At 71.6% G+C, this 43512-nt stretch carries 35 protein-coding genes, 2 tRNA genes and 3 pseudogenes; 21 read left to right on the plus strand and 19 right to left on the minus strand.

Going from position 1 to position 43512, the window contains the following annotated elements; all coding sequences use genetic code 11:
- Positions 1-48: 48 nt before the first annotated feature.
- The 3 genes from ACVWWH_RS10435 to ACVWWH_RS10445 form a co-directional block, all read right to left on the minus strand.
- Complete coding sequence (locus ACVWWH_RS10435) at positions 49-792, minus strand: HAD family hydrolase (protein WP_457316558.1); 744 nt, start codon at positions 790-792, stop codon at positions 49-51.
- A 64-nt stretch (positions 793-856) separates the two neighbouring features.
- Positions 857-2380 (minus strand): glutamate--tRNA ligase, encoded by a 1524-nt coding sequence (gltX, locus tag ACVWWH_RS10440; protein ID WP_457316523.1) that lies wholly within the window; start codon positions 2378-2380, stop codon positions 857-859.
- A gap of 214 nt (positions 2381-2594) precedes the next feature.
- Positions 2595-3383: a fumarylacetoacetate hydrolase family protein gene (locus ACVWWH_RS10445; RefSeq protein ID WP_066498342.1), complete on the minus strand. Its 789-nt coding sequence runs from the start codon at positions 3381-3383 to the stop codon at positions 2595-2597.
- Here ACVWWH_RS10445 and ACVWWH_RS10450 point away from each other — a divergent pair.
- Positions 3382-3846: pseudogene (locus ACVWWH_RS10450) on the plus strand (ABC transporter ATP-binding protein); the annotation flags it as partial. The gene ACVWWH_RS10445 and the pseudogene ACVWWH_RS10450 overlap by 2 nt on opposite strands.
- Before the next feature lie 31 nt (positions 3847-3877).
- A pseudogene (locus tag ACVWWH_RS10455) lies at positions 3878-4093 on the plus strand (AAA family ATPase); the annotation flags it as partial.
- Positions 4094-4219: 126 nt separating this feature from the next.
- Here the strand turns inward: ACVWWH_RS10455 and ACVWWH_RS10460 are convergent.
- The 12 genes from ACVWWH_RS10460 to ACVWWH_RS10515 all read right to left on the minus strand — a co-directional run bounded on the left by ACVWWH_RS10460 (position 4220) and on the right by ACVWWH_RS10515 (position 19769).
- On the minus strand, positions 4220-5332 hold the full coding sequence (locus ACVWWH_RS10460; RefSeq protein WP_457316524.1) for a branched-chain amino acid aminotransferase: 1113 nt from the start codon (positions 5330-5332) through the stop codon (positions 4220-4222).
- A gap of 185 nt (positions 5333-5517) precedes the next feature.
- Positions 5518-6570, minus strand: a complete 1053-nt coding sequence (locus ACVWWH_RS10465; RefSeq protein ID WP_457316525.1) for a 3-isopropylmalate dehydrogenase — start codon at positions 6568-6570, stop codon at positions 5518-5520.
- A gap of 123 nt (positions 6571-6693) precedes the next feature.
- Positions 6694-7401, minus strand: coding sequence for a glycosyltransferase (locus ACVWWH_RS10470; protein WP_457316526.1), 708 nt, complete (start codon positions 7399-7401; stop codon positions 6694-6696).
- Positions 7398-8780 carry a PIG-L family deacetylase gene (locus ACVWWH_RS10475; protein ID WP_457316527.1) on the minus strand — a complete coding sequence of 461 codons (1383 nt, stop codon included), beginning with the start codon at positions 8778-8780 and terminating at the stop codon, positions 7398-7400. Before ACVWWH_RS10475 ends, ACVWWH_RS10470 begins: the two co-directional genes overlap by 4 nt.
- Positions 8774-9823 (minus strand): acyl-CoA dehydrogenase family protein, encoded by a 1050-nt coding sequence (locus ACVWWH_RS10480; protein ID WP_457316528.1) that lies wholly within the window; start codon positions 9821-9823, stop codon positions 8774-8776. Before ACVWWH_RS10480 ends, ACVWWH_RS10475 begins: the two co-directional genes overlap by 7 nt.
- Before the next feature lie 58 nt (positions 9824-9881).
- Complete coding sequence (gene metG, locus ACVWWH_RS10485; protein WP_457316529.1) at positions 9882-11441, minus strand: methionine--tRNA ligase; 1560 nt, start codon at positions 11439-11441, stop codon at positions 9882-9884.
- A gap of 130 nt (positions 11442-11571) precedes the next feature.
- A complete protein-coding gene (gene serA / locus ACVWWH_RS10490; protein ID WP_457316530.1) occupies positions 11572-13164 on the minus strand; it encodes a phosphoglycerate dehydrogenase in 1593 nt (530 codons plus the stop codon).
- Positions 13165-13297: 133 nt separating this feature from the next.
- Positions 13298-14323, minus strand: coding sequence for a ketol-acid reductoisomerase (gene ilvC, locus ACVWWH_RS10495; protein WP_457316531.1), 1026 nt, complete (start codon positions 14321-14323; stop codon positions 13298-13300).
- A 65-nt stretch (positions 14324-14388) separates the two neighbouring features.
- Positions 14389-14901 carry an acetolactate synthase small subunit gene (ilvN, locus tag ACVWWH_RS10500; RefSeq protein ID WP_457316532.1) on the minus strand — a complete coding sequence of 171 codons (513 nt, stop codon included), beginning with the start codon at positions 14899-14901 and terminating at the stop codon, positions 14389-14391.
- Between the two features lie 2 nt (positions 14902-14903).
- On the minus strand, positions 14904-16778 hold the full coding sequence (locus tag ACVWWH_RS10505; RefSeq protein WP_457316533.1) for an acetolactate synthase large subunit: 1875 nt from the start codon (positions 16776-16778) through the stop codon (positions 14904-14906).
- A gap of 294 nt (positions 16779-17072) precedes the next feature.
- Complete coding sequence (gene ilvD / locus ACVWWH_RS10510; RefSeq protein WP_066498377.1) at positions 17073-18812, minus strand: dihydroxy-acid dehydratase; 1740 nt, start codon at positions 18810-18812, stop codon at positions 17073-17075.
- A 33-nt stretch (positions 18813-18845) separates the two neighbouring features.
- Positions 18846-19769, minus strand: coding sequence for a LysR family transcriptional regulator (locus ACVWWH_RS10515; protein WP_457316534.1), 924 nt, complete (start codon positions 19767-19769; stop codon positions 18846-18848).
- A 73-nt stretch (positions 19770-19842) separates the two neighbouring features.
- Between ACVWWH_RS10515 and ACVWWH_RS10520 the strand changes: the two genes are divergently transcribed.
- The 5 genes from ACVWWH_RS10520 to ACVWWH_RS10540 all read left to right on the plus strand — a co-directional run bounded on the left by ACVWWH_RS10520 (position 19843) and on the right by ACVWWH_RS10540 (position 22733).
- Positions 19843-20304 (plus strand): hypothetical protein, encoded by a 462-nt coding sequence (locus ACVWWH_RS10520; RefSeq protein ID WP_066498379.1) that lies wholly within the window; start codon positions 19843-19845, stop codon positions 20302-20304.
- A 158-nt stretch (positions 20305-20462) separates the two neighbouring features.
- The gene (locus ACVWWH_RS10525) at positions 20463-20645 is read left to right on the plus strand and encodes a hypothetical protein (RefSeq protein ID WP_066498381.1); all 183 of its coding nucleotides are present in this window, start codon (positions 20463-20465) and stop codon (positions 20643-20645) included.
- A gap of 4 nt (positions 20646-20649) precedes the next feature.
- The gene (locus ACVWWH_RS10530; RefSeq protein WP_066498383.1) at positions 20650-21312 is read left to right on the plus strand and encodes a hypothetical protein; all 663 of its coding nucleotides are present in this window, start codon (positions 20650-20652) and stop codon (positions 21310-21312) included.
- A gap of 115 nt (positions 21313-21427) precedes the next feature.
- Positions 21428-22276: a hypothetical protein gene (locus ACVWWH_RS10535; protein ID WP_457316535.1), complete on the plus strand. Its 849-nt coding sequence runs from the start codon at positions 21428-21430 to the stop codon at positions 22274-22276.
- 253 nt (positions 22277-22529) lie between these two features.
- Positions 22530-22733 (plus strand): hypothetical protein, encoded by a 204-nt coding sequence (locus ACVWWH_RS10540; protein WP_447419124.1) that lies wholly within the window; start codon positions 22530-22532, stop codon positions 22731-22733.
- Between the two features lie 315 nt (positions 22734-23048).
- Here the strand turns inward: ACVWWH_RS10540 and trxA are convergent.
- Positions 23049-23500 (minus strand): annotated as a pseudogene (gene trxA, locus ACVWWH_RS10545) (thioredoxin).
- A 961-nt stretch (positions 23501-24461) separates the two neighbouring features.
- On the opposite strand from trxA, the gene ACVWWH_RS10550 reads away from it, so the two are divergent.
- The 3 genes from ACVWWH_RS10550 to ACVWWH_RS10560 all read left to right on the plus strand — a co-directional run bounded on the left by ACVWWH_RS10550 (position 24462) and on the right by ACVWWH_RS10560 (position 27480).
- On the plus strand, positions 24462-25163 hold the full coding sequence (locus ACVWWH_RS10550; protein WP_457316536.1) for a Pr6Pr family membrane protein: 702 nt from the start codon (positions 24462-24464) through the stop codon (positions 25161-25163).
- Between the two features lie 44 nt (positions 25164-25207).
- Entirely contained in the window at positions 25208-26002 is a 795-nt protein-coding gene (locus ACVWWH_RS10555) for a hypothetical protein (RefSeq protein WP_457316537.1), read from the plus strand.
- 653 nt (positions 26003-26655) lie between these two features.
- Positions 26656-27480 carry a hypothetical protein gene (locus ACVWWH_RS10560; protein WP_457316538.1) on the plus strand — a complete coding sequence of 275 codons (825 nt, stop codon included), beginning with the start codon at positions 26656-26658 and terminating at the stop codon, positions 27478-27480.
- A 537-nt stretch (positions 27481-28017) separates the two neighbouring features.
- Here the strand turns inward: ACVWWH_RS10560 and ACVWWH_RS10565 are convergent.
- Positions 28018-28093 (minus strand) — tRNA-Lys (locus ACVWWH_RS10565).
- A gap of 188 nt (positions 28094-28281) precedes the next feature.
- On the opposite strand from ACVWWH_RS10565, the gene bcp reads away from it, so the two are divergent.
- The 7 genes from bcp to ACVWWH_RS10600 all read left to right on the plus strand — a co-directional run bounded on the left by bcp (position 28282) and on the right by ACVWWH_RS10600 (position 37281).
- Positions 28282-28776, plus strand: a complete 495-nt coding sequence (bcp, locus tag ACVWWH_RS10570) for a thioredoxin-dependent thiol peroxidase (RefSeq protein ID WP_457316539.1) — start codon at positions 28282-28284, stop codon at positions 28774-28776.
- Positions 28777-28805: 29 nt separating this feature from the next.
- Positions 28806-28887 (plus strand) — tRNA-Leu (locus tag ACVWWH_RS10575).
- A 130-nt stretch (positions 28888-29017) separates the two neighbouring features.
- Positions 29018-30667: an ABC transporter substrate-binding protein gene (locus tag ACVWWH_RS10580; RefSeq protein ID WP_457316540.1), complete on the plus strand. Its 1650-nt coding sequence runs from the start codon at positions 29018-29020 to the stop codon at positions 30665-30667.
- A gap of 112 nt (positions 30668-30779) precedes the next feature.
- Positions 30780-32270, plus strand: coding sequence for a malate:quinone oxidoreductase (locus ACVWWH_RS10585; protein WP_457316541.1), 1491 nt, complete (start codon positions 30780-30782; stop codon positions 32268-32270).
- A 120-nt stretch (positions 32271-32390) separates the two neighbouring features.
- A complete protein-coding gene (locus ACVWWH_RS10590) occupies positions 32391-35579 on the plus strand; it encodes an efflux RND transporter permease subunit (RefSeq protein ID WP_457316542.1) in 3189 nt (1062 codons plus the stop codon).
- Between the two features lie 104 nt (positions 35580-35683).
- Positions 35684-36802: a CE1758 family FMN-dependent luciferase-like monooxygenase gene (locus ACVWWH_RS10595; RefSeq protein WP_066498392.1), complete on the plus strand. Its 1119-nt coding sequence runs from the start codon at positions 35684-35686 to the stop codon at positions 36800-36802.
- The gene (locus tag ACVWWH_RS10600; protein ID WP_457316543.1) at positions 36799-37281 is read left to right on the plus strand and encodes a MarR family winged helix-turn-helix transcriptional regulator; all 483 of its coding nucleotides are present in this window, start codon (positions 36799-36801) and stop codon (positions 37279-37281) included. Before ACVWWH_RS10595 ends, ACVWWH_RS10600 begins: the two co-directional genes overlap by 4 nt.
- Positions 37282-37305: 24 nt before the next feature.
- Here the strand turns inward: ACVWWH_RS10600 and ACVWWH_RS10605 are convergent, their stop codons facing one another.
- Positions 37306-38109 carry a transglutaminase-like domain-containing protein gene (locus tag ACVWWH_RS10605; protein WP_066498396.1) on the minus strand — a complete coding sequence of 268 codons (804 nt, stop codon included), beginning with the start codon at positions 38107-38109 and terminating at the stop codon, positions 37306-37308.
- Between the two features lie 15 nt (positions 38110-38124).
- The gene (locus tag ACVWWH_RS10610; RefSeq protein ID WP_457316544.1) at positions 38125-38985 is read right to left on the minus strand and encodes a hypothetical protein; all 861 of its coding nucleotides are present in this window, start codon (positions 38983-38985) and stop codon (positions 38125-38127) included.
- Positions 38986-39026: 41 nt separating this feature from the next.
- Here ACVWWH_RS10610 and ACVWWH_RS10615 point away from each other — a divergent pair, with 41 nt between their 5' ends.
- From ACVWWH_RS10615 to ACVWWH_RS10630, 4 genes are all read left to right on the plus strand, one after another.
- A complete protein-coding gene (locus tag ACVWWH_RS10615) occupies positions 39027-39749 on the plus strand; it encodes a DUF1684 domain-containing protein (protein ID WP_457316545.1) in 723 nt (240 codons plus the stop codon).
- Positions 39750-39890: 141 nt separating this feature from the next.
- Positions 39891-40610 (plus strand): FadR/GntR family transcriptional regulator, encoded by a 720-nt coding sequence (locus ACVWWH_RS10620; RefSeq protein WP_066498399.1) that lies wholly within the window; start codon positions 39891-39893, stop codon positions 40608-40610.
- Between the two features lie 75 nt (positions 40611-40685).
- The gene (locus tag ACVWWH_RS10625; RefSeq protein WP_457316546.1) at positions 40686-41738 is read left to right on the plus strand and encodes an asparaginase; all 1053 of its coding nucleotides are present in this window, start codon (positions 40686-40688) and stop codon (positions 41736-41738) included.
- A gap of 70 nt (positions 41739-41808) precedes the next feature.
- A complete protein-coding gene (locus ACVWWH_RS10630) occupies positions 41809-43296 on the plus strand; it encodes an aspartate ammonia-lyase (RefSeq protein WP_457316547.1) in 1488 nt (495 codons plus the stop codon).
- Positions 43297-43512 lie beyond the last annotated feature (216 nt).

A 43512-nucleotide genomic window follows, 5' to 3' on the forward strand; every position in this document is an offset into this window, starting at 1 on the left:
ACGCCACAAATCGGCGAGCGGCTGGGCCGAGGGCCCGTGCCGGCGTCGTCAGCCGAGGCCCAGGAGCGCCGGAATCTGCCCGAGTCCGGTGACCTGATCCGGCACGGACCGCGCCATGGCCGGGTCCAGGACGGCGGACCGGCGGTTGAGCCAGATCCCCCGCAGGCCCGCCGCGGCAGCGCCGATGACGTCATGCGCAGGGTTGTCTCCGATGTACACGGTCTCGTGCGCGCCGGTCCCCAGCAGGCGCAGTCCCTCGTGGAAGATCGCGGGATCCGGCTTGGCCACCCCGACGGCGTCGATGCCCACGAGGATGCCGATGCGCTGGAGGCCGGCCGTGTCGAGCTTGGCGCGCTGGTAGTCGTGCACGTTGTTGCTCACGGCCCCGTAGGCGATCCCTGCCGCATCGAGGGCGTCGAGGAGGGGCTCCACGTCGTCGAACGCGCGGACGTAGGTGGGCTGGGCGGTCTCGTAGGCCTCGAGCCAGGCCGCGGATTCGGCATCCGAGGCGAAGGCGCGCCCGAACTGGGCGAGGCAGCGCTCGGCGCGCAGCACGCGCTGCTGGGCGAAGGTGATCTCGCGTGCCACGTACCGCTCGTAGATGTCGTCCGAGCCGCGGGTGAAGATCCGGCAGAACGTGGTCCATCCCGCCTCGTCCAGTCCCGGCAGCAGCGCGGCGCTCACCTCGCGCAGCGCACGGTCCATGGCGCCCTCGAGGTCCACGAGCGTCTCGTCGATGTCGAGCAGGACCCCCTTCACGAGGGCGGTGCCCGCCGCGGGAGCCGCACGCACGACGGCGGGTGCGGACCCGCCGTCGTGCGTCGCGGCTGCCTCGTCAGAGGCAGTGACGGTGAGCTCAGCCACGGAAGGCCTTGAGGCGCGCGAGCGAGGAGTCCTTGCCGAGGATGACCATCGACTCGAAGAGCGGCGGGGAGATCCGGCGGCCGGAGATGGCCGTGCGGACCGGACCGAAGGCCAGGCGGGGCTTGATGCCCAGTCCGTCGACGAGGGCGGCGCGGAGGGCGTCCTGGATGGCCTCCGCCGTCCAGTCGGCGAGCGGCTCGAGCGCGGCGAGGGCGGCGTCGAGCACCTCGGGGAGGTTCGCCGGCATGCCCTTGAGCGCGTCGTCGGCGACCGTGATGTCGGAATCTCCGGTGAAGAGGAAGCCGAGCATCTCCGGCGCCTCGCCGAGGAGGGCGATGCGCTCCTGGACCAGGGGGGCGGCCTCGGTGAGGATCTCCTCCTGGCGCGGGGTGAGGGTCTCCCCCACGAGTCCGGCGGCGCGGAGGTAGGGCACGAGGCGGTCGCGGAAGTCGGCGGGCTCGAGCATGCGCACGTGCGTGCCGTTGATGGCCTCGGCCTTCTTCTGGTCGAACCGCGCCGGGTTGGGCAGCACGTCCGCGATGTCGAAGTGCTGCACGAGCTGGTCCACGGTGAAGATGTCCTCGTCGGCGGACAGCGACCAGCCCAGCAGCGCCAGGTAGTTCAGCAGGCCCTCGGGGATGAAGCCGCGGTCACGGTGGTGGAACAGGTTCGACTGCGGGTCGCGCTTGGAGAGCTTCTTGTTGCCCTCCCCCATGACGTAGGGCAGGTGGCCGAAGAGCGGCATGTAGCTCGCCACGCCGACCGCGTGCAGCGCATGGTAGAGGGCGACCTGGCGGGGGGTCGAGGAGAGGAGGTCCTCCCCGCGCAGCACATGGGTGATGCCCATGAGCGCGTCGTCGACCGGGTTCACGAGCGTGTAGAGCGGGGAGCCGTCCGCGCGGACCACCACGAAGTCCGGGACCGAGCCGGCCTTGAAGCGGATCTCCCCGCGGATGAGGTCGTTGAAGACCACGTCCTCGTCCGGCATGCGGAACCGCAGGACGGGCTCGCGGCCGTCGGCGCGGAAGGCCGCCTTCTGCTCGTCGGTGAGGTCGCGGTCCGAGTTGTCGTAGCCGAGCTTGGGGTCGCGGCCGGCGGCCCGGTGGCGGGCCTCGATCTCGTCCGGGGTCGAGAACGACTCGTAGAGGAAGCCGGCGTCCTTGAGCTTGGTCGCCACGTCCGTGTAGAGGTCGAGGCGGTGGGACTGGCGGTACGGCTCGTGCGGGCCGCCCACGTCGATGCCCTCGTCCCACGTGAGGCCCAGCCAGCGCAGCGCCTCGACGATCTGCTGGTAGCTCTCCTCGGTGTCGCGCTGCGCGTCGGTGTCCTCGATGCGGAACACGAACGTGCCGCTCGTGTGGCGGGCATAGGCCCAGTTGAACAGGGCGGTGCGGACCATGCCGACGTGCGGGGTCCCCGTCGGGGACGGGCAGAAGCGCACCCGCACGGGGGTGTCGGGCAGGACGGACGGGATCGAGGCGGGATCGAGCAGGGGCTCAGCGGGCGAGGAAGTCATAGTGCTCCCCATTCTAGGGGCGTCCCGCCGCGGCCTCCTGAGAGGCACCTTCTGAAGGGCACCTTCTGAAGGTCAGGTCCTGAAGGGCACCTCCTGAAGGTCAGATCCTGAGGGTCAGCTTCTGAAGGTCAGGTCCCGCGAGTGGCAGCCCGCAGGAGGTGACCTTCAGAAGGTGACTCCCAGAAGGTGACTTCCAGATCCCGGTCCGGGGCAGCTACCGGCGGACGACGGGGTTGGCGAGCGTGCCCAGGCCCTCGATCTCGACCTCGACGCGGTCGCCGTCGCGCACGAGGCCGACGCCGGCGGGCGTCCCGGTCATGATGACGTCGCCGGGAAGGAGGGTGAACGCGGCGGAGACGGCGGCGACGAGCTCGTTGACCCCGAACACCATGTCGGCGGTGGTGCCGTCCTGCTTGGTCACCCCGTTGAGGGCCGTGGTGAGGCGGAGGTCCTCGACGTCGAGGTCCGTCTCGATCCACGGCCCGAGCGGCTTGGAGGTGTCGAAGGACTTGGCGCGCGCCCACTGGAGGTCCGTGCGCTGCTTGTCCCGGGCCGTGAAGTCGTTGCCCACCGTGTACCCGAAGATGACGTCCGCGGCCTTCTCGGCGGGCACGTCCTTGCAGATCCGGCCGATCACCACGCACAGCTCGCCCTCGTAGGAGACCTCCTCGCTCCACTCGGGCAGCACCACCGGATCGCCGGGGCCCACCACGGCCGTGTTCGCGACGAGGAACATGGACGGCTCGGTGGGCAGGTCGCTGCCCATCTCCTTCGCATGGTCCGCGTAGTTGCGCCCGATCCCGACCACCTTGCTGCGGGGAATGATCGGCGCCAGGAGGCGGACGTCCTCGAGCGGGTGCGTCTCCCCCGTGGGCTCGACGCCGTTGAAGAAGGGGTCACCCTTGATGGCGGCGACCGTCTCGTGGCCGGGCTCTCCCTGGACCACGCCGTAGAAGGGGGCCGCGTCCGCGGCCGAGATGCTGACACAACGGGCAATGCGCATGGGCCTTACCCTATCGCGGCGCCCCGGGCGGGAGGCCGCGGCTTGGGCCGCCCGCCGCCGCTCCCCTACAGTCTCAGGAGTGGCATCCCCGACTGACGTACCCTTCCTGACCGCCGACTCCCTCGGGAAGGAGATCGCGGGCGAGCCGCTCCTGGAGCCGGTGAGCTTCACGGTCGGGGCCGGCGAGTGCGTCGCCGTGGAGGGCCCGACCGGCTCGGGGAAGACCACCCTCCTGCGCCTGATCCTCGGCCGGGACACTCCCACGACCGGCTCGCTCACCTACGGCGGCCCGCTGGCCAGGCGGCGCCACCTCCACATCGGATCGGCGCTCGGCGCCCCCGGGTTCTACGAGGACCTCACGATCGAGGAGCATCTGACGCTCCTGACGGTGAGCTGGGGCGGCGAAGCCGTCGCGGGCCGGTTCGCCCCGGTCCTCGAGGCGCTGCGCCTGACCCGCATCCTGCACCGCTTCCCCTCGGAGCTCCTCCGGGGAGCGCCAGGCCGCGGGGATCACCTTCGCCCTCGTGCAGCCGGCCTCGCTGCTCGTCCTGGACGAGCCAGAGCAGAGGCTCGACGCCGAGCGGACGCGCGCGCTCGGCTCACTCCTCGCGCGCCGGCGAGAGTCCGGCACCGCGATCGTCATGGCCTCCCACGACGCCGGTCTGGTCGCCGCGACCGCGGGCGCCACCTTGACGCTCGCCGACGGCTGACGGGCAACCGCCGCCCGCTGCCGCCTCGCGAGGAGCCGCGGCGCCCCCACGAAGAGCGGCGCGCCCCCGCCTGGGCGGGGACGCGCCGTCGTGCGCCGCGCGGAGCCCGGGACGGGCCCCGCAGGCTCAGGCGAGCTGCGTCAGCCAGCCGTGCAGGTCCTCGACCGCGCCCGTCTGGATGCCGAGCAGCTGCTCGCGGATGCCCATGGCCACCGAGTCCGGGACCAGCTCGGGGGTGACCAGCGAGCCCTGGGCCGTCTTGAGCTCCCCGATCGGCGTGATGACCGCGGCGGTCCCGCACGCGAAGACCTCGGCGAGGGTCCCGTCGGCGACGGCCTGGCGCCACTCGTCGATCGTGATCTTGCGCTCCTCGACGGTGAGCCCGCGGTCGGCGGCGAGCTGGAGCACGGAGTCGCGGGTCACGCCGTGGAGGATGTTGCCGTTGAGCGCGGGGGTGACGAGGGTGCCGTCCTTGAAGACGAAGAAGATGTTCATCCCGCCGAGCTCTTCCACCGCGAAGTCGTCGGTCGGGTCGAGGAAGAGCACCTGCTTGCAGCCGTTCGCCTCGGCCTCGAGCTGAGCCGCGAGCGAGGCCGCGTAGTTGCCGCCGCACTTGGCCTCGCCGGTGCCGCCGTGGCCCGCGCGGGCGTAGTTCTCGGACAGCCAGATGGAGACGGGCTTGAGCTCGCCGCCGAAGTAGTTGCCGGCCGGCGAGGCGATGACGCGGTAGGACACCTCGCGGGCCGGGCGGACGCCGAGGAACGCCTCGGTGGCGATCATGAAGGGACGCAGGTAGAGGGACTCGCCGTCACCGGAAGGAACCCACTCGCGGTCCACGGAGACCAGCTGGCGCAGGGACTCGATGAAGACCTCGGCCGGGAGCTCGGGCAGGGCCAGGCGGCGGGCCGACTTGTTGAAGCGGCGAGCGTTGGCCTCCGGCCGGAAGGTCCAGACCGTGCCGTCGGCGTGCCGGTAGGCCTTGAGGCCCTCGAAGATCTCCTGGCCGTAGTGCAGCACGGCGGCAGCGGGGTCCATGGCGATCGGGCCGTAGGGCTCGATGCGCGCGTTCTGCCAGCCGCCGTTGCCCTCGGCATCGACCTTCCAGTCGATGACTGCCGTGTGGTCGGTGAAGTGGTCGCCGAAGCCCGGGTTCGCCAGGACAGCCGCGCGCTCCTCGGCGCTCTTCGGGGTCTCCGAGAGCCGCCGTTCGAATTCAACGCCCAGGGCGTTCTGAGTCATGATTCCTCCACATCAGTCGGGCAGATGGCGTCGCTGCCGGGGCCCGGGGCCTGTCAGTCCCACCAGCTTACGCCTGCGCAGTAGGCGCCACGGTGGGCGGACGACGGCGGGTGGGCGCCCGCCGGCGTCCGCCCCGGTGGGCGCCCGGTCGGCGCCCGGTTCGGCAGTCGTTCGGCAGTCGTTGTTCAGAGGCGCGCGGCGATCGCGTCGCCGATCTGGGCCGTGGTGCGGGTCCCGGCCTGGGCGCGGGACTCGACGTCGGCGCGGACCGCGGACTGGATGCGCGCGGCCGCCTCGGCCTGGCCGATGTTCTCGAGCAGGAGCGCGGCCGAAAGGATCGCGGCTGTGGGGTCCGCCTTCTGCTGGCCCGCGATGTCCGGGGCCGAGCCGTGGACGGGCTCGAACATGCTCGGCGCCGTGCCGTCGAGGTTGATGTTGCCCGAGGCGGCGAGCCCGATGCCGCCGGTGACGGCGCCCGCGAGGTCGGTGAGGATGTCGCCGAAGAGGTTGTCCGTGACGATGACGTCGAAGCGGGACGGGTCCGTGACCAGGAAGATCGTCGCGGCATCGACGTGCAGGTAGTCGTGCTCGACGCCGGGGAACTCGGCCGCGACGGCCTCGACCGTGCGCTTCCAGAGGTGGCCCGCGTGGACCAGGACGTTGTGCTTGTGGACGAGGGTGACCTTGTTGCGGCGCGTGGTCGCGCGGCGGAAGGCGTCGCGGACGACCCGCTCGACCCCGTAGGCGGTGTTGACGGACACCTCGGTGGCGATCTCGTGCGGGGTGCCGACGCGCAGGGCGCCGCCGTTGCCGGTGTACGGGCCCTCTGTGCCCTCGCGGACCACGACGAAGTCGATCGTCCCCGGCGCCGCGAGGGGGCTGGGCACCCCGGCGTACAGGGTGGACGGGCGGAGGTTGACGCAGTGGTCCAGGCTGAACCGCAGCTTGAGCAGGACCTCGCGCTCGAGGATGCCCGAGGGGATGCGGGCGTCGCCGGGGGCCGCGCCGACGGCGCCGAACAGGATCGCGTCGCGGCCGCGGATGTCGGCGAGCGTCTCGTCGGAGAGGGTCTCGCCGGTCTCGAGCCAGTGCTGAGCGCCGAGGCTGTAGTGCGTCTCCTTGACCTCCAGCCCGCTGCCCTCGAGGGCGCGGTGGAGGACCTTGAGCGCCTCGGCCGTCACTTCGGGGCCGATGCCGTCTCCGGGGATCACTGCGAGGTCGAGCTGCGTCTGCGTCATGGTGCCAGCGTAGCGAAACCATCCACATGCTGGGCATGCGGTCTCGCAGTTCGGACACCCCGGCTCGACGTCACCCCGAACCTCGCGGCCCCACGCGGTGACCCGCGGACCCCGCGCACCGGGTTAGCTGGGAAGGGCCGCCGCCAGGTAGTCGGCGAAGCCGCCGGGGGCCCTACCGCGCAGCCGGCCCGAGGTGACCACCCTGCAGGCGTCGGTGGCGCGCCACCGCACGCCGAGGGCCTTCGCGGCCAGGACGAGCGCCTCATCCTCGCCGGAGGTCCGGGCGGGGAACCCCCCGGCCGCACCGTAGACGTCGGCCCGCACGCCGAGGTTGGCCCCGAACACGTGCCCGTGGCCGTCGGCGAGCCGGTGGGCGCCGTACCAGGCCGCGAGTCGCTCCGGATCGAGGTCCGCCGGGTCGGGCACGACCGTGCCGAGCACGAGCCCGACCCCGGACTCAGCGAGGGCCAGGTGCTCCACGAGCCAGTCCCGCGGGACCCTGCTGTCCGCATCGGTCGAGGCGATCCAGATCCGTTCCCTGTGCGCCGCCGCCCGTGCGAGGGCATGCCGCACCCCGAGGCGCCGCGCCGCGCCGGCGCTCCCGGCCTGGCCCACCACCGTGTGCACCTGCGGCCACTGGGCCACGACGTCCGCCGATCCGTCGCGGCAGCCGTCCAGGACCACCGTCACCCCCACGCGGACCCGCGGGGCCGCCGCGGCGAGCTCGCACGCGGCCGCCTGCACCGAGCGGAGGCACCCCGGAAGGAGCTCCTCCTCGTCCTTGGCAGGAATGACCACGACGACGTCCGAGACCGCGTGCCTGCCGCTCATGCAAGGCCCTCGCGCTGGGCAACGGACAGGGCGGGCGGCTTCGCGAACACCTCGAGCAGGAAGTCCCGCTCGCGGTGCTGCACCACGGTCTCGAGCCCGCGCTCGGCCCGCAGCCGCGCGTGCACGTCCTCGCCCGTGAGCTGCCACCCCTCGATGGTGCCGAGCCAGTGGCAGGCGAGGAGCGCGCCGTCGTCGGTGAGGCTGCCGAGGCACCGCCGCACGAACTCGTCCAGCTCCGCTGGGCCGAAGTAGTAGCCGACCTCCGAGACGACGATGAGGTCGAAGGCGCCCTCGGGCCATTCCTGCGGCAGCCGGCGGTGCTCCCAGCTGATGCTGGAGGCATCGGGCAGCCGTTCAGCCGCCCGCTCGAGGGCGAGCGGACTGACATCGGTGGCCACGACCTGGTCGGCGCGCTCGGCGAGCTCGCCGGTGAGGACGCCGATCGAGCAGCCGACCTCGAGCGCGCGCCGGTACCGCGCGGCCGGAAGCGCCGAGAGGGTGACGGCCCGTTTGCGCCGCTCGTACCAGCTCGTCGTGAAGTTCCAGGGGTCCGGGCTCGCGGCGTGCACCGCGTCGAAGGTCGCCCGGGCGTCGCGCGGCGGCGAGGCGAAGTAGAGCTCGAAGCCGCGCTCGAAGTGCTCCTGCATCCCGGGGCTGAGCAGCGCCTCGTCGCCGGGGTGGGCGGACAGCGGTGCGGTCTGGGTGAGGTGCAGCGCGAGGGCGTGCTCCTTGGCGCCCTTCGCGGCGGGGGCGAGCTCGAGCCTGCGCGCATCGGCCCACGGGACCCGCGGGTTCCCGGGCGCGGCCCAGTGCCACATCCACACGGGGTACTCCAAGAGCGCCACACCGGCGCCGGCCGCCACCCGCGCGGCCGCGGCGCCGGCGGCGTCGTGGTCGGTGTGCGCGTCGTGCCGCCAGGGTGCCGCGAGCACGACGCCGGCCCCGGCACCTCCGTCCTCGGCCTCGCCGAGGGCGTCGCGGACGGCCTCCTCCAGCGTCCGCTCGAGAGCCGGTCCCCGGTCTGCGAGGGCGCCGTCGGGGAGGCCGAGGCACCGGAGGGTGGCCGAGGGGGCCAACGCGGCGACCGCTGCCCCGACCTCGCGCCGCCGCACCTCGGCGAGCCGGGCAGGGGTGAGCGTTGGCGAGTCGGGGTGGGAGGCCTCCCCGTCCGTCGCGACGATCACGTGCACCGCGGCGCCGGCACGGGCGGCGTGGGCGATGAGGCCGCCCGCGCCGAGCGTCTCGTCGTCGGGATGGGCGGCAAGGACGATGAGGGCGCGGAGCCCGGCGAGGTCCAGCGGGGGCGCTGCCGCCAGGGCCGCGTCGCGGCGCCAGAGGTCCTCGGGGGTGCCCTCGTCGAGGTGGCTGAAGGTCACCACGGCCGCTCCCGCGCCTCGAGCAGGGACCGGCCCAGGGCTGCGCTGTCGCGTTCGGCGTGGTGCTGGCGGAGGTAGAGCCGCAGGTCCGCGACCCGCTGGGCGTGCTCGGCCTCGAAGGCGAGCGGGGCGGGCCCGAGGGCGTGGTCGACGACTGCCAGGACCGTCTCGGCGGCGGCCGCGACGGTCCCCCTTGCACGCAGCGCCAGGAGCGCGCCGGCGGCTCCCTCGGCCTGGCCCGCGTCCACGGCCGCCGCGGCGCCGGCCAGCGCCGCCCGGGCGGTGCCGAGCGCGAGGTCGGCCGAGCCGAGGTGCGCGAGGGCGATCTGGTCCGGGGTCCGCTCGGTGGCCGCGGCCCACAGCCGCCGGGCCACCCCGAGGGCGCCGCCGTGCCAGACGGCCGCGACGCCGATCCCGCCCCACGCGAAGCCGGGCCGCTCGAGGTACCAGCCGTCCGGGCCCACGGGCTCGGCCGGCACGGCGTCGAACTCGACCGGGCCGCTGGGGATGCCGGGGAGGCCGAGGGCCTGCCAGCCGCCCTCGCGGACGGCCACCCCGGGGTGCCCGAGCCGGACGGCGAACGCGCGTCTCGTCTCCGAACCGGTGTGCGCCGTCACGACCGCGTGGCTCAGGGCCCCGGCGAGCGAGCACCAGGGCTTGGTGCCGTGCAGGCGCCAGCCTTCGGCGCTCCGGCGGGCCTCGAGCCTCGCCCCGGCCCCCTCGGCCGCGAAGACTCCCCAGACGCTCCCCTCCTCCGGCTGGCCGAGGCCGGCCTGCCGGAGGATGGCGAGGGCATCGAGGTGGGGCTCGACCACCCGGGCCACCGACAGGTCGGCGGCGCCGAGGCGGGTCAGCAGCTCCCACAGCTCGGCCGTGCGGCCCTCCCCGGGGAACGGGGCGGCCGTGCCCAGCCGGCGGGCGAGCCCGAGCGCCCGGTCCGGCCACTCCCCCGACGCGCTGCGGACGGCCTCCGCGAGGTCATCCCCTGCCGCGGGTTCCGCGGCCGCGTCCGCTGACAGTCCCCTGGCGGGCCCGATTGACACCATGTCAGGACCGTACCCGGCCGGGACTGGTGTGAATCGGCGGTACGGGACCGCCCGCGTGTCAGGCGCCGGCGGGCTCCTCGTAGCGCGGGAAGACGGGTGCCGGGGCGGGCAGCGCGGCCCCCGGGGCGATCGGCGTTCCGAGCGCGGCGAACAGGCGCGCCTCGCCCTCGGGCTGGCCGAGGACGTCGAGCAGCCGGGCCGCGGAGGACGGCATGACGGGCTGGACGAGGATGCCGACCTGGCGCACCACCTCGAGCGTGACGTAGAGGACCGTGGCCATCCGCGCCGGGTCGGTCTTGCGCAGCACCCAGGGGGCCTGCTCGGCGAAGTAGGCGTTCGTGTCGCCCAGGACCGCCCAGATCGCCTCGAGGGCGCGGGAGAATTCCTGCCGGTCGAAGGCCGCGCGGACCGCCGGGAGCAGGGCGGCCGCGGCGTCGAGGACCTCGCGGTCCGCGGCGGTGAACTCCCCGGGTTCGGGCACCACGCCGTCGAGGTTCTTCGCCACCATGGACAGGGAGCGCTGGGCGAGGTTGCCGAGGTTGTTGGCGAGGTCCGCGTTCATGCGCCCCACGATCGCCTCGTGGCTGTAGCTGCCGTCGGCCCCGTAGGGCACCTCGCGCAGGAAGAAGTAGCGGACCGCGTCGAGGCCGTACTGGGCGATCATGTCCGCGGGCGCCACGACGTTGCCCAGGGACTTGGACATCTTCACGCCGTTGTTCTGCAGGAAGCCGTGGATCATCACGCGCCGGGGCAGCTCGAGGCCCGCGCTCATGAGGAACGCCGGCCAGTAGATCGCGTGGAAGCGCGAGATGTCCTTGCCGATGATGTGCACGTCCGCGGGCCAGAACTTCTCGAACTGCTCGGAGGCGACGTCCGGGTAGCCCACGCCCGTGAGGTAGTTGGTGAGCGCGTCGACCCACACGTACATGACGTGGCCCGGCGCATCGGGGACGGGGACGCCCCAGTCGAACGAGGTCCGGGAGATGGAGAGGTCCTCGAGCCCGTGCTTGACGAAGGAGATGACCTCGTTGAAGCGGTACTGCGGCGCCCCGAACTCGGGGTGCGACTCGTAGTACGCGAGGAGCCGGTCCTGGTAGGCGGAGAGCCGGAAGAAGTAGCTCTCCTCGGCCGTCCAGGTGACCTCGGTGTCCGTCTCCTTCGAGTACCGGACGCCGTCGCGCACCTCGGTCTCGTCCTCGGTGTAGAACGCCTCGTCGCGCACCGAGTACCAGCCCTCGTACTTGTCGAGGTAGATGTCCCCGGCGTCCGCCATGCGCTTCCAGATGGACTGGGCGGCGCCGTAGTGGTCAGGGTCGGTGGTGCGGATCAGGCGGTCGTAGCTCGTGCCGAGGAGCTCGTGGACCTCGCGGTACACCTCGGCCTGGCGGTCGACGAATTCCTGCGGGGTGAGGCCCTCCCGCTCGGCGGTCTGGGCGATCTTGAGCCCGTGCTCGTCCGTGCCGGTGAGGAAGAAGACGTCGAAGCCGTCGAGCCGCTTGAAGCGGGCCATGGCGTCCGCCGAGATGTACTCGTAGGCGTGCCCGATGTGCGGGGCGCCGTTCGGGTACGTGATGGCAGTGGTGATGTAGAAGGGCGTCTTCGAAGATGCGGGGCTCACCCTAAGAAATTACCGGATCGGCTTCACAGGAGGCGAAACGGGCCGAAAGTGACCACGGACGACGGCGACCCCCACCGCGGGCGGTGAGGGTCGCCGTCGTGCGTCCGGCCGGACGAGCCGGAGGGCGGGGTCAGTCCTCGAGGTCGACCTCGCGCAGGACGGTCGCGCCGATCTCGCCCTTGACCGTCTCGAGGACGGTGGCGGGGATCGCCGAGTCGACGGTGAGCAGGGCCATGGCCTGGCCCGCCACGTCGGCGCGGGCGACCTGCATGCCGGCGATGTTGATCTGGTTCATGCCGAGGATGTGGCCGATCGTGCCGATGACGCCCGGGCGGTCCGAGTAGAACATGACCACGAGGTGCTCGGAGATCGGGATCTCGACGTCGTAGCCGTTGATGCCCACGAGCTTCTGGACCTGCTTCGGCCCGGTGAGCGTGCCCGCCACCGAGACCTGGGTGCCGTCCTGGAGGAGGCCGCGGATGGTCAGGACGTTGCGGTAGTCCTCCGCCTCGGTGGTGGTGAGCAGGCGCACGGCCACGCCGCGCTGCTCGGCGAGCACCGGGGCGTTGACGTAGGAGACCTTCTCGGAGACGACGTCCGTGAAGACGCCCTTGAGGGCCGCGAGCTCGAGCGACTTGACGTCCAGGTTCGCGATCTCGCCGGCCACCTCGACGTCGATCTGGGTGACCGAGTCCTGCGCGAGGGCGGTGAAGATGCGGCCGAGCTTTTCCATGAGCGGGATGCCTGGCCGCACGTCGGGAGCGATGACGCCGCCCGCGACGTTCACAGCATCCGGCACGAGCTCGCCGGCGAGGGCGAGGCGGACGCTCTTGGCGACCGAGATGCCCGCCTTCTCCTGGGCCTCGTCGGTCGAGGCGCCGAGGTGGGGGGTGACGACGACGTTCTCGTGGCCGAAGAACGGCAGGTCGGTGCTCGGCTCCTTGGCGAACACGTCGATGCCGGCGCCGCCGATCTGGCCGTCCTCGAGCGCCTGGGCGAGGGCCTCCTCGTCGACGAGGCCGCCGCGGGCGACGTTGACGACGTACGCGGTGCTCTTCATCTTCGCGAACGCGTCCTTGCCGAGCATGCCGACCGTCTCGGGGGTCTTGGGCATGTGGATGGTGATGAAGTCGCTCTGGGCGAGGAGCTCGTCCAAGGTCACGAGCTTGACGCCGAGCTGGGCGGCGCGCGCGGCCGTGACGTACGGGTCGTAGGCCAGGACGTCCATCTCGAACGCCTGCATGCGCGCGGCCACGAGGGCGCCGATGCGGCCGAGGCCGATCACGCCGAGCTTCTTGTCCAGCAGCTCGGTGCCGGCGTACTTGGAGCGCTTCCACTCCCCGCCCTTGAGGGAGACGTTCGCCGCCGGGATGTTGCGCGCGAGCGAGAGGATGTGCCCGCACGTGAGCTCGGCGGCCGAGACGATGTTCGACGTCGGGGCGTTCACGACCATGACGCCGGCCCGGGTGGCGGCCTTGATGTCCACGTTGTCGAGGCCGACGCCCGCGCGGGCGATGACCTTGAGCTTCTTCGCGGCGGCGATCGCCTCGGCGTCCACCTGGGTGGCGGAGCGGACGAGGATCGCATCGACATCGGCGATGGCGGGCAGGAGCTGGGCGCGGTCGGCACCGTCGGTGTAGCGGATCTCGAAGTCCGGTCCGAGGGCGGCGACAGTGGCGGGAGAGAGTTCTTCGGCGAGGAGGACGACAGGCTTGGTGGTCACGGGGCGGGGGCCTCTCCAGATCAGGCAGGGGTGGGGCAGTTCGGGCGGAGCGGGTGGAGTCTCTGGGGCCGGGTGCCACGCCCAGAGAGGAGCAGCGGCGGGCGAGGGCTCGCCCGCCGCTGCGGTGCGGGGGTCAGCGCGCGGCCGAGCCCTCGGTGTAGTCGGCGTCCTGCTGCTGCCACGAGAAGTGGGCCCGCAGGGCCTTGCCGGTCGCCTCGATCGGGTGACCGGCCTCCTTCTCGCGCAGGGCCTTGAACTCGACCGCGCCGTTGTCCTGGTCGTCGATGAAGCGCTTGGCGAAGGCGCCGGACTGGATGTCCGCGAGGACCTCCTTCATGGACTCCTTCACGGCCGGGGAGATCACGCGCGGACCCGAGACGTAGTCGCCGTACTCGGCGGTGTCGGAGATGCTCCAGCGCTGCTTGGCGATGCCGCCCTCCCACATGAGGTCCACGATGAGCTTGAGCTCGTGGAGCACCTCGAAGTAGGCGATCTCCGGCTGGTAGCCGGCCTCGGTCAGGGTCTCGAAGCCGGCCTGGACGAGGTGCGAGACGCCGCCGCAGAGCACGGCCTGCTCGCCGAAGAGGTCGGTCTCGGTCTCCTCGGTGAACGTGGTCTTGATCACGCCGGCGCGGGTGCCGCCGATGCCCTTGGCGTAGGACTTGGCGAGGTCCCAGGCCTTGCCCGACGCGTCCTGCTCGACCGCGATGATGTCCGGGATGCCACGGCCCGCGACGAACTCGCGGCGCACGGTGTGGCCCGGCGCCTTCGGCGCGACGAGGATGACGTCGACGCCGGCCGGCGGCTGGATGTAGCCGAAGCGGATGTTGAAGCCGTGGCCGAAGACGAGGGCGTCGCCCTCCTTCAGCGCCGGGGCGATGTCCTCGGCGTAGAGGTGGCGCTGCACCTGGTCGGGGGCGAGGATGACGACGACGTCGGCCTCCTCCGCGGCCTCGCGCGGGGTCAGGACACGCAGGCCCTGCTCCTCGGCCTTGGCGCGGCTCTTGCTGCCCTCCTTGAGGCCGACGCGGACGTCGACGCCGGAGTCACGGAGGTTGAGGGCGTGCGCGTGGCCCTGGCTGCCGTAGCCGATCACGGCGACCTTGCGGCCCTGGATGATCGAGAGGTCTGCGTCGTCGTCGTAGTACAGCTCTGTCACTTGGTTCTCCTTGATTGCGTTTGTGGGGTGTGGGGCGGCCGCGGGGCCGGAGCCCGCGGCGCGGGTCAGCTCGCGCGGAGTGCGCGGTCGCTCATGGACCGGGAGCCGCGGCCGACCGCAAGCGTGCCGGACTGGACAATCTCGCGGATCCCGAAGGGCTCGAGGACGGCGAGGAGGGCCTGGATCTTCTCCGAGGTGCCCGTGGCCTCGACGACGAGGGAATCGGTCGAGACGTCCACGATCGAGGCCCGGAACAGGTCCACGGCCTGGGTCACCTGCAGGCGCGTGACGGCGTCTGCCCGCACCTTGATCAGCAGGTGGTCGCGCTGGACCGAGTTCTCCGGCTGCAGTTCGACGATCTTGATGACGTTCACGAGCTTGTTCAGCTGCTTGGTGACCTGCTCGAGCAGATCGCCCTCGGCGTCGACGACCACCGTCACGCGCGAGACGCCGTCGACCTCCGTGGGTCCCACGGCGAGCGAGTGGATGTTGAACGCGCGGCGTGCGAAGAGGCCGGCGACGCGGGTCAGCACGCCGGGCTTGTCCTCGACCAGAACAGACAGGGTGTGGCGCGACATGCTCAGTCCTCCTCTTCCCAATCGGGGGTGGAATTGCGGGCCACCTGGATCAGGTCATTGCTGACCCCGGAGGGCACCATGGGCCAGACCATCGCGTTCGGGCTCACCACGAAGTCGATGACCACGGGGCGGTCGTTGATCTCGAGCGCCTGGGCGATGACCGAATCGATGTCCTCCTCGCGCTCCACGCGGAAGGAGGCGCACCCGTAGGCCTCGCCGAGCTTGACGAAGTCCGGGATGCGCACGGTCTCCGCGCCGGTGTGCAGGTCGGTGTTGGAGTAGCGCCCGTCGTAGAAGAGGGTCTGCCACTGGCGCACCATGCCCAGGGAGGAGTTGTTGATGACCGCGACCTTGATCGGGATGTTGTTCAGCGCGCAGGTCGCGAGCTCCTGGTTGGTCATCTGGAAGCAGCCGTCGCCGTCGATCGCCCACACGACCCGGTCCGGGTTGCCCACCTTGGCGCCCATCGCGGCGGGCACCGAGTAGCCCATGGTGCCGAGGCCGGCGGAGTTGAGCCACGCGTGCGGGCGCTCGTACTTGATGAACTGCGCCGCCCACATCTGGTGCTGTCCGACGCCCGCCACGTAGACGCCCTCCGGGCCCGTGAGCTCGCCGATGCGGGAGATGACGCGCTGCGGGGAGAGGAGGCCGTCCTCGGGCTCGGTCCACCCGAGCGGGTAGTCCTCGCGGAGCCGGTCCAAGAAGGACCACCAGGCGGTGATGTCCGGGGCACCGTCCTTGGCGTAGAGCCCGGCGACGGCCTCGGTGAGCTCGGGCAGGATCTCCTTCACCGAGCCGACGATGGGGACGTCCGCCGTGCGGTTCTTGGAGATTTCGGCAGGGTCGATGTCGGCGTGGATGACCTTCGCGTTCGGCGCGAACGTGCTGAGGACGCCCGTGACGCGGTCGTCGAAGCGCGCACCGAGCGTGATCAGCAGGTCGGCCTGCTGCAGGGCGGTGACCGCGGCGACCGAACCGTGCATGCCGGGCATCCCGAGGTGCTGGCGGTGCGAGTCCGGGAAGGCCCCGCGGGCCGTGAGCGTCGTGACCACGGGAGCGCCGGTGGCCTCGGCGAGGGCGAGGAGCTCGGCCGAGGCATGGGCCTTGATGACGCCGCCGCCGACGTAGAGGACGGGCTTGGAAGCGCCGGCGATGAGGCGGGCGGCCTCCCGCACCTGCTTGCTGTGTCCGCGGGTCACGGGGCGGTAGCCAGGCAGGTCGATCCGGGGCGGCCAGCTGAACATGGTCTTGGACTGCTGGGCGTCCTTGGTCACGTCCACGAGGACGGGGCCGGGGCGCCCGGTCGAGGCGAGGTGGAACGCCTCGGCGAGGGTGCGCGGGATGTCCTCGGCCTTCGTCACCAGGAAGGAGTGCTTCGTGATCGGCATGGTGATGCCCACGATGTCCGCTTCCTGGAACGCGTCCGAGCCGATGACCGAGCTCGAGACCTGCCCGGTGATGGCGACGAGGGGAACGGAGTCCATGTGCGCATCGGCGATCGCGGTCACCAGATTGGTGGCTCCCGGACCCGACGTCGCGATGCAGACTCCCACACGGCCGGTGACCATCGCGTACCCCTGGGCAGCGTGGCCGGCGCCCTGCTCATGGCGCACCAGCACGTGGTTGATCTTCGAAGCCATCAGAGGGTCGTAGGTCGGCAGGATCGCGCCGCCCGGGAGACCAAAGACATCGTCCACGCCCAGTTCCTCGAGCGAGCGGACGATTGCTTCAGATCCAGTCATCTCTGTGGGCTCAACCACACGGTTGGGCCCCAGGACGGCAGAGGCAGAGTCGACGGTGTCGACAGAATCCGCGGCCTTGGCCGCGGACGGCTTCGAAGCCATCAGCGATGGGCTGATCGGCGTTCCTTTGCTCATCAGTCTCTTCCTTAGGATCTTCGTGGCGAAGGTGTGCTCCAACGAAAACAACCCCTCGGCCGCCTGGCGTTTCGAGGGGTTGCGCGTGACAGATCGTGCCAGACGGACTCAGTGAGCCACGCGCTGGTCAAGGACGACGACATCGAGCACCATGCTCGCCGAGACGATCTGCATGCCCACAGTCTCCCGAATTGAGCTTTTGAGTGTCAATTTGGTCAAACGCCGTCTCACGATGCGGACTTCCATCCACAGCGTGAGACGGCGGATCCACGGCTGCCGTGTGCCGGGTGGGGCTCACCCGAGGACGGCTCCCTCGCTCGCGGAGTGCACGAGCTTGGCGTACTTGGCCAGCACGCCGCGCGTGAACTTCGCCGGGATCGGCGCCCAGCCTTCGCGGCGCGCGTCGAGCTCGGCCTCGTCCACGAGCAGGTCGAGGCGGCGGTGGGGGATGTCCACGCGGATCCGGTCGCCGTCGCGCACGAAGGCGACCGGGCCGGCGTCGACCGCCTCCGGCGCCACGTGGCCGATGCACAGCCCGGTGGTGCCGCCCGAGAAGCGCCCGTCGGTGAGCAGGAGCACCTCCTTGCCGAGCCCGGCCCCCTTGATCGCGCCGGTGATCGCCAGCATCTCGCGCATGCCGGGGCCGCCCTTGGGCCCCTCGTAGCGGATGACGACGACGTCCCCGGGCGCGATCTGGCCACGGTCGAGCGCCTCGAGCGCTGCCTGCTCGCGCTCGAACACGCGGGCGGTGCCCTCGAAGACTTCCGCGTCGAACCCGGCCGTCTTGACCACGGCGCCCTGGGGCGCGAGCGATCCGTGCAGGATCGACAGGCCGCCGGTGGCGTGGATCGGGTTGTCCATGGCGCGCACGATCTTCCCGTCCAGGTCCGGCGGGGAGATCTCGGCGAGGTTCTCCGCGACCGTCCTGCCGGTGACGGTCAGCGCGTCGCCGTGCAGCAGCCCGGCATCGAGGAGCGCGCGCATGACGACGGGCACTCCCCCGACGCGGTCGAGGTCGTACATGACGTAGCGGCCGAACGGCTTGAGGTCTCCCAGGTGCGGGACCCGGTCCCCGATCCGGTTGAAGTCCTCGAGCTCGAGCCGCACCTCGGCCTCGCGCGCGATCGCGAGCAGGTGGAGCACGGAGTTGGTCGAGCCGCCGAAGGCCATGACCACCGCAATCGCGTTCTCGAACGCCTCGCGGGTGAGGATGTCCCGCGCCGTGATGCCGCGCCGGAGCAGGTTGACCACGGCCTCCCCGGAGCGGTGGGCGAACATGTCGCGGCGCCGGTCCGCGGACGGCGGCGCCGCGGAACCGGGCAGCGACATGCCCAGGGCCTCGGCCGCAGACGCCATGGTGTTGGCCGTGTACATCCCGCCGCAGGCGCCCTCGCCCGGGCAGATGGCCCGCTCGATCCGGTCCAGGTCGCCGTGGGACATCTTCCCGGCGGCGCAGGCCCCGACGGCCTCGAAGGCGTCGATGAGCGTGACGTCCTTCTCGGTGCCGTCCTCGAGCTTGACCCACCCCGGCATGATCGAGCCGGCGTAGAGGAACACGCTCGCGACGTCGAGGCGGGCCGCGGCCATGAGCATCCCGGGCAGCGACTTGTCGCAGCCCGCGAGGAGGACCTGGCCGTCCATCCGCTCGGCCTGCATGACGGTCTCGACCGAGTCGGCGATGATCTCGCGGGAGACGAGCGAGAAGTGCATGCCCTCGTGGCCCATGGAGATCCCGTCGGAGACCGAGATGGTGCCGAACTGCATCGGGAAGCCGCCGGCCGCATGGACCCCTTCCTTGGCCGCCTTCGCGAGGCGGTCCAGCGAGAGGTTGCACGGGGTGATCTCGTTCCACGAGCTCGCGATGCCGACCTGCGGCTTGGCGAAGTCCTCGTCGCCGAATCCGACCGCGCGGAGCATTCCGCGGGCGGGGGCCGCATGGATGCCGTCCGTCACGACCCGGCTGCGGGGCTTGGCGTCCGCGCCCGTGTGCGCCGCGCCGGTGTGGACCTGCTGAGGGAGGCTCTGCTCAGTCATGGGCCACAGTCTAGGGCGCAGGTGTGGCCGGGATCACGCCTCCGCGCCGTCATCGCGGACGATCCTGGCGGCCTCCGCGTGGACCATGTCCATGACGTCGCGGACCGTGGGCCGGGCCGCGACGTCGGCGCGGGCGAGCAGCACCACGCTCCGGCATGCCTGCACGCCCGCGAGCGGGCGCAGGACCAGGCCGCTGCGGAGGGCCCCCCGCGCGGTGAAGCGCGGCAGGAGGCTCAGTCCGTGGCCGCCGCGGACGAGTGCCTCCATGGCCCGCAGGTCCGGCATGAGCTGGACCCGTTCGACCACGCGGCCGGCCTGCAGCTCGATCTGGCGCAGGACCGTGTCGAAGGGGAAGCCCGCCGGGACGCCGATCCACGGCCACGGCGCCACGTCGTCGGGCTCGAGGACCTCCCTTGCGGCCAGCGGGTGGTCGCCCGGCAGCACGACGTCGAGCGGCTCCTCGAGCAGGGGCTCGACCACGAGCCCGGAGCGGAGGAACTCCTCCGGACCGTTGACGGAGTGGCCCAGGACGAGGTCGGCGTCCGCCGCGAGATCCACGAATCCCTGCGCGTTCGGGTCCTCGAGGCGCGCTTCGAGGCGCAGTCCCTTGCGCTCGGCCACGCGGTCGAGCAGGCCGGGGAGGAACATCTCGGCCGCGCTGGGGAAGAACACCGCGCGGACCCGCGCCTGCTCGCCCCGGCGGTAGCCGTCCGCGGTGGCTTCGGCGCGGGCCATGGCCACGGCGACGCCGGCGGCCGCCGCCGCCATCGCCTCGCCGGCCTCGGTGAGGCGCACGCCCCTCCCCTGCCGCTCGATGAGGACGACGCCGATCTCCTCCTGCAGGAGCTTGAGCTGCTGGGAGACGGCCGAGGCGGTGATGCCGAGCGCCTCGGCTGTTGCACCGACTGTGCGACGGTCGGCAAGCTCCCTCAGGAGCAGCAGTCGGCGGAAGTCCATGCGCACAGGGTACTGGCGCTCCGGCTCCGGCGGCTCCCGAGTACGTAGACTGGCCTTCGGCGAGAGGAGAACCGTGAGCAGCACTGCCCCGACGGGGCGGGCCCCCGAGCCCGACGACGCGCTGAAGGCCGCGCTACATTACGTCTTCGACAGCCAGATCCCCAACTACGGCGACTACAACCTGGTGTGCGTCACCGAGTGCGGCGGCTCGGTCTCCGGGCCCCGGCCCGGCACCCCGGCCCCCACCGGCATGGTCCTCGGCTACCGGCGTCGGCCGGTCGAGCTCGTCCTGGCGCCGTTCGACCGCCGGACCCTCGAGGGAACCGCGCAGCCGATGACGATCGACCTCACCAACCTCGCCTATGTCTCCGAGCCGGCCTCCGGCGCCTTCGACGTCGCGACGAGCACCGGCCGCGTGGTCACGTTCACGCTCCGCCCGGAGTGCACCCTGGGGACGGGCTCCGCTGTCACGCTCGCCCAGGAGGACGACGCCGCAGACCTCACGGCCTTCCTGCGCGATCTGGTCGGCCTATAGATCTGGTCAGCCTGTAGATCTGGTCGGCCCGTAGGGGTCACCGGCCCGCAGCGTGGACGCGGGCGCGAAGACGCGTCGGGGGACTCTGGACGGGCGGGGTGCCGCGGGGTACTAATGGCCTCAGCGTCGTCGTCGACGTCTCATGCAGGGAGGCTGCCGTGGACTGGGTGATCATCGTCATCTCCGGCGCGATCATGCTCGCACTCGCCGTCTGGACCGTCCTCCGTGAGGACCGTTCGACGGCCCGCCGCGGACGCCACCGCGGCCGCTCCGTCATGGTCCGTGTGGAGCCGGGACCCGGCGCCACCGCAGGACCGCCGCGCCCGGCCGCGGGCGCCTGACCGCATGCGGTCGCTGCAGCGGAGGCTGGCCGGGGCCGCGGCGGCCGCGGTGCTGCTTGCTGGGACCAGCTGCTCCGGTTCCCCCGGGCCCGGTCCCACCCCTGAGTCCGGATCCCCCTCCCCACCTCCGGCGAGCGCAGCGCCGCCGCCCCAGGAATCCGGCAAGGTCATCGCCACCGCGTACACGACCGGGTACGGCTACTGGGACAACACCCCGCCCGGCTCCACGGTCATCTCCAACCCAGTCCTGCACCAGAGCGCGGGCGGGACCGGGACGTGGGCCGACCCCGTCACCGTCGCCGTCGGCCATTCGATCAGCAACGGTGCGGACACCCTCGATTTCCCGGCCGGCACGCGCATGTACATCCCCAACCTCCAGAAGTACTTCATCGTCGAGGACGCGTGCGGCGACGGGGCCACTCCGCAGGACATCCCGTGCCACAACATCTCGCGGGGCGCCGCCCGCGGCACTACCGTGTGGTTCGACATCTGGATCGGCGGCTCTTCCAGCAGCAACAGTGACTCGCGACGCTGTGAGGCCACCTTGACGGCCCTGCACACCGTCATCCTGGAGCCCAGCGTCCGTGACTACCGGGTGACCCCCGGGGACGTCCTCTCGGGCCAGGCGTGCCATGCCAATTACGGGGAGACCCCCCTCCTGCGATGACCGCCGGGGGCGCGCTCTCGGTTTCGCCCTGCGGAGCTGTCCGACTACGCTCGTTGACTTGGCGCACCGGGGGGCTGCGCCGACGTCGAGTACAAGAGCCAGAAAGAACCCCTGTATGAAGCACGCCAGAACACTGTCCACCGCCGCGGCCGCCCTGCTGCTCACCCTGACCGGGTGCGCTGGTGCCGCCCAGCACGGGACCGCCGCGCCGAGTGCCGCCGGAGCGACTGCCACCCCTGACGCGACCCCGACGGCGACCAAGTCCCCCGCCGCTGCGCACACTGCCCCCGCCACGCCGTCCCCGAGCGCCACCGCTTCCAAGGCCGCCGCGCCAGCAGCCCAGGCGGCCCCCAGCGCCGTGAACCGCCCTGTGGCCCCGCCTCCCGCGGCCGTCCCGGCGGCCCAGATCCCCGCCCCCCAGGCCCCGAAGGCCCCGGCCGCCGTCCAGGAGACGGGGACGCTCGTCACCACCGCGTACACGACCGGCTACGGGTACTGGGACAACACCCCTGCGGGCTCCGCGACGGTGTCCCACCCCATCCTGCACCAGCAGGCGGGCGGCACCGGCACCTGGGCGGACCCGGTCACGGTCGCCGTCGGCCACTCCATCACGGGCGGCGTCGACACGCTCGACTACCCCGCCGGGACGCGCTTCTATGTCCCCAATCTGCAGAAGTACCTCATCGTCGAGGACACTTGCGGCGATGGGAACACTCCCCAGGACGGCCCCTGCCACACCGGTGCACCCGCAGGCACCACCGTCTGGCTCGATGTGTGGATCGGGGGTTCCTCGGGGTCCCAGGCTGCCGCCGACGCCTGCGGTTCGACGCTGACCGACGCCAACGGCGCCGCGCACACCGTCATCGTCAACCCGTCGGTGCGCACGTACAAGGTCACCCCGGGAGACATCGTCTCGGGCGGTGCGTGCCACGCCAACTACGGCAACACGCCCCTGACCCAGTAGCCCCGCCGGCGGCCTCGGCCACCGCGCGAGAGGAGGGCCCCCGCCCAGCGCTTCCGCTGGCCGGGGGCCCTCGCGCAAAGTGCCCGCGGCCGCGAGGTGTTCCCGGCGCAAGACGGCGGCACGACACGATGGCGGGAGCGTCCCTCCCCGCCCGGGCCACCCTAGAGTGTGATCCATGCCATGCACCCCCTGTGGCATCACCGCGCGCCCACACCAGGGGCCCCGTGGACGACCAGACGGAATGGACACCACCGTGACGGAATCACCGACGATCCCGGAGACCCAGCGCTGCAGCTACCAGGCGGAGCTGAATCTGCACCAGACCAGCTTCATGTCGAGGTGCGAGCTCGGCGCAGGACATCGGGGAGGCCATCTGGCAGAGCTGCCCACGGTGCCGGGCCTCGCCGTTCCCGCGCCGAAGCCTTCCGGCCCGTCGTCCGTCCCGTCTCCGCGCTGAACGAGCCCGGGTCGGCTGCAGCCGAGGCGCTCAGGAGCGCGCCCCGCTCTGTGCCAGGCCCACGAGAGGAAAGAAACCGTTGATGACCATCGTCAAGGCCATCGCCGGTGCTGCCGCCGGTGCGATCCTGGTGGGCGCCACGCTCGTGTGGCCGCTTCTCATCGTCGCCTATCACCTCTGGAGGGGGCAGTGAGGTCCGGCGGCAGGTTCCCCTCAGGGATCCTCGCCGAATCGCCCATCGGGGGCGAGGCGACAGCGCCGGCCTGAACACCCCCGGGCACGCGACGGAAAGACCCCGACCCGTGGGCCCTCGCGTCATGCGGTCTGGTCGGCTGCGCGGCTGCGGGCCAGGGCGCCGTCGAGCCACGAGCGGAGCGCTGCTGCCGGTGCCGCCCCGGCCCGCTCTGCGACCACCTTGCCCCCAATATCACCAACAGCGTCGGCACGGCCTGGATCCCGAACCGCCGTGCGAGGCCGGGGGCGTGGTCGATGTCGACCTTGACGAGCTTCACCTTCCCCGCCCGTTCGCGGGCCAACTGGTCCAGAACCGGGCTGACCATCCGGCAGGGCCCGCACCACGGGGCCCAGAAGTCCACGATGACCGGAACGGTGGCCTGCTCGGCCACCACGGAGAAGTCGCTGTCCCCCGCATCCACGACCCAGGGGAGCTCACGCCGGCAGCTCCCGCAGCGGGGCGTTCCCTGCGCGCTGTCGGGGACCCTGTTGGGCTTGCCGCAGTGCGGGCAGACCGTGATGACCTTCTTCATCTGCGGCCGCCCCTTTCACGAACCGACTGGTCAGCCGGGCCCCGTGCGGGCAGCCATCCGGCCGTCGACGTTCGCTTCGGGGGCCCAGGCTCACCCCGCACGGGGATCAATCGTGCTCCCCGCCCGAACGCTCTGGCAATGGGCCGAAATGCCCGTGTCGACCGCCCGAGGACTTGCCAGCGCCGCTGCTCCTTCCTGCGGCAGCGGTAGGGGCCGACCGGGACACCCGGAGCGTCGACTCTTACGTCACGTCAGGCTCCTGACAGCAGGCCGGCAAGCCCAGAACCGTGGCGCGAGAGGCGAAGGGCGTGGGAGCCCGACACCCGCTAGGGCCAAGGAAGAGAGGGTCCCGCGCCGCGGAGGGGCCCCATTCGCTGGGCCCCTCCGTCCGGCGCAGCGGGTTACCAGCCCGCCGAGCCCCGTGATGGGAGAGGAACTCACCCGTCCCCTTGCCCGGCCGCTCCTCCGTCCAAACCGCGGACCTGCAGGACTCGCGGCGCACGTGTTCTCGCGCCAATGCCGGGGGTGGACACCCGGTGAGCAGAGGGGACAGGATGGCTGCGCTCAGTGCTGCCGCAGCCGTCACCACGCTCCGGCCAGGGGACTCCGTGGTGCTCACCGCTCGCACCGATACCCGCGAAGGGACCCTGGTCTCCGTCTGACACCGGCCCCGGGCCCGCGTACATCCCGCGACGCACCTGTCCAGAACCCACAGGCCCCCGGCGGCGACCACCGTCACCGCTGCTGATCCGTTCGGCGGCGTCCCGGCCACCGTCACCGTCCCCGACACCTACGGCCAGTACACCGGGACGCTCGGCTCCTACATCACCCTGCCACTCCCGCCCTTCGTCACGAGCCTGGGAACCGGCCGGGCCGCCTGCACCCAGCACTGACCGCCATCCCTCAGACAGGGTGCCCTTGGACTCTTGGGCCCCGGCACGGCGGAATCGACACTGGGTCCATGAGTGGCCTGTCGGCGGCGCATCCACCGGTCGGACGCAGCCTTGGATTCAACTACGCCCTCCACCCGGACCGCCCCTGGGTCCGCCTCGTACGAGCGGCGATGGGGACGGCCATGCTCGCAGCCTTGGCCCAAGAGACCTACGACGCGACGCAGCCCGGCAACTCCGTGGACATCCCCCAGCTCTTCTCGCAGTTCACGTTCCATTCGAACCTCGTCCTGGGACTGGTGCTCCTCGTCTCCGCCGCACGCCCACGGGCGTCGCTGCCGCACTGGTGGGACCACCTGTTCGGAGCCCTCGCGTTCTACCTGGTCATGACGGGCATCGTCTACGCGGTGCTCGTGGCCCCGCCCGATGAGCCATGGTGGACGCTGGACCTGTACTGGCCCTGGATGATCACCCACCGCATCGCCCCTCTGGTCGCCGGGCTCGACTGGCTCACCGTCACCCGCACCGTCCACGGCTCCTGGCTGCGGCCACTCGCCTGGCTCTGCTACCCGGCGGCGTTCGTTGCCTTCTCGTGGGTGCGCGGCGCCCTCGACGGCTGGTACCCCTACGACTTCCTCGACCCCAGGCACGACGGCGGGTGGCCGGCGGTGCTGGTCACCAGCGGCGAGGTGCTGGCCGCCTTCCTCGTGGTCGGCACGCTGGTCCACCTCGCAGGCAACGCACGGGTGGCGCTCTCGACACGGAGTGCCTGACCCCGCCCGGCCGCCAAGGAGCACAGCCCGCGAGGAGGATGTCGATGCGCCGAGAACGAGCCCGACCGGACCCGAAGCGCTCCCGCTCCGGACGGCTCCGGACGGCCGCCGTGGCGGCCGCGGCGCTCCTGTCCCTGGCAGGGTGCGGGTCCGGCAGCCCGGCTGGGACTCCTTCGGCAACCAGCGCCGCCCCATCGGGGACGGCCAGCACCGCCCCGGTTCAGAGGGTCTTCACCGACCAGGAGCTCATGGCGATCACCAGCAGCGTCCTCGGAGCCCACGGCGGAAGGGGCGAGGACACCGCACAGGTGCGCAAGTCCTACGCCCTGCTGTCCTCGCCGCCGTCGGGGTTCGTAGCGTACGCAGCGGAGCCCAGCGAATGCGGCGCGTTCCACACCCCTTGGCAGCACGAGGCCCAGCTGGAACCGTCGATGGGCTTCGCCCTCGGCGAGGTGTTCAACGCCGGCCCGCGGCGTGCCGCGATGATCCTCGTCGACGTCCGCAGCGCCCCCTGGGGGGCCCTCGCCAAGGCCGACTTCGACTACACGCCGGAGCTCATGGGCCGCTGCGCCACGTTCGAGCAGACCCCGTGGTCGCCCCAAGGGGCCGAGAAGTGGACGATCCGCGTCCGCCCCGGCCCGGACATCGGAGAGAAGTCCTATGTGACCGAGTCGGCCGTCGGCGGGGCCCAGGTCGGCGTCGGGCTGAGGGTCCTCGCCGGGACGGTCTCCCTCGATTTCGGATTCAATCTGGGCGCGATGAGCGAGGAAGAGGGCCTCGGCGTGATGACGCAGATCGCGCAGGAGTTCGTCGACCAGGCGAAGAAGGCGGCCTCGTAACACCCGGCCCTCCTGAGCAGCTGTCCCCCTTAGCTCAGCTCAGTGGTCTGCCTGGGTGGTGTACTCGAGCGCGACCTCGGCGAGCCTCGTCGCTGCCCTCCGCCCCCTGGGCGCCACAGTCGCCCGCCCAGGTGACGTCGGCTTCGTCGCGGGGCAGGAGCCGGCACGAGACAGTCGCGCCACTGCGCATGATCATGGCCGCGCGGCCGCAACGGCGCCGTGCTGGCTCTCTCGCGCGCGTCGGGGAACGGTCATGTCCAGGTGGAACACCGGGATCTGCGGCAGCCTCGGGCAGCGGAAGGCCCATCGCCCCTATCGCCCCATGGAGCGCGCTCCTACCGTCAGTCCCAGATGCCTCTCCAACATCGAGGCCGTCTGAAGGGGAAGAGGACCATGGGCTCGCACAGGATCATCCCCAGTGCAGCAGGCCTCGCCCAGGCGGCGGCCCTCGCGCTTCTCCTCACGGCCTGCGCGCAAGGGGCCGCCCCTCGTCGAGCCAGTCCCCGGCGGCCTCCGCGCCGCGCTCGTCCAGTTCCGGCAGCCCGGCCTGCGACCTCATCACCCCCGACATCGCCGCCAAGGTCGACCCCGACCTCGGACAGTCCGGGACAGGAGGCAGGCCCCCCGGGAGCCCGGCCTACCTCTGCAGCTACATGACCAAATCCCAGAAGGGCTTCGGCACCCTGTCCGTGGAACTGACGTCGCCCGCCTCACCGGCGGACATCGCCGAGGCGAAGAAGACCCCGGACTGCTCCCCCGTGGCCGGCATCGGCGACTTCGCGTGCTTCCAGTGGAGCGGCTGGTTCCGGGAAGAGCCCGGCGGCGCGTCCGCCAACACGATCCTCAAAGCGGTCCGCGGCAGCGAATCCCTCGACCTGCGCTACCTGGCAGCCCCGCCGGAGATGTCCGGAGCCCCCGTCCCGGATGGGAACGCCACAGCCCGCGCCCTCGCCCAGGCGCTCGTCGACGCCGGATGGGGCAACGGGACCCCGCTGAGCGTTCCCTCCGCCCCGCCCGTCGGCCCCCAGGCCACAACCAACAACCCCGTCTGCGCGCTCGTGAGCGCCGATGCCGTCAAGCAGGCATTCGGCGCCACCACCCAGCCACAGATCCTCCCGGGCGAGACCAACTGCCGATACACCTTCGGCGACCTCGGCACGCCCGGACCCGACTCTCTCATCTTCTCCACCGAACTCACCCCCGGAGGCGCCTCACTGCTCTCCAGGCAGCTGCCGCCCGACGGGCAGGTCCTCGACGGCGTCGCAGACAAGGCGGTCCTCGTCGTCCGCTCGGAACCCACCGGCCCGAAGTCCCTCCGCCCGGCAGGGAACGTGCCCACCACCATCCTGTCCATCATGGCCGCCAGGGGCCAGAACCTGGCCATCTTCACCGCCCAGATCCTCATCTCCCCCAGCGGGCCGAGCCTGGAGCAGACCAAGGACCAGCTCATCACCCTCGTCAAAGGGACCAACTTCTGACCGCCGGCATCTCCCGCCACGGCCACTCCTGAGCCGACCGCCCCATCAAAGGTCTTCACCGACCAGCAGCTCAGAGACATCGGCGGCGCGATGCTCTGGCAGCGGGGGCAGAGGCCGGACCTCATGGACGACAGCAACATCACCCGGCCCGGGTGATCGACCGCTTTCCGCACGGCCGCGCCCCGTAGTCCGAGTTCGCCGATCTCCCCACCCCTCTGCACGGGTTGGTGTAGGGGTTCTGTGGACCGTGTGGCACTTCTTCGTCGTCTACTGGGGAGGCGGAGGCACGAACGGCGGGATCGGCTTGGACGTCTTCATCCCGTGGTGGCTCGGCAGCCTCGTGGCAGGGCAGCTCACCGCGGTCTCTTCACCAGAACCGGCCCAACCGTTACGCGGGAGGGTGTGCTGTCCCCGCCCCAGCCTGGGCCGCGCTACCAAAGAAGACATTGATAGTGGGGGAATGTGCAGGCCGCGGACCTGTTGGGCACAAAGAAAACCCCTCTCTGATCTGCGTTTCGGCAATTCAGAGAGGGGTTGTGGTGCGCCCCCCGGGACTCGAACCCGGAACCCATTGATTAAGAGTCAATTGCTCTGCCAGTTGAGCTAGAGGCGCATCTTCGCTGCGGTTCGACCGACCGTTTCTGGCCCGTCTCCGTGCCCCGCAACGACATGAAACTCTACAGGACGTCTTTCGAAAAGCGAAATCGGCCGGCGCTCCGCCCGAGTGAGGTGCCCCACACTCCCTCCGCGGCCCACGGAGGGGCAGTACGGGGGCGCGCGCACTGGCGCTAGGCTCGGTCCGTGACCACGACTGGACCCTCCCACCGCCTCTCGGCGGGCGACGCCGCCCCCGCCTTCTCGCTGCCCGATTCCGAGGGCGGGACCACGTCCCTCGCCGACTTCGCCGGCCAGCGGACCGTCCTCTACTTCTATCCCCAGGCCGGCACGCCGGCGTGCACGCAGCAGGCGTGCGACTTCCGCGACAGCCTGGCGGCGATCTCGGGGGCCGGCCTCGCCGTGGTGGGCATCTCTCCGGATCCGGCCGACGCTGTGCGCCGGTTCGCCGCAGAGCAGCACCTCGGGTTCCGGCTCGTGGCCGACGAGGACCACAGCGTCGCCGAGGCGTACGGCGCGTGGGGCGAGAAGGTCAACTACGGCCGGACCTATCAGGGCCTCATCCGGTCCACCTTCGTCATCGGCGCCGACGGGCGGATCGAGCTCGCGCAGTACAACGTGAGGGCCAAGGGCCACGTGGCCAAGCTCCAGCGGGACCTGAAGATCGTCCCGGTACACTGATCGAGTTGCCCCGCCAGAGGCGGGGTGCCGCGCGAGTGGTGGAATTGGCAGACACGCAGGATTTAGGTTCCTGTGTCTTCGGACGTGAGGGTTCAAGTCCCTCCTCGCGCACCGCCTCCGGCTCCAGTCCGCCCTCCTCAGGGCCGGCCCGGCCGAGCAGGTCGACACCCAGGGACACAAGGGCGCCGGGCATGCGGCGGGAGCGAAAGGCGTGAGACAGGTCGTGAGTGGCGCGCGGACCATGAGGCGGAGGGAGCTCCTCCAGGCAGCGGCGGCGGCGGTCCTCCTGACCGGGTGCACGGCGTCGCCCATCCCCCGGCCGTCTCCGACCCCGAGCGGATCGACCGCGCCCAGTGCCTCGTTCACCTTCGCCACCCCCGCCCCACCGATCGCGCTCGATCCCGCCGTCACCGCCGACATCGAGTCCTGGCGCGTCACACGCCAGGTCCTCGAATGCCTCGTGACGAGCGACCCCGACACGGGGGCCCCCGCGCCGGCCCTCGCCACCGCGTGGACGCAGAGCGCGGACCTCCTCTCGTGGACCTTCACCCTCCGGGAGGGCGTCACCTTCCATGACGGGACCCCGTTCAACGCCGCCGCCGTGAAGGCCAACTTCGACCGCTGGTACGCGTTCTCACCGCAGTTCCGCTCGAACCACACCGGGCTCGCCTTCACCGCGGTGTTCAAAGCCCACGCCGACCAGGCGTCCCTCTCGCTCTACAAGCGGTGCACGGTCCTCGGCGAGCACGAGGTGCGCATCGAGCTCATGCAGCCGCTCACGAGCTTCCTCGCGGCGATGACCACCCCCGCCTTCGCGATCTCCTCCCCCGCGGCCCTCAAGGCCGGCACCGCCGACGTCGAGGACCAGCCCTCGTCGGGGACGAAGATCTCCCGCTACGCCCAGCACCCGGTGGGCACCGGCCCGTTCCGGTTCCGCGAGTGGACCAAGGACTCGGTGGTCCTGGAGTCCTCGCCCACCTACTGGGGACCCCGGGGGCAGATCTCGAAGCTCACCCTCGTCGTGTACGACACGCCGCAGTCCCGGCTCCAGGCGCTCCTCGCCGGGACGATCGACGGCTACGACGCGGTGACCGTCGAGAACATCGAGACCCTCGTGCGCAAGGGCCTGCAGGTGGTGCGGCGCGACCCGTTCTCGGTCATGTACCTCGGGATGAACCAGGCCGTGCCGCTCCTGCAGAACGACAAGGTGCGCCAGGCGATCGCGATGGGCATCAACAAGGACGCGGTCATCAAGCCGTTCTTCCTCGAGGACACGAAGGCCGCCTCGCAGTTCGTCCCTCCGAAGCTCAGCGGCTTCAATGCCGCCGGCGGCTTCCCCTCCTACGACCCCGAGAAGGCCAAGCGGCTGCTCAGCGAGGCCGGCTACAAGGGCGAGGAACTCCCCTTCTACTATCCGCTCAATGTCACACGGCTCTACCTGCCGGACCCCGAGAAGGTCTACGCGGAGCTCTCCGCCCAGCTGACGCTGCTGGGCCTGAACATCAAGCCCGTCCCGGTGGACTGGGAGGACGGGTACCTGCAGAAGGTCACCACGGCCGGGGACCACGCCTTCCATCTGCTGGGCCGCTACGGGAGCTACAGCGACCCCGACGACTTCCTGGCGCCCCTCTTCGGCGCCAAGAACGGGGAGTTCGGTTTCTTCGACGCCCAGATCTTCAGCAAGATCGAACGCGCCCGCGGGCTGCCGGACGGCAACGACCGCACCCAGGCCTACCAGAACATCAACGGCCAGATCGGCTCGACGGCCCCCGCAGTGCCCATTGCCTACCCGATCTCCGCGGTGGCGGTCTCCTCGCGGGTGGCGACCTACCCGGCGTCGCCCGTCCTCAACGAGACGTTCAACCATGTGACGCTCGCCGCAGGCGCTTAGGCAGACCGAAAAAATCCTGCGGAAGGGGCTTGACTGCAACCCTTCGAGGATTTAGCGATCCGGCCGGGCGGGGGATATTCTGCCACTGGTCCATTTGTGCAGGGAGACTTCAGTGACCTTCATTTCCACCACCCGATCTGCCGATGTCGTTCTGGTCGGCGGGGGCATCATGAGCGCCACCCTCGGCGCTTTCCTCAAGAAGCTCGAGCCGAGCTGGAGCATCGTGCTCTTCGAGCGCCTCGACGAAGCGGGGCTCGAGAGCTCGGACCCCTGGAACAACGCCGGGACCGGCCACGCCGCGTACTGCGAGCTCAACTACACCCCGCAGGCCAATGACGGCTCGGTGAACCCGGCGAAGGCGCTGGGGATCAACGAGGGCTTCCAGCTCTCGCGCCAGTTCTGGGCCCACCTCGTGGGCGACGGCAGCATCTCGGACCCGTCCGGGTTCATCCACAACGTTCCGCACATGAGCTTCGTCATCGGCGACGCCCACGCGGACTTCCTCCGTACGCGCTACGAGGCGCTCCACCCCAACCCCCTCTTCTCCACGATGGAGTACAGCGAGGACCCGGCGCAGATCGCCGCGTGGGCCCCGCTCGTCATGGAGGGCCGCGGCGCCGGGCGCGTGGCGGCGACCCGGGTGGCCGAGGGCACGGATGTGGACTTCGGCCAGCTCACCCGTGAGCTCGTCGGCTACCTCGCGGGCAACGGCGTCGAGGTGAACTACGACACCGATGTGAGCGGGCTCGAGCGTGCGCGGGGCGGCTGGAACGTCTCGACGCGGCACAAGTCCTCGGGCGAGCGCGGCAGCATCCACGCCAAGTTCGTCTTCGTCGGCGCCGGCGGCGGAGCGCTGCACCTCCTCCAGGACTCCGGCATCGCCGAGAGCAAGGGCTACGGCGGCTTCCCCGTCTCCGGCCAGTTCCTGCGCAGCACGGACGAGTCGGTCGCGCTGCGGCACAATGCCAAGGTCTACGGCCAGGCCTCCGTCGGGGCGCCGCCGATGTCGGTCCCGCACCTGGACACGCGCTACGTCAACGGCAAGCGCTCGCTGCTGTTCGGCCCGTACGCGGGCTTCTCCACGAACTTCCTCAAGAACGGCTCCCTCTGGGACCTCCCGCTCTCCATCCGGCCCGGCAACATCATCCCGATGCTCGCGGTCGCGAAGGACAACATGGACCTCACGGCCTACCTCGTCAAGGAGGTCGCCAAGGGCCACGAGAAGAAGATCGAGGCGCTGCGGGAGTACTACCCCGACGCCTCGGGCGGGGGCTGGGAGCTCATCACGGCCGGCCAGCGCGTGCAGATCATCAAGAAGGACCAGGCCAAGGGCGGCGTCCTCCAGTTCGGCACCGAGGTCATCACCTCGCGTGACGGCTCGATCGGCGCCCTCCTCGGCGCCTCGCCCGGCGCGTCCACGGCCGTGCCGATCATGCTCGAGCTCATGCGGCGCGCGTTCCCGAAGAACTTCAAGGGCTGGGAGCCGAAGCTGAGCGAGATGATGCCCGGGTACGGCATCAAGCTCAACGACCATCCGGACCTTGCCGCCGAGATCGCCGCGAACACCTCGGCCGTGCTCGGACTCGCGGCCGCGGCCCACTAGGCCAGCGTCCGTTTCCGGCCCGCGTCCTCCTGCCCGAGGACGCGGGCCATTTCGCTACCAGTCCACGACTCCCGGCCACACCGTCCCCGGAACGGCCGGCCTCACGCGAAAGGGCCACCGATGTTCCGGCTCGCCCGCCTGTCCATGGCGAACAGGGCGCTCATCGCGCTCATCATGGTCTTCGCCTCGGTCTTCGGGGTCATCACGGCGACGAGCCTCAAACAGGAGCTCATCCCGTCCATCGAGTTCCCCCAGCTCACCGTGGTCACCTCGATGCCCGGCGCGTCGCCGGACGTCGTGGACAAGCAGATCGGCCAGCCGCTGGAGAAGTCGCTCCAGGCCGTCGAGGGGCTCGAGAGCAGCGCCTCGACCTCCCGCACCGGGGTCTCGACGATCCGGCTCTCGTTCCAGTACGGAACCAATCTGGACCGGGCCCGGAACCAGATCGACCGCGCGGTCTCCAACGTCAAGTCCCAGCTGCCCGCCGACGCCTCCCCCAACACTCTCGCCGGCAGCATCAGCGACTTCCCGATCGTCTTCATCGCCGCCTCCTCGGACAAGCCGCTCAGCCAGCTGGACACCCAGCTCATCCAGCAGGCCGTTCCGAAGCTCACGAAGATCGACGGCGTGCGCAGCGTGGACGTGACCGGAGGCGCGACGCAGCACCTCCAGATCCAGCCGGACCCCGCCGCGATGGCGGGCCGCGGCGTCGACATCGGCTCCATCCGCACGGCCCTGCAGAACAACGGCGCGCTCGTGCCGATCGGGACGGTCACGGACCAGGGGAAGTCGCTCTCGCTCCAGGCCGGCAGCCCGGTGGACTCCACCGATGCGGTCAAGGCGCTGCCGCTCACGGGGGCCAAGCAGCCGACGACGATCGGCGACGTCGCCAGCGTGACGATCGAGGACGATGCCGCGACGTCGATCACCCGGACCGACGGCAAGCCGACCCTCGCCCTGTCCGTGACGAAGAAGCCCGAGGGCGACACGGTCGCCATCTCGCACGCCGTGCGGGACGCGCTCCCCCAGCTGGCCTCGGACCTCGGCTCGAACGCGAAGCTCACCACGGTGTTCGACCAGGCGCCGTTCATCGAGAAGTCCATCCGGGACCTCACCACCGAGGGAGCGCTCGGCCTCGGCTTCGCGGTCCTGACGATCCTCGTGTTCCTGCTCTCGGTCCGCTCGACCCTCGTCACGGCGGTCTCGATCCCGCTCTCGCTCCTCATCACGTTCATCGGGCTGTTCGCCGCGGGCTACTCGCTGAACATCCTCACGCTCGGCGCGCTCACGATCGCGATCGGCCGCGTCGTGGACGACTCGATCGTGGTCATCGAGAACATCAAGAGGCACTTGAGCTACGGCGAGGAGAAGACGACGGCGATCCTCAACGCGGTGCGCGAGGTCGCCGCCGCGGTGACGGCCTCCACGCTCACGACCGTCGCCGTGTTCCTGCCGATCGCCTTCGTGGGGAACCTCGCCGGCGAGCTGTTCCGGCCGTTCGCGCTCACCGTCACGATGGCGCTGCTCGCCTCGCTCGTCGTCGCCCTCACGATCGTGCCCGTGCTCGCGTACTGGTTCCTCGGCCACCGGTCACCGGGTGCGGCGAACCGGGCCGAGGTCGAGGCCGAAGCGCACGAGAAGGAGCGCCGCAGCCCGCTGCAGCGAGGCTACCTGCCGATCCTGAAGAGCACGCAGAAGCACCCGGCGATCACGCTCGTCGCCGGAGCGATCATCCTCGTCGGCACGTTCGCCCTCGCGCCGCTCCTGCCCACCAACCTGCTCGGGAACACGGGCCAGAACAACTTCACCGTCACCCAGAAGCTCCCCCCGGGCACGAGCCTGGACGCGACGAGCACGGCGGCGGCCAAGGTCGAGGACGTGCTCAAGGGCGTGAACGGCGTCCAGACCGTCCAGGTGACGATCGGAAACTCGACCACAGGCTTCAGCGCCTTCCTGTCCTCGGGCGCCTCGAACGCCACGTTCACCGTCATCACGGACGAGTCGAAGGACCAGGCGGCGCTCCAGCAGCAGGTGCGCGACGCCGTCGGCCGCCTCTCCGGGGTGGGGACCGTCTCCGTGGGGAGCCAGCAGAGCGGGTTCGGCACGGCGTCGACCGTGGACGTGACCGTCAAGGCGCCCGACTCGGCCTCGCTCGCGAAGGCCAACGACGCGGTAGTCGCGGCGCTCAAGGACGTCCCCGGCGCGACGGACGTCACGAGCAACCTCGCGGCCGCCCAGCCTGTGGTCCAGGTCAAGGTGGACCGCGCGAAGGCCGCCGCCGCGGGGCTGAACGAGCAGCAGATCAGCAACGCGCTGGCCGCGACGGTGAGCCCGATCCCGGCCGGGACCGTCCGCATCGACACGACCGACTACCCGGTGCGGATCGGCAAGGGCACGCAGTTCCAGAGCATCGGAGCCGTCCGGGCCATCCCGATCCCGGGCGCTCCGGGCGGGCTCACGCTCGGGCAGATCGCCTCTGTGGAGGCCGTGGACGTCCCGGTGACCGTCACCAGCACCGCGGGGCAGCGCACCGCGACCGTCTCGGTGACACCGGGTGACGCTAACCTCGGCTCGGTGAGCGGCGAGGTCAGCAAGCGGGTGGCCGCGCTGGCGCTCGACGGCGGCGCGACGGCGTCGGTGGGCGGCGCGGCGAGCCAGCAGGCGCAGTCGTTCCAGCAGCTCGGCCTCGCGCTGCTCGCCGCGATCGCGATCGTGTACGTGATCATGGTCGCCGCGTTCAAGAGCCTGCTCCAGCCGCTCGTGCTCCTGGTGTCGGTGCCGTTCGCCGCAACCGGGGCGATCCTGCTGCTGCTCGCGACCCGGATCCCCCTCGGCCTGCCCTCCCTCATCGGCCTGCTCATGCTCGTGGGCATCGTGGTGACGAACGCCATCGTGCTCATCGACCTCATCAACCAGTACCGCCGCCCGCACGGGGGGCGCCCGGCCCTGCCGCTCGCGGAGGCGATCGAGCAGGGTGCGCGCCAGCGGCTGCGCCCGATCCTCATGACGGCCCTCGCGACCATCTTCGCCCTCACGCCCATGGCGCTGGGCCTCACGGGCGGCGGCGGGTTCATCGCCCAGCCGCTCGCCGTCGTCGTGATCGGCGGACTCGTCTCCTCCACGGCGCTCACCCTCGTGCTGGTCCCGGTCCTCTACCGGCTCGTCGAGGGCGGGCTCGAGCGCCGGAGGCTGCTGCGCGACCTCAAGCGCACCCCCGTGGCCGAGGCGGCCGACGAGGGGGACGGCGAGGGCGACTGGACCACCGGAGCCGTTCCCCGGGTGAGCGGGCGCCGCGCCGCGAAGGACTGACGGGCGCCGGCGGGAATGTCCGGCGGCGGTCCCCCGTTGAGATAGATGCAAATGCATTTATCTCCCCGGGCGACCGCCGCCCGGGCCCGATGAAAGGTCGTTTCATGCAGTTCGGCATCTTCAGCGTCGGCGACGTCACCCTCGACCCCACGACGGGCCACCTGCCCACCGAGGGCGAGCGGATCCAGGCGATCGTCACGATCGCCAAGCACGCAGAGGAGGTGGGCCTCGACGTCTTCGCGACCGGCGAGCACCACAACCCGCCGTTCTACCCGAGCTCCCCCACCACGCTGCTGGCCTACATCGGCGCGCAGACCGAGAAGCTCATCCTCTCGACCACGACGACGCTCATCACCACCAATGACCCGGTGAAGATCGCCGAGGACTTCGGCATGCTCCAGCACCTCGTGGGCGGCCGGACCGACCTCGTGCTGGGCCGCGGCAACACCGCCCCGGTCTACCCCTGGTTCGGTAAGAACCCCCAGGACTCCCTCGAGCTCACGGTCGAGAACTACGCGCTCCTTCGCCGCCTCTGGGACGAGGAGGTGGTGACGTGGAGCGGGAAGTTCCGCACCCCGCTGCACGGCTTCACGGTCACCCCTCGCCCTCTGGACGGCGTCGCGCCCTTCGTGTGGCACGGCTCCATCCGCACCCCGCAGATCGCCGAGCTCGCCGCGTACTACGGGGACGGGTTCTTCGCGAACAACATCTTCTGGCCGAAGGAGCACTACATCCGGCTCATCAACCTGTACCGGGAGCGGTTCGAGCACTACGGGCACGGCAAGGCGCACCAGGCGATGGTGGGCCTTGGCGGGCAGTTCTTCATCCGGCCGAACTCCCAGGACGCCAAGCGCGAGTTCCGGCCCTACTTCGACAACGCCCCGGTGTACGGCCACGGCCCCTCCATGGAGGACTTCACCGCCCAGACACCGCTGACCGTGGGCAGCCCGGCCGAGTTCGTCGAGAAGACCCTGGCCTTCCGCGACTACTTCGGGGACTACCAGCGCCAGCTGTTCCTGGTGGACCACGCCGGCCTGCCGCTCAAGACCGTCCTCGAGCAGCTCGACCTGCTCGGCGAGGTGCTCCCTGAGCTCCGGGCCGGCTTCGCCGAGGGTCGCCCCGCGGACGTCCCGGAGGCTCCGACCCACGCGGCGCGGGTCGCCGCGCGGCGCGCCGCGGAGGGGGCAGCGGAGGAGGCCGTGGCCGAGGAGGCGGCCCAATGACGGAGACGACGCCGGCGCCCCACGCGGGCCCGTCCGTCCGGGAGGTGTCCGAGGCGTGGGAGTCCCTCTTCCGCGCGCAGGTCGCCGTGATGCGCCGGCTGCAGCGCGACCCGGCCTTCCGCACCCTCGGCATCAACAGCTATGACGTGCTCTTCACCCTGAGCCGGTGCGAGGGGCGGGGGCTGCGGCTCAACGAGCTCAACGACCACGTCCTGCTCGCCCAGTCGAGCCTGTCCCGGCTCGTGGAGCGGCTCGAGCGGCAGGGACTGGTGGCCCGGGAGAGCGCCCCCGCGGACGGCCGCGGCGTCGTCGTCCGCCTCACCGAGGAGGGCGCGCGCGTCCAGCGGGAGGTGGGCCGCGCCCACGTGCGCGAGATCAACCGGATCATGGGCGGGGCGCTCGACGCCGGTGACCTCGCCGCGCTGCGCGACCTCGCCGCGCGCCTGCGCGAGCACGTGGTGGCGGACCACCCGCTCTGAGCGCGCCTGGGGCGGCCGGCCCGATCAGCCGAGGGCCACGAGCGCGGCCGGGTCCTCGGCGGGAAGATCGGCGGCCTCGGCCGTCACGGTGAGCCGCTTGAGCGTGAGCCGTCCTCCGACGGTCGAGAGGAAGGCCGTGTCCGAGGAGTCCCGCCCGGCCGTGATCCGCAGCATCGAGGCCCGCGGGGCGAGCCCCGTGGGGTCCAGCACGTGCCACGCACCGTCCACGAACGCCTCCGCGACGGCATGGAAGTCCATGGGCCGCAGGCCCGGCGCGTAGACGGCGGCCAGCCGGGCGGGGACGTCCTTGGCCCGCAGGAGCGCGATGGCCAGGTGCGCGAAGTCGCGGCAGACGCCGCGGCGGTGCAGCAGGGTCTCGACGGCCCCGTCCGTCCCGCGCGAGGATCCGCTGACGTAGGCGAGCTGGGCGCTGACCCAGTCCCGGACGGCCTGGACGAGCTCGAGCCCGGCAAGCGAGCCGAAGTGGGCGTACGAGGTGGGGAGCAGGCGGTCGCTCTCCGCGTAGCGGCTGGGCCGGACGTAGCGGATGAGCTCCATCTCGTCGACGGGCTCCGGCTCGCCGGTCCCCTCGACGACCGCCCGGTAGGCGACCTCGACCTCGGTGGGCTCCGCGAGCTCGAGGACGTGGAAGCGGCCGCCGTGCCCGTCGAGGAGCTCGCGCGGTGCCACCGTCCTGTCGCCGGCGGTCACCACGAGCTCCTCCTCGAACGAGGTGTACCCGGGGACGCGGGCCACGGCGATGGCCATGGCCAGCTTGGTGTGCGGCGCGGTCGTGAACTTCAGGTGGGCACCGACGGTGCGCTGCATGGGGCTCCAGGAGGACTAGTTCTGCGTGAAGGCCAGCGACATGATCATGCGCTGCGCGTCGGCGAAGTCGCCCGAGTCGCGGACATAGGCCGATGCCTGAGCAAGGGTATCGAATGAGGACAGCGGCGCAACCTGGGCCTGGGGGGAGGGCGGGACGACCTCGACGGAGTCCGCGAACGAGTACCCCCCGATCCCGGCCGGACCTGGGACGATGTTGAGGAGCCTGCACGCCTTGCCGTCCTGGGCGGAGGTGGCCAGCGCCGTGAGCCCGAACGATCCGAAGTACTTGTAGCCCTGGATCACCCGGAACACGAAGCGCGGGGTGATGACCGACGGGCCGTCCGCGAACGGCACGGTGACCGGGACACTGTTGAGCACCGAGTAGGGCTTGGCCTGCGCAGGGTCGCAGGGCGCGGACGTCGGGACCGGCAGGCCGGTCTGGAGTGCTGCGACGAACGTCCCGTCCGCCTTCTTGACCTCGAGGTGCAGCGAACCGGGCGCGGCACCGGCAGCCGGGTCGGTGCTCTGGACGATCCAGTCCGCGGGCAGGTCGAACCTGACCTTCTTCGCCGGATCGGTGTAGGTCTTCCAGGTGGCGCTCGTGGCCCCCGGCGACGGCGTGCCTCCGCTGGCCGAGCCGCTCGCGGTCGGTGCGCCCGAGCTCGAGGCGCCCGCGCTCGGACCGCCGGGCGCGGCGGATGCAGTCCCTGCGCTCGGCACCGGCGTCCAGGTGGGTGCGGCCGAGCCGGCCCCGCAGCCGGCGACGGCCAGGGCGAGGGCGAGGGCTGCGGCCGCTCGGACGGCACTGCGCCCGCGTGCTGCGCGGGCGTGGTGCTGGGGAGTGCGCGGCGGCTCGGTGCTGCTGGCGGCGACCATGGTCCAACCCTAGCGAAGCAGCCCTCCCGTAGGCTGTTGCCATGCCCGACGAGCAGCATCCCGCCGAGTCGCAGGACCCCGCGGACTCCCGGCCTGGGGACGCCCGGCCTGCCGCCGCGCCGCTCGCCACCGCCCCGCTGCCCCACGAGGTGGCCGACTGGCGGCTGCGCGTCTTCTCCCTCTACGAGCGCGTGCGGGCAGCGCCGACGCCCCGGGAGGGCCACGAGCTGTGGCGGCGCGGGCGGGACGCCCTCTTCGCCGCGCACCCCGCCTCTCCCCTGCCGCCCCGCGACCGCGCACGCTTCCGCGGGCTGCCTGTCGCCCCGTACGACCCCGCCTACCGCTTCGACGTCCCGCTCACTGACGAGGGCGCCGGCCAGGAGCGGCGTGTCGCCACCGGGACCGACGGGGTCGTGGTCTTCGTCCGGCTCGGCACCTTCGAACTGCCCGGCCTCGGCCGCCTCGCAGCGTGGGAGCACGCCGGCTACGGAGGCGGGATCTTCGTGCCCTTCCGCGACGGCACGGCGGGGCGCCCGGGACCGGGCGGCTCCTACGGGGCCGGCCGGTACCTCCTCGACTCCATCAAGGGCGCCTTCCTCGGCACCCGTTCCGACGCCGCGGGGGTGCGGTACATCCTGGACTTCAACTTCGCCTACAACCCGAGCTGCGCCTACGACGAGGCCTGGGCGTGCCCCCTCCCGGGCCCCGAGAACCGGCTCTCGGTGGACGTCTCGGCAGGAGAGCTCGCACCGCCGGGCGCCTGAGGGCGCGGCGGATTCTCGGGCACGCAAGCCCGTGGGAGCGGGGCCCCGAGCGGACCGGCGCAGGGCGGCGGCACCTTAGCACCACCCGCGGACGCTGCCGTTGTTTGACACCCGGCTGTGACGCCTGCCATAGTGTGTGGCGTGAACCTGTCAGACAGCCCTACACGTGGACAGCAGGACAGCGCAACGCCGCGCCGCCCCCTCGTCCGCGTGAGTGCGGCGGAGGCCGTCCTGGCGGACCTCCGCGCCGACATCGAGGCAGGGTCGGTCCCCGTCGGCGGGAAGCTGCCCTCCGAGGCAGCGCTCGCCGCGCGCTACGGTGTGAGCCGGTCGGTGGTCCGCGAGGCGCTTCGCTCGTGCGCGGCCCTCGGGCTCACCCAGACGCAGACCGGCAAGGGAACGTTCGTCGTCTCCGCCCGCGCCACCGGGGACCTCGTGCTGGGCCGCTACTCGGCCCGGGACCTCACGGAGGCGCGCCCGCACGTCGAGGTGCCCGCCGCCGGCCTGGCCGCGCTCCGGCGCACCGAGGAGGACCTCGCCACGCTCAAGGGCATCGTCGCCGAGACCGCCGCCGAGGACGACCCGGCCGCCCGGGTGGCCCTCGAGGCGGTCTTCCACGGGACCATCGCCAAGGCGAGCGGGAACCGCGTGTTCGAGGATGTGCTCTCCGACCTGCGGGAGGCCCTGGCCCACCAGTCCGAGACGCTCAACCTCCTCGCGGACCGCCAGGCGGCCTCCGACCGCGAACACGAGGAGATCCTCGAGGCCATCGAGGCCGGCTCGGCCGAACGGGCCGAGGCCGCGATGGCCAGACACCTCGCAGCCGTCGACGAGGCCGTCGAACGGCTCGGCCAGCGGTGACGGGCACGCCCGCCGCCGGCCGTACCGGCACCGACCGCCCCTGACAGTCCCATCCACCCCGAACCCAAGCGAGCCATGACCTCTTCTGCCGCCTCGTCCACGCACAGCCCTGCCGCCTCTGGCAGCGCCTCGCCCGCGCTTCCCGCCCACGTTCCGCTCGCCGTCCAGATCCGTGGCGGAGCGGTCGAGGGCGTGCACTACGGCACCGTCGCCGCCACGGATGCCGACGGCGCGCTGCTGTGGGGCGCGGGCAGCCCCGAGGCCCTGTTCTTCCCCCGCTCCGCCCTCAAGCCGCTCCAGGCCGTGGCGCTGGTCCGCGCCGGGCTCTCCCTGCCCGCCGAGCTGCTGGCGCTCGCCGCCGCGAGCCACTCCGGCGGCCCCGCGCACCGCGAGGGCACGCGCCGGATTCTCTCGCTCCACGGCCTCGACGAGGCGGTGCTCGCGAACACCACCGACCTGCCCTACGGGGTCCGAGAGCGCCGTGAGTGGATCGCCGCAGGAGGCCGCGCGGACCGCGTGTGCCAGAACTGCTCGGGCAAGCACGCGGCCATGGCCGCCGTCTGCACCCTCAATGACTGGCCGACCGCCGGTTACCTCGCGCCCACCCACCCGCTCCAGCGGCTCGTCGCCGCCACGGTGGCGGAGCTGACGGGCGAAGAGCCCGCGAGCTGCACCACCGACGGCTGCGGCACCCCGCTGCCCGCACTCAGCCCGGTCGGCATGGCTCGCGCCTACGGCAGGATCGCCCGCGCCGCGGCAGAAGGGAGCGGGAGCCCGGAGGCCGCCGTCGGCCGCGCCATGGGCCTCCACCCCGACATGGTCGCCGGCGAGGGCAGGGATGTCACCGCCCTCATGCGCGCCGTCCCGGGGGCCGTCGCCAAGGACGGCTTCGAGGGCGTCCAGCTCGTGGGCCTGCCCGATGGGAGAGCTGTCGCCGTCAAGGTCTCCGACGGCGGGGACCGGGCCCGCATGCCGGTCACTGTGCGCGCGCTCGCCGCACTCGGGCTCCCGGAGGCGGCCGAGGACGGCCCCCTCGCGGCCCTCGCGGCGCAGCCCGTGCTCGGCGGCGGCCGTCCGGTCGGCCTGCTCACCGCGCTCGACGACGCCTTCCCGCCCGCCGCGGCCTAGTCACCGCGGCGCGCCGCGCCGCAGCCGCCCCACGCCTCCCCCGACACCGCTCCGCCAGAAAGGCACCACCATGGCCTCCACCACCACCGCCGCAGAAGACGCCGCCGTCGCACGCGACGACCAGTCGGGCCCCACCGGCGCCGAGCTCGGCGCCGACGTCCCCGAAGGCTACCGCTCCGAGCACGACCTGCTCGGCGACCGGCTCGTCCCGGACCGGGCGTACTGGGGTGTGCATACCCTCCGCGCCGTGGAGAACTTCCCCATCACGGGGCGCCGCCTCTCCACCAACCCGCACCTCGTGCGGGGGCTGGCCGCGGTCAAGCTCGCCGCCGCCCGGGCCAACCGCGAACTCGGCCTGCTCGACGGCGAGCGGTCCGACGCGATCGAGGCCGCATGCCGGGAGATCCTCGCGGGCGGCCTCCTCGACGAGTTCGTCGTCGACGTCATCCAGGGCGGCGCCGGCACGTCGTCGAACATGAACGCCAACGAGGTCATCGCCAACCGCGCCCTCGAGGTCCTCGGACGGCGCAAGGGCGACTACGCGGCGCTGCATCCCAACGACCACGTCAACCTCAGCCAGTCGACCAACGACGTCTACCCCACCGCGGTGCGCGTCGCGACCGTGTTCGGCATCGAGGACCTCCTCGCCGCACTCGTTGCGCTCGAGGACGCGTTCGCCGCGAAGGCGAGCGAGTTCCGCACGGTGGTGAAGATGGGGCGCACGCAGCTCCAGGACGCGGTGCCCATGACCCTGGGCCAGGAGTTCGGGACCTACGCCGTCACGATCGGCGAGGACCGGGAGCGCCTCCGCGAGGCCTCCGGCCTCATCCACGAGATCAACCTCGGCGCCACCGCCATCGGCACCGGCCTCAACGCCCCCGGCGGCTACGCCGAGAGCGCCTGCCGGCACCTCGGCGAGGTCACGGGCCTTCCGCTCGTGACCGCAGCCGACCTCATCGAGGCCACCCAGGACATGGGCGCGTTCGTCCACCTCTCCGGCGTGCTCAAGCGCGTGGCGGTCAAGCTCTCCAAGATCTGCAACGATCTGAGGCTGCTCTCCTCGGGGCCGCGCGCCGGGCTCGCGGAGATCACCCTGCCGGCGGTCCAGTCGGGGTCCTCGATCATGCCGGGCAAGATCAACCCGGTGATCCCCGAGGTCGTCAACCAGGTCGCCTTCGAGGTGATCGGCAACGACGTCACGATCACGATGGCCGCAGAGGGCGGCCAGCTGCAGCTGAATGCCTTCGAGCCGATCATCGTGCACAGCCTGCACGAGAGCATCACGCACCTCACCGCCGCCTGCCACACGCTCGCCGAGCGCTGCGTGAGCGGGATCACGGCGAACGTCGAGCGCCTGCGCAGCACCGTCGAGCAGTCGATCGGACTCGTCACGGCACTCAACCCGTATCTCGGGTACGCCCAGGCGACCGCGATCGCCCAGGAGGCCCTGGCGAGCGGGCGCGGCGTCGCCGAGCTCGTCCTGGAGCGCGGACTCCTTACAGGGGACCGCCTCGATGAGCTCCTCCGTCCGGAGCGGCTCGCCAACCTCGGCGCCTGACGCGCCCACCGCCTGCCCCACCCATCCAGACTCCCCTCGCACCCCTCCCACCCTCCCATCACGGAACGTCCCCCTGACACCGAAAGGGACCCATGTCCTCCTCACAGCCCCAGCCTCAGAGCACCACGGAAGTCGCCGATCATCGTGAGGACCACGGTCATGCCCATGCGGCCGACCATGTGATCCATGCCGAGGACGCCGGCTACCACAAGGGCC

It is taken from the genome of Sinomonas sp. RB5, from assembly GCF_054063535.1.

What these genes read in the sequence shown, in the direction of transcription:
- gltX (WP_457316523.1), bottom strand. Translation starts at nt 2,380, where the DNA reads ATGACTTCCTCGCCCGCTGAGCCCCTGCTCGATCCCGCCTCGATCCCG.
- ACVWWH_RS10445 (WP_066498342.1), bottom strand. Translation starts at nt 3,383, where the DNA reads ATGCGCATTGCCCGTTGTGTCAGCATCTCGGCCGCGGACGCGGCCCCC.
- ACVWWH_RS10460 (WP_457316524.1), bottom strand. Translation starts at nt 5,332, where the DNA reads ATGACTCAGAACGCCCTGGGCGTTGAATTCGAACGGCGGCTCTCGGAG.
- ACVWWH_RS10465 (WP_457316525.1), bottom strand. Translation starts at nt 6,570, where the DNA reads ATGACGCAGACGCAGCTCGACCTCGCAGTGATCCCCGGAGACGGCATC.
- ACVWWH_RS10470 (WP_457316526.1), bottom strand. Translation starts at nt 7,401, where the DNA reads ATGAGCGGCAGGCACGCGGTCTCGGACGTCGTCGTGGTCATTCCTGCC.
- ACVWWH_RS10480 (WP_457316528.1), bottom strand. Translation starts at nt 9,823, where the DNA reads ATGGTGTCAATCGGGCCCGCCAGGGGACTGTCAGCGGACGCGGCCGCG.
- ilvN (WP_457316532.1), bottom strand. Translation starts at nt 14,901, where the DNA reads ATGTCGCGCCACACCCTGTCTGTTCTGGTCGAGGACAAGCCCGGCGTG.
- ACVWWH_RS10505 (WP_457316533.1), bottom strand. Translation starts at nt 16,778, where the DNA reads ATGAGCAAAGGAACGCCGATCAGCCCATCGCTGATGGCTTCGAAGCCG.
- ilvD (WP_066498377.1), bottom strand. Translation starts at nt 18,812, where the DNA reads ATGACTGAGCAGAGCCTCCCTCAGCAGGTCCACACCGGCGCGGCGCAC.
- ACVWWH_RS10515 (WP_457316534.1), bottom strand. Translation starts at nt 19,769, where the DNA reads ATGGACTTCCGCCGACTGCTGCTCCTGAGGGAGCTTGCCGACCGTCGC.
- ACVWWH_RS10530 (WP_066498383.1), top strand. Translation starts at nt 20,650, where the DNA reads ATGCGGTCGCTGCAGCGGAGGCTGGCCGGGGCCGCGGCGGCCGCGGTG.
- ACVWWH_RS10535 (WP_457316535.1), top strand. Translation starts at nt 21,428, where the DNA reads ATGAAGCACGCCAGAACACTGTCCACCGCCGCGGCCGCCCTGCTGCTC.
- ACVWWH_RS10550 (WP_457316536.1), top strand. Translation starts at nt 24,462, where the DNA reads ATGAGTGGCCTGTCGGCGGCGCATCCACCGGTCGGACGCAGCCTTGGA.
- ACVWWH_RS10555 (WP_457316537.1), top strand. Translation starts at nt 25,208, where the DNA reads ATGCGCCGAGAACGAGCCCGACCGGACCCGAAGCGCTCCCGCTCCGGA.
- ACVWWH_RS10560 (WP_457316538.1), top strand. Translation starts at nt 26,656, where the DNA reads ATGACCAAATCCCAGAAGGGCTTCGGCACCCTGTCCGTGGAACTGACG.
- ACVWWH_RS10580 (WP_457316540.1), top strand. Translation starts at nt 29,018, where the DNA reads ATGAGGCGGAGGGAGCTCCTCCAGGCAGCGGCGGCGGCGGTCCTCCTG.
- ACVWWH_RS10590 (WP_457316542.1), top strand. Translation starts at nt 32,391, where the DNA reads ATGTTCCGGCTCGCCCGCCTGTCCATGGCGAACAGGGCGCTCATCGCG.
- ACVWWH_RS10595 (WP_066498392.1), top strand. Translation starts at nt 35,684, where the DNA reads ATGCAGTTCGGCATCTTCAGCGTCGGCGACGTCACCCTCGACCCCACG.
- ACVWWH_RS10600 (WP_457316543.1), top strand. Translation starts at nt 36,799, where the DNA reads ATGACGGAGACGACGCCGGCGCCCCACGCGGGCCCGTCCGTCCGGGAG.
- ACVWWH_RS10605 (WP_066498396.1), bottom strand. Translation starts at nt 38,109, where the DNA reads ATGCAGCGCACCGTCGGTGCCCACCTGAAGTTCACGACCGCGCCGCAC.
- ACVWWH_RS10610 (WP_457316544.1), bottom strand. Translation starts at nt 38,985, where the DNA reads ATGGTCGCCGCCAGCAGCACCGAGCCGCCGCGCACTCCCCAGCACCAC.
- ACVWWH_RS10615 (WP_457316545.1), top strand. Translation starts at nt 39,027, where the DNA reads ATGCCCGACGAGCAGCATCCCGCCGAGTCGCAGGACCCCGCGGACTCC.
- ACVWWH_RS10625 (WP_457316546.1), top strand. Translation starts at nt 40,686, where the DNA reads ATGACCTCTTCTGCCGCCTCGTCCACGCACAGCCCTGCCGCCTCTGGC.
- ACVWWH_RS10630 (WP_457316547.1), top strand. Translation starts at nt 41,809, where the DNA reads ATGGCCTCCACCACCACCGCCGCAGAAGACGCCGCCGTCGCACGCGAC.